51 protein-coding genes (2 of these 51 running past the window's edge) are annotated in these 57,671 nt (G+C 39.0%); 27 read left to right on the forward strand and 24 right to left on the reverse strand.

Annotated features, from left to right (window positions below; all coding sequences use genetic code 11):
- Positions 1–261, forward strand: the final stretch of a protein-coding gene (locus tag ORQ98_RS04890; protein WP_274687662.1) for a hypothetical protein. Its footprint begins 408 nt before the window's first position; 261 of the gene's 669 nt are visible here — the last part of the coding sequence; the start codon falls outside the window, past its left edge; it ends in the stop codon at positions 259–261.
- Positions 262–338: 77 nt separating this feature from the next.
- On the opposite strand, the gene ORQ98_RS04895 is transcribed toward ORQ98_RS04890, so the two are convergent.
- The 3 genes from ORQ98_RS04895 to ORQ98_RS04900 form a co-directional block, all read right to left on the reverse strand.
- On the reverse strand, positions 339–1,217 hold the full coding sequence (locus ORQ98_RS04895) for a peptidoglycan DD-metalloendopeptidase family protein (RefSeq protein ID WP_274687663.1): 879 nt from the start codon (positions 1,215–1,217) through the stop codon (positions 339–341).
- 107 nt (positions 1,218–1,324) lie between these two features.
- Complete coding sequence (locus ORQ98_RS29545; protein ID WP_425347664.1) at positions 1,325–1,435, reverse strand: SEC-C metal-binding domain-containing protein; 111 nt, start codon at positions 1,433–1,435, stop codon at positions 1,325–1,327.
- Positions 1,436–1,637: 202 nt separating this feature from the next.
- Positions 1,638–2,117 carry a cupin domain-containing protein gene (locus tag ORQ98_RS04900; protein ID WP_274687664.1) on the reverse strand — a complete coding sequence of 160 codons (480 nt, stop codon included), beginning with the start codon at positions 2,115–2,117 and terminating at the stop codon, positions 1,638–1,640.
- Positions 2,118–2,358: 241 nt separating this feature from the next.
- Here ORQ98_RS04900 and ORQ98_RS04905 point away from each other — a divergent pair, with 241 nt between their 5' ends.
- Positions 2,359–3,663: a YopT-type cysteine protease domain-containing protein gene (locus ORQ98_RS04905; protein ID WP_274687665.1), complete on the forward strand. Its 1,305-nt coding sequence runs from the start codon at positions 2,359–2,361 to the stop codon at positions 3,661–3,663.
- A gap of 57 nt (positions 3,664–3,720) precedes the next feature.
- Here the strand turns inward: ORQ98_RS04905 and epmA are convergent, their stop codons facing one another.
- Positions 3,721–4,710, reverse strand: coding sequence for an elongation factor P--(R)-beta-lysine ligase (gene epmA, locus ORQ98_RS04910; RefSeq protein ID WP_274687666.1), 990 nt, complete (start codon positions 4,708–4,710; stop codon positions 3,721–3,723).
- Between the two features lie 81 nt (positions 4,711–4,791).
- Positions 4,792–5,364, reverse strand: a complete 573-nt coding sequence (gene efp / locus ORQ98_RS04915) for an elongation factor P (RefSeq protein ID WP_274687667.1) — start codon at positions 5,362–5,364, stop codon at positions 4,792–4,794.
- A 31-nt stretch (positions 5,365–5,395) separates the two neighbouring features.
- Here efp and epmB point away from each other — a divergent pair, with 31 nt between their 5' ends.
- The 5 genes from epmB (at position 5,396) to ORQ98_RS04940 (ending at position 14,970) form a co-directional block, all read left to right on the forward strand.
- A complete protein-coding gene (epmB, locus tag ORQ98_RS04920; protein ID WP_274687668.1) occupies positions 5,396–6,424 on the forward strand; it encodes an EF-P beta-lysylation protein EpmB in 1,029 nt (342 codons plus the stop codon).
- 456 nt (positions 6,425–6,880) lie between these two features.
- Positions 6,881–8,659 carry a hypothetical protein gene (locus tag ORQ98_RS04925; RefSeq protein WP_274687669.1) on the forward strand — a complete coding sequence of 593 codons (1,779 nt, stop codon included), beginning with the start codon at positions 6,881–6,883 and terminating at the stop codon, positions 8,657–8,659.
- 413 nt (positions 8,660–9,072) lie between these two features.
- Positions 9,073–11,157, forward strand: a complete 2,085-nt coding sequence (locus ORQ98_RS04930; RefSeq protein ID WP_274687670.1) for an EAL domain-containing response regulator — start codon at positions 9,073–9,075, stop codon at positions 11,155–11,157.
- Positions 11,158–11,494: 337 nt separating this feature from the next.
- On the forward strand, positions 11,495–13,363 hold the full coding sequence (locus tag ORQ98_RS04935) for a hypothetical protein (RefSeq protein WP_274687671.1): 1,869 nt from the start codon (positions 11,495–11,497) through the stop codon (positions 13,361–13,363).
- 233 nt (positions 13,364–13,596) lie between these two features.
- Positions 13,597–14,970 (forward strand): cytochrome-c peroxidase, encoded by a 1,374-nt coding sequence (locus tag ORQ98_RS04940; RefSeq protein ID WP_274687672.1) that lies wholly within the window; start codon positions 13,597–13,599, stop codon positions 14,968–14,970.
- A gap of 433 nt (positions 14,971–15,403) precedes the next feature.
- Here the strand turns inward: ORQ98_RS04940 and ORQ98_RS04945 are convergent, their stop codons facing one another.
- Together ORQ98_RS04945 and ORQ98_RS04950 are read right to left on the reverse strand one after the other, a co-directional pair.
- Positions 15,404–16,363: a nickel/cobalt transporter gene (locus tag ORQ98_RS04945; RefSeq protein ID WP_274687673.1), complete on the reverse strand. Its 960-nt coding sequence runs from the start codon at positions 16,361–16,363 to the stop codon at positions 15,404–15,406.
- Positions 16,364–16,618: 255 nt separating this feature from the next.
- Positions 16,619–16,885, reverse strand: coding sequence for a transcriptional repressor (locus ORQ98_RS04950; RefSeq protein ID WP_274687674.1), 267 nt, complete (start codon positions 16,883–16,885; stop codon positions 16,619–16,621).
- An 877-nt stretch (positions 16,886–17,762) separates the two neighbouring features.
- Here ORQ98_RS04950 and ORQ98_RS04955 point away from each other — a divergent pair.
- Positions 17,763–18,494, forward strand: a complete 732-nt coding sequence (locus tag ORQ98_RS04955) for a hypothetical protein (RefSeq protein ID WP_274687675.1) — start codon at positions 17,763–17,765, stop codon at positions 18,492–18,494.
- A gap of 63 nt (positions 18,495–18,557) precedes the next feature.
- Here ORQ98_RS04955 and serB read toward each other — a convergent pair whose 3' ends face one another.
- On the reverse strand, positions 18,558–19,778 hold the full coding sequence (gene serB, locus ORQ98_RS04960; protein WP_274687676.1) for a phosphoserine phosphatase SerB: 1,221 nt from the start codon (positions 19,776–19,778) through the stop codon (positions 18,558–18,560).
- Positions 19,779–20,144: 366 nt separating this feature from the next.
- Between serB and ORQ98_RS04965 the strand changes: the two genes are divergently transcribed.
- Complete coding sequence (locus tag ORQ98_RS04965) at positions 20,145–21,464, forward strand: esterase-like activity of phytase family protein (RefSeq protein WP_274687677.1); 1,320 nt, start codon at positions 20,145–20,147, stop codon at positions 21,462–21,464.
- 23 nt (positions 21,465–21,487) lie between these two features.
- Here the strand turns inward: ORQ98_RS04965 and ORQ98_RS04970 are convergent, their stop codons facing one another.
- The 3 genes from ORQ98_RS04970 to ORQ98_RS04980 all read right to left on the reverse strand — a co-directional run bounded on the left by ORQ98_RS04970 (position 21,488) and on the right by ORQ98_RS04980 (position 23,841).
- Positions 21,488–22,447, reverse strand: a complete 960-nt coding sequence (locus ORQ98_RS04970) for a sensor domain-containing diguanylate cyclase (RefSeq protein ID WP_274687678.1) — start codon at positions 22,445–22,447, stop codon at positions 21,488–21,490.
- A gap of 8 nt (positions 22,448–22,455) precedes the next feature.
- On the reverse strand, positions 22,456–23,472 hold the full coding sequence (locus ORQ98_RS04975) for a response regulator (protein WP_274687679.1): 1,017 nt from the start codon (positions 23,470–23,472) through the stop codon (positions 22,456–22,458).
- A gap of 204 nt (positions 23,473–23,676) precedes the next feature.
- A complete protein-coding gene (locus tag ORQ98_RS04980) occupies positions 23,677–23,841 on the reverse strand; it encodes a hypothetical protein (protein ID WP_274687680.1) in 165 nt (54 codons plus the stop codon).
- A 537-nt stretch (positions 23,842–24,378) separates the two neighbouring features.
- On the opposite strand from ORQ98_RS04980, the gene ilvD reads away from it, so the two are divergent.
- The gene (gene ilvD / locus ORQ98_RS04985; protein ID WP_274687681.1) at positions 24,379–26,229 is read left to right on the forward strand and encodes a dihydroxy-acid dehydratase; all 1,851 of its coding nucleotides are present in this window, start codon (positions 24,379–24,381) and stop codon (positions 26,227–26,229) included.
- An 80-nt stretch (positions 26,230–26,309) separates the two neighbouring features.
- Here the strand turns inward: ilvD and ORQ98_RS04990 are convergent, their stop codons facing one another.
- Positions 26,310–27,266 (reverse strand): choice-of-anchor L domain-containing protein, encoded by a 957-nt coding sequence (locus ORQ98_RS04990; protein WP_274687682.1) that lies wholly within the window; start codon positions 27,264–27,266, stop codon positions 26,310–26,312.
- Positions 27,267–27,534: 268 nt separating this feature from the next.
- Positions 27,535–28,050, reverse strand: coding sequence for a dihydrofolate reductase (locus tag ORQ98_RS04995; RefSeq protein ID WP_274687683.1), 516 nt, complete (start codon positions 28,048–28,050; stop codon positions 27,535–27,537).
- Between the two features lie 269 nt (positions 28,051–28,319).
- Between ORQ98_RS04995 and ORQ98_RS05000 the strand changes: the two genes are divergently transcribed.
- The 6 genes from ORQ98_RS05000 (at position 28,320) to ORQ98_RS05025 (ending at position 34,373) form a co-directional block, all read left to right on the forward strand.
- The gene (locus ORQ98_RS05000) at positions 28,320–28,742 is read left to right on the forward strand and encodes a carboxymuconolactone decarboxylase family protein (protein WP_274687684.1); all 423 of its coding nucleotides are present in this window, start codon (positions 28,320–28,322) and stop codon (positions 28,740–28,742) included.
- Positions 28,743–28,905: 163 nt separating this feature from the next.
- Positions 28,906–29,853 carry a cation diffusion facilitator family transporter gene (locus ORQ98_RS05005; RefSeq protein ID WP_274687685.1) on the forward strand — a complete coding sequence of 316 codons (948 nt, stop codon included), beginning with the start codon at positions 28,906–28,908 and terminating at the stop codon, positions 29,851–29,853.
- Positions 29,854–30,184: 331 nt separating this feature from the next.
- Entirely contained in the window at positions 30,185–31,345 is a 1,161-nt protein-coding gene (locus ORQ98_RS05010; RefSeq protein WP_274687686.1) for a linear amide C-N hydrolase, read from the forward strand.
- Positions 31,346–31,972: 627 nt separating this feature from the next.
- A complete protein-coding gene (locus ORQ98_RS05015; RefSeq protein ID WP_274687687.1) occupies positions 31,973–32,317 on the forward strand; it encodes a DUF2790 domain-containing protein in 345 nt (114 codons plus the stop codon).
- Positions 32,318–32,514: 197 nt separating this feature from the next.
- Positions 32,515–33,276: a substrate-binding periplasmic protein gene (locus ORQ98_RS05020; protein ID WP_274687688.1), complete on the forward strand. Its 762-nt coding sequence runs from the start codon at positions 32,515–32,517 to the stop codon at positions 33,274–33,276.
- A gap of 206 nt (positions 33,277–33,482) precedes the next feature.
- Positions 33,483–34,373, forward strand: coding sequence for a hypothetical protein (locus tag ORQ98_RS05025; protein ID WP_274687689.1), 891 nt, complete (start codon positions 33,483–33,485; stop codon positions 34,371–34,373).
- A gap of 29 nt (positions 34,374–34,402) precedes the next feature.
- On the opposite strand, the gene ORQ98_RS05030 is transcribed toward ORQ98_RS05025, so the two are convergent.
- From ORQ98_RS05030 to ORQ98_RS05040, 3 genes are all read right to left on the reverse strand, one after another.
- On the reverse strand, positions 34,403–35,710 hold the full coding sequence (locus ORQ98_RS05030; protein WP_274687690.1) for a heparin lyase I family protein: 1,308 nt from the start codon (positions 35,708–35,710) through the stop codon (positions 34,403–34,405).
- Positions 35,711–35,778: 68 nt separating this feature from the next.
- Complete coding sequence (locus ORQ98_RS05035) at positions 35,779–38,313, reverse strand: response regulator (RefSeq protein ID WP_274687691.1); 2,535 nt, start codon at positions 38,311–38,313, stop codon at positions 35,779–35,781.
- A gap of 178 nt (positions 38,314–38,491) precedes the next feature.
- On the reverse strand, positions 38,492–39,355 hold the full coding sequence (locus ORQ98_RS05040) for a substrate-binding periplasmic protein (protein WP_274687692.1): 864 nt from the start codon (positions 39,353–39,355) through the stop codon (positions 38,492–38,494).
- A gap of 488 nt (positions 39,356–39,843) precedes the next feature.
- On the opposite strand from ORQ98_RS05040, the gene ORQ98_RS05045 reads away from it, so the two are divergent.
- From ORQ98_RS05045 to ORQ98_RS29550, 3 genes are all read left to right on the forward strand, one after another.
- Complete coding sequence (locus tag ORQ98_RS05045) at positions 39,844–40,683, forward strand: OmpA family protein (protein WP_274687693.1); 840 nt, start codon at positions 39,844–39,846, stop codon at positions 40,681–40,683.
- A gap of 239 nt (positions 40,684–40,922) precedes the next feature.
- The gene (ansA, locus tag ORQ98_RS05050) at positions 40,923–41,942 is read left to right on the forward strand and encodes an asparaginase (protein WP_274687694.1); all 1,020 of its coding nucleotides are present in this window, start codon (positions 40,923–40,925) and stop codon (positions 41,940–41,942) included.
- Positions 41,943–42,069: 127 nt separating this feature from the next.
- Entirely contained in the window at positions 42,070–42,168 is a 99-nt protein-coding gene (locus ORQ98_RS29550; protein ID WP_425347665.1) for a TetR family transcriptional regulator C-terminal domain-containing protein, read from the forward strand.
- A 53-nt stretch (positions 42,169–42,221) separates the two neighbouring features.
- Here the strand turns inward: ORQ98_RS29550 and ORQ98_RS05055 are convergent, their stop codons facing one another.
- Entirely contained in the window at positions 42,222–42,845 is a 624-nt protein-coding gene (locus ORQ98_RS05055) for a hypothetical protein (RefSeq protein WP_274687695.1), read from the reverse strand.
- Positions 42,846–43,052: 207 nt separating this feature from the next.
- Positions 43,053–43,547 carry a hypothetical protein gene (locus ORQ98_RS05060; protein WP_274687696.1) on the reverse strand — a complete coding sequence of 165 codons (495 nt, stop codon included), beginning with the start codon at positions 43,545–43,547 and terminating at the stop codon, positions 43,053–43,055.
- A gap of 1,053 nt (positions 43,548–44,600) precedes the next feature.
- Between ORQ98_RS05060 and ORQ98_RS05065 the strand changes: the two genes are divergently transcribed.
- Together ORQ98_RS05065 and ORQ98_RS05070 are read left to right on the forward strand one after the other, a co-directional pair.
- A complete protein-coding gene (locus ORQ98_RS05065) occupies positions 44,601–46,190 on the forward strand; it encodes an FAD-binding oxidoreductase (RefSeq protein WP_274687697.1) in 1,590 nt (529 codons plus the stop codon).
- Positions 46,180–46,791: a hypothetical protein gene (locus ORQ98_RS05070; protein ID WP_274687698.1), complete on the forward strand. Its 612-nt coding sequence runs from the start codon at positions 46,180–46,182 to the stop codon at positions 46,789–46,791. The genes ORQ98_RS05065 and ORQ98_RS05070 overlap by 11 nt, the downstream gene beginning before the upstream one ends.
- Before the next feature lie 131 nt (positions 46,792–46,922).
- On the opposite strand, the gene ORQ98_RS05075 is transcribed toward ORQ98_RS05070, so the two are convergent.
- A complete protein-coding gene (locus ORQ98_RS05075; protein WP_274687699.1) occupies positions 46,923–47,915 on the reverse strand; it encodes a 2-hydroxyacid dehydrogenase in 993 nt (330 codons plus the stop codon).
- 129 nt (positions 47,916–48,044) lie between these two features.
- Positions 48,045–48,794: an SDR family oxidoreductase gene (locus ORQ98_RS05080; RefSeq protein ID WP_274687700.1), complete on the reverse strand. Its 750-nt coding sequence runs from the start codon at positions 48,792–48,794 to the stop codon at positions 48,045–48,047.
- 100 nt (positions 48,795–48,894) lie between these two features.
- Here ORQ98_RS05080 and ORQ98_RS05085 point away from each other — a divergent pair, with 100 nt between their 5' ends.
- The gene (locus ORQ98_RS05085; protein ID WP_274687701.1) at positions 48,895–49,293 is read left to right on the forward strand and encodes a hypothetical protein; all 399 of its coding nucleotides are present in this window, start codon (positions 48,895–48,897) and stop codon (positions 49,291–49,293) included.
- A 146-nt stretch (positions 49,294–49,439) separates the two neighbouring features.
- Here ORQ98_RS05085 and ORQ98_RS05090 read toward each other — a convergent pair whose 3' ends face one another.
- Both ORQ98_RS05090 and ORQ98_RS05095 read right to left on the reverse strand, forming a co-directional pair.
- The gene (locus ORQ98_RS05090) at positions 49,440–50,183 is read right to left on the reverse strand and encodes a substrate-binding periplasmic protein (protein WP_274687702.1); all 744 of its coding nucleotides are present in this window, start codon (positions 50,181–50,183) and stop codon (positions 49,440–49,442) included.
- Positions 50,184–50,315: 132 nt separating this feature from the next.
- Complete coding sequence (locus tag ORQ98_RS05095) at positions 50,316–50,696, reverse strand: YybH family protein (RefSeq protein ID WP_274687703.1); 381 nt, start codon at positions 50,694–50,696, stop codon at positions 50,316–50,318.
- 124 nt (positions 50,697–50,820) lie between these two features.
- On the opposite strand from ORQ98_RS05095, the gene ORQ98_RS05100 reads away from it, so the two are divergent.
- The 3 genes from ORQ98_RS05100 to ORQ98_RS05110 all read left to right on the forward strand — a co-directional run bounded on the left by ORQ98_RS05100 (position 50,821) and on the right by ORQ98_RS05110 (position 53,204).
- Positions 50,821–51,717, forward strand: coding sequence for a LysR family transcriptional regulator (locus ORQ98_RS05100; RefSeq protein WP_274687704.1), 897 nt, complete (start codon positions 50,821–50,823; stop codon positions 51,715–51,717).
- Between the two features lie 91 nt (positions 51,718–51,808).
- A complete protein-coding gene (locus ORQ98_RS05105) occupies positions 51,809–52,567 on the forward strand; it encodes an SDR family NAD(P)-dependent oxidoreductase (RefSeq protein WP_274687705.1) in 759 nt (252 codons plus the stop codon).
- Positions 52,568–52,589: 22 nt separating this feature from the next.
- Complete coding sequence (locus ORQ98_RS05110; protein ID WP_274687706.1) at positions 52,590–53,204, forward strand: cysteine hydrolase family protein; 615 nt, start codon at positions 52,590–52,592, stop codon at positions 53,202–53,204.
- Positions 53,205–53,206: 2 nt separating this feature from the next.
- Here the strand turns inward: ORQ98_RS05110 and ORQ98_RS05115 are convergent, their stop codons facing one another.
- Positions 53,207–54,067, reverse strand: coding sequence for a LysR family transcriptional regulator (locus tag ORQ98_RS05115; protein ID WP_274687707.1), 861 nt, complete (start codon positions 54,065–54,067; stop codon positions 53,207–53,209).
- A 108-nt stretch (positions 54,068–54,175) separates the two neighbouring features.
- Between ORQ98_RS05115 and ORQ98_RS05120 the strand changes: the two genes are divergently transcribed.
- A complete protein-coding gene (locus ORQ98_RS05120; protein ID WP_274687708.1) occupies positions 54,176–54,589 on the forward strand; it encodes a VOC family protein in 414 nt (137 codons plus the stop codon).
- Positions 54,590–54,799: 210 nt separating this feature from the next.
- Here ORQ98_RS05120 and ORQ98_RS05125 read toward each other — a convergent pair whose 3' ends face one another.
- Entirely contained in the window at positions 54,800–55,660 is an 861-nt protein-coding gene (locus tag ORQ98_RS05125; protein ID WP_274687709.1) for a MurR/RpiR family transcriptional regulator, read from the reverse strand.
- A gap of 555 nt (positions 55,661–56,215) precedes the next feature.
- Between ORQ98_RS05125 and zwf the strand changes: the two genes are divergently transcribed.
- Positions 56,216–57,671, forward strand: partial view of a glucose-6-phosphate dehydrogenase gene (zwf, locus tag ORQ98_RS05130; RefSeq protein ID WP_274687710.1) — the 5' portion only. 23 nt of this gene lie beyond the right edge of the window; only the first 1,456 of its 1,479 coding nucleotides appear in the window; its start codon is at positions 56,216–56,218; its stop codon lies off the right edge, out of view.

Below are 57,671 nucleotides of genomic sequence, written 5' to 3' on the forward strand. Positions count from 1 at the left end.
GTTAAGTCGATTCATCACCTTTATAATCTGCAAAAACAAGGAAAAGTAGCACCAGGAGGCACATTAAGAGGTTATGTCGATAAACCAGCATGTGCCTCTTGTAGAGATGTATTAACAGCAGCAGAGCGAAATGGGCTTGCAAAGGAAGTTTTGGTATTTGAAGCACCAGAGTCTTATGCCCAAACAACCATGAAGCCATACAGAGAAAGGATGGGGGAAATAGCTGAACAAGGTGAGAATGCTTACGCTTGTAGTTTATAAGTTTAAGGGTGCCTTTATAAAATGTAATTTTTTAGAGGTGCCCTTAATTTATACAGAATGTATGAAGTTACAAATTTTTATATCCCTTTTATTTTTTGTCCTCTCCTAGGAGTAAAGGTCTTTCCATTATTATCAATAAATACAAACGGTACAGAGACCAACTTTCTTCCTGCATTTTTTCGAATAACAAAATGTAAATGCGGGCCTGTCGAAAACCCCGAAGAGCCTGACCGGGCAAGCTTATCGCCCGCAGACACTTTATCGCCAGCTTTTACTAACGAAGTGCCTAGTAGAATATGCGCATAAACAGCATAAGTGCCGTCGCTATGTAGTACTTTAACATAGTTGGCTTTATCTAAAAAATAGCCGCTAGTACCACTCATGTGGTAATCTTCTTTGACTTGGACTACTACCCCTTCTCTAGCTGCTCGAATATAGGTACCCACAGGCATTGCAATATCAACAGCATATTTATTAGGCGCTTGATAATGGGAAAATCTTCCATTAAAAGACTGAGTGACTTGATGCTTAGACTTGGATAACACAGGAAACAAATAATTGTAGTTTATTTCTTGAGCAGCAGGATCACCCATTAACCACCGATAGCGATAACGCGGAATGTTCTGCTGACTTGAGTATACTACTGTGGTTGATTTTTCTGGCAATACTTTGTGCAAGCGGTTTTGATCAAATATGCTGGAATATATTTCAATTTCTATTGGCGCATAAAAAGGGTTCTTAACAATTAATTGATTCACCCCATCAATATTCTTGACAAAAACACGGGGCCTAACTCTTTTTTTATTATCATTTTTATATTCAATTTTTTCACCTTTATTAGAGGCAGGCTTTTTATCAGTAAAAATCCACTTACCGTTTTCATCTTTATACTTATAAATTTCACCCGCATTTAAACTTAAGCTTGCGAAAAAAAATAGCCAGATGAATCTAATCAAATGTTATACCTTCTCTATACTAGAGTACTATTAAAAAGACATAGCGCTTGCTATGCCTTTCTCTAGCGGATATTACTCTCTAAAAGTAATGATCTCTTGTCGACCCATCAAATCTGCCTGATCTGAGACAGCATGCCTTGAAACCGACGACCAGTTCCACAAGGGCAAGGATCATTTCTACCCAGTTTTTCAGATAAATCTTTATCACCATGGACCACTCTGTGTCCACGTTTTACTTGAGTTTCTGAAGGGTAACCTTTCTTTCGTTTACTTGTTGGTTCGAAAAAAGAAGTTATGATTTGAATTGTTAGTACCCATGGGACACCTCCTACATATCAGCTATACATCCTGGACACATAACAACTAGAACATTAGTTATGTGGAGCGCGAATATTAATACAATTTGATCACTATTTCTACTTATTTTTTTCCCGCAACCGGGTGCTGGATGTTCTCAAGGTCGACCAAATCCCATGGTTGGCCTGCATTGCGATAAATACGTTTTTTTTGGTTTGGATAATCAGCCACATCATGATTTAAACGCTGCCCCACCACAATGCATTTAAGCGTAGTTTTTCCGGTATTTTTCATGGTGTGGGCGAGACCATCTGCTCTATAGCCAATAAAATCCCCTGCACTGACTTTTGTTGATTCATCGCCAATAACAGCTAAAGCCTCACCTTCAAGAATATACACACATTCTTCTTCAAATTTATGGGCATGGCATTCTGTGCTTTCTGCACCGGGTGGCACTTCAATAATATGAAAGCCAAGCCCAGTTAATCCCGTTAAATCACCTAATGATTTATTAGTGCGCTTAGCATTAGCATTTAAGAAATGGGTTTTATTTAGCCCTTCCATATTATCAATTTCTGTTTTTTTTATTATGTATTTATCCATTTTCTTACCTTAAAGACAATCACGTTAAAACAACTGTTGTTTTTTTAGTCAAGACTTCCCGAAAAATACCCACTCATCAGTAAACGTTTAGCTCGATAGTACAACAAAAACCCAAAGCCTGATTCTCTTCAGCTGTAATAGATTTTCTAAAAAAAACAAATTAATTCTACAAGCTCAATCAAAAGCGTCGGGTTACTATTTGCAAACACACAAGATAATTACAACAGGAACTATAACGCATATGACAAACGTAGGTGGTCTATCCACACATCTGATTAATAATCAACCACCAACAGCATTCAAAGCTATAGACAACAAACCAAAACTATCTCCATTCGGTTGTACTATATCACTGCTTGACTCTGGCAATAATACCTTTCGTAAGTCTGTTTTTAGGCTAAGTCTCCACAAACAAAGTTCTGAGCTTAAACGCCTAAAAAAAGCAATAAAGCTAACTCAAACAAGCCAAAACCCAAAACAGCTCCAGCAACTTGAACAAGCACTTGAGCTTTGGATAAAAAAGCAGCCCAAAGAAGTCAAGCAGCGGGGTAAATTAATTCCACAACTAAAAACTGCAATAAAAGAGCATAAGCAGCTAGCAGACCCAAACTATCAAGCTTTTGAGCAAAAAAGAAGAAATGAGGTAAAAACAGAGCTGACCAACTTAGCTAAAAAACAACAACTGAACAAACAACTGGCCGAGATAACCAAGGAAATGCTTGAGTTACAATTAGGGCTTAAGTTTACTCACCAACCAAGATCCAACGCAGATATTAGAGAAGCTATTGTTAATGCCTTTTCTCCTCAGACAGTCAGCTATGTGTTACATCGATATCCCGAGCTTAAGGAAGATGGCCCTATTAATGTCAGTAAGCTGATGTCATCAATTAATTCGCTCGAATCCCTGGTCAACCCAGGTGTCATCACAGCACAAAAAAGTAACGCACAACTGATAACCCCGTTTCAGCAGAAACGTTTTCTTGGCGACAGAACGTTCGGCAAAGAAGGTATTTGTGCCGCTCTTTCTGCAAAATGGTTAACCACCCAACATACCAACATCAATTTTTATGAAGATATCGGTTTTGTTGATGGTATAAAAGCACATGCCAAAGCCGAAGGCCACGAAGAGGTAATGAATTTAGCCATTCAATACTATGGTGGGCAATCTGGGCATAAAAATACGAATGCCCACTGGTCTGCTGATGTTCCCCATGGCTTTTATGCTTTGCTGAATTATTTTAAAAATTACCAATTATCAATGGATATTCAAAAATCAGATACCGTAAAAGGAGCTGACTTAAGTACCATTAGTAAGCCAGGTTTATATTATCTTGCAATACATAACAGCAAAGGTGGTGGACATGGCCTGGCAGCTAAAGTGGCTGCTTCTGCTCAAGGTGAAATAGCAGGATATACTCTATTTGACCCTAACTACGGGGAGTTTCATTTTACTAATGAACAACAGTTTAAGCAGTTTACTTACTCGCTTATTAACCAACTATACCCTGAGCTAAAGCATAGTACACTCATCATTGGCCTAAAGTAGTTTTCAACACCACCAAAGCATGGATTTTTTAGTGTTTGATGAGCCAGGGATGGCACATCAAGAGCGCTCAAAATCAAATGCTATAACATCTGCAATTTCATTAGTTTGTGCCAACAACATCAACAGTCGATCAACCCCTAACGCCACCCCCGCACAATCCGGTAAGCCTTCAGCCAATGCACCTAATAAATGCTCATCATAAGGGTTTTGCTGATAGCCAAGTTCTTTACGCTTATTTTGATCATGCTTAAACCGTTTGGCTTGCTCAATACCATCCACCAGCTCATGATAACCATTAGCCAACTCTATTCCATTAATAAACAATTCAAAGCGACTAGCCACTTGCTGGTTGTCCACATCTGTATCGACTCTAGCCAATGCAGCCATGGAGGCAGGAAAATCATAAACATAAACACCCGCCAACTTACCCTCTGCAGCCCAACCTAAGCTTGGCTCAATATGGTGGGTAAATAACAGGTCTAATAATGAGTTTCTCTCTAAACCAACCAAATGATCATCAATTTTTTCATGCACTAGTTTTTCAAGTTTTTGGGTAGCAGTACGGTGTGGGTTGATTCCTAAATGTTCTTCAAATATTTGCTGATAAGATACTCTTCGTAGTTCAGTAAAATCAGCAACGGAAGCCAGCAATTTGGTCATATCATCCATTAGCTGATGGTGATCATAGCCAACTCTATACCACTCAAGCATAGTGAACTCTGGGTTATGTTTACCACCCGCTTCACCATTACGAAATACATGACAAATTTGGTATATATCTTCATGGTAAGCTGCCAGCATTCGTTTCATATGAAACTCAGGAGAGGTATGCAAAAAAAGTGTTTGCCCTTCTGGTTTACCTATAGGTTTAAAATGCGTGACAAAACTGTCTAAGTGGATATCGGTCACTGCGGCTTGCGATAAAATCGGTGTTGCTACTTCTATGACTTGCTCTTTAGCAAAATAGTCTCTGATTCCCTTGAGGAGATTCGCTCTCAGCTTGATATTGGCCAATGATGCAGATGGCTGCCAAAGTTGTTGAGTCATGGATGTGTCTCTATAAAGATGGGCGACGATAGCATTTGAGGGCTAGCACCCATCCCTGGGTTACTGATTGTCTTATAAGGCTTACTTAGTTGCACGACTCACGTAGTCACCTGTACGCGTATCTATTTTCAACACATCGCCTTCATTAACAAATAAAGGAACTTTCACTACTGCACCAGTGCTTAGCGTAGCAGGCTTGGTGCCTCCTTGAGCCGTATCTCCTTTTAAGCCTGGGTCGGTTTGAGCAACTTCCAAAATAACAAAGTTAGGTGGTGTAACAGAAATAGGGCTACCGTTGTACAATGTTATGGTGTACACATCTTGTTCTTTTAGCCAGTTTACAGTATCTCCTACCGCTTTCGTATCTGCGGCATACTGTTCATAAGAGCCATCAGTCATCATGAAATGATAAAACTCACCATCGGAGTAAAGGTATTCCATCTCTAGATCGATAACATCAGCAGCTTCAAGTGTTTCACCTGACTTAAAGGTACGCTCCCACACTCGTCCTGTGTTTAAGTTACGCAGCTTAACCCGGTTAAAAGCCTGGCCTTTACCTGGTTTAACAAATTCGTTCTCTAATATCGAGCAAGGCTCTCCGTCCAGTAATACTTTGAGACCTGAACGAAATTCGTTGGTAGAATAGCTTGCCATTTTTCCTCACCACAAGTTTTTGTAAGCACCTATGATAACTCGAACCGCTGCCAGTGTTGATACCCATTTTACAAGTAGTCGCTGGCAACAGATATTATCCAGTGTTGTCACTGATGCCGATGAATTATTTCATTTATTACGCTTAAACCCAGCTGAAGCGCCATCGCATCTTGAAGCAGTCAAGCAGTTTCCGTTACGAGTACCCATACCTTTTATTAATAGAATAGAGCCTGGTAACTGGAATGACCCATTACTACAACAAGTGTTGCCCATTGCTCAAGAGCTTGCTCCACAGCCTGGTTTCACTGCTGACCCATTGGGCGAGCAAGATAAAAATGTGGCTAAAGGTATAATCCACAAATACCAAGGCCGCTTGTTGCTTATTGTTGGCACCAGCTGTGCTGTTAACTGCCGCTACTGTTTCCGGCGGCACTTTCCTTACGAGGATAACCGTCCAAATACTCAACAGTGGCAATCTGCGCTGGAGTATATCACTAACGATACGAGTATCAGCGAAGTAATCTTCAGTGGTGGTGATCCACTTGCGGTTAATGATAAGCGATTGGCTTGGCTGGTTGAGTCCATCGCAGCCATTCCTCATGTAACTAGGCTGCGAATTCACAGCCGTTTACCCATCATGATCCCACAGCGAATTACCGATGAAATGCTGAGCTGGTTTACCCAAACCAGATTAAAGCCAGTCATGGTTATTCATTGTAATCACCCTAACGAAATTGATCAGGATGTCTGTGCAGCCTTGCACAAGCTAAGAGACCATAATGTAACTTTGCTTAATCAGGCCGTTTTGCTAAAAGGTATCAACGACCAGCTTGAAACCCAAATACAACTGAGTGAAACGTTATTTCAGCAAGGTGTACTACCTTACTATCTGTTCCTTCTAGATCGGGTATTTGGCGCAGCTCATTTTGAAGTATCTGAGCGTGAAGCTAAGCAGTTAGTAGGTGAGATGCTCAAACAATGCCCTGGCTACTTAGTACCAAAGCTTGCTAGAGAACAAGCTGGCGCACCGACTAAATTGCCTATTTTACCTGCCTTATAATCTTAACTGCATACTCACCACCAGTCTTGCACTCTATTTCTAAATACCTGCTTTAAATAGAGTGCGGCTTCTACTCTGCAATACTGTAGACAGTTTTTGAATTATAAAACATTGCTCTACAGGCCATGTACCATAGGAAGGAGGAGTTTATTGCATGTTAAGCCTCAGGCTATCTTGCAATAAAGTATATGAGAGTAGAGCACTTCCCCCGTAAACACTAACATACAACACCTATAAAACTGTCCGCAGTATTGACTCTGTTGATGTCATAAAAACTCAACACTAAGTGCATACTTACACCACACCTAATTGGCTATTAGGCTTTAGCCATTGGTTAAGAGAACCAGCTAAGGATTGATGATAATTTAATCTTAATTTTATTCAGGATTACAAGCGAAACTGGTCTATATAAATAGTAATAACAATAACGGATATAATACCGGCTGCTTTGCGCCCATGAATGGAATCATCACGCCAGCACTCAAAGTGCCAAAACAAATACGCACCATGCTGTCTTTTGCACCAATTAATGTGCGAAAAATAGAGGCCTGGCTAAATGACTTGCCTAGAGCCAATTTAGGGATGATGTCCAAGCAGCTTTATCATGCAGTAGTAGAGCTAAACCAACTGAAAGTCGCCCCAGAAATTCGGCAAGAAATGATGGAGTCGATTCGCCCTTCCATTTACTACGTCTGTCACCAGCTTAGCCAGCATTTTCTTGGGCAGGTTATAGTATTAAGCCCGCAGCAACGTAAAGTAGCTAATCTAGCGCTTACCCTGCTGTATCACCTCAGCACAGGTTACAAACACATTGTGCTTGACTTACTTGCCAGAAATAAAACAGGCCAAGATCAAGCGTTATTAGCCGATGCAACTCACCGAGCCATCTCTGATATCAGTCATAATCTATTACAAGCACTGCAGCTGTTTGCTCCCGTTCCTCAAAGCATCTGGCTAGAGCTGAATCAGCTTTACCTGCTTGCTGAACAAAAAAAAATTCTCAACCATTTATTAGAAGACAACCAAAATACTCATCAGCACGCCATTTCAATTGCTGACTGCTACAAGCGAATTGTTATGCTTTGCTGCAGTCGCCCAAACCAAGTTCGTCAACAAAGCTTGCGTCAAATATTTCATAGCTTAGAGCTTTGGGGAAACATTATAGAAATAGCACCGGCAACCAGCCATCATGGCGAGTTTATTATCGCTGTTAACCGTGATACTGGCCCTAAACATACAGCTCTTGTCAGTGACCCAATAAGCGACAGCCATCGGATAATTAACTCTACAGAATTACGTAATAAACTCAAAGAGTTCATCAATACTCCCTCTGGTCAACGGGCAACGCTCTCTCTCACTGTTCCAGAAGGGTTAACAGATGACCTGCTTAACCACCTAATAAAAGCCTGGGGACCACTACAAAATCGAGCTTTTAAACGAATAAGCAGCGCTGGTAGCAAGCTTATTATTACCGTAGGGCTGAGTGCGACTCATTACTACTATACGGATGAAGTTGAATTTAAAGAGTGGTTGCATGGACCGGAGCAAGACATACCTCAGAAACACCACGCTAGCGGTACAGATACCTGGTCTTCCAGCTTTGCTGCAGCAAACACCCAACGAATAACAGGCAGCAGCCATAGTACAACAGAAGGGTCAGCTGTTAACAAGCAAACAGAAAGCCAAACTAAGAAGCTGTATCCACTATTTACAACTGACTTAATTAATAGCAGCCCTGGCGGTTACTGTGTGAACTGGCAAGGCAATCTACCTAACCAGTTACAAACGGGTGAACTTGTTGGCTTGCATGAGGACAACAGTCGCAACTGGAGCCTAGCAGTCATTCGCTGGATTAAATTACTTTCTGACCAGCAAGCACAACTGGGTATTGAATTACTGACTCCTAATGCAAAGCCTTGTGCTGTTGCCCTGCTAAAAAAAGTGGATGATGACAGTCAGTTTATGCGAGGTTTTTTTATTCCCCCTATTAAAGCGCTATCTCAGCCAGCCAGTCTGATTACACCCAAAGTGCCCTTTCAAGTTGGTCACAAAGTTAAGCTCAGCCAAGGGGCTGATATATTTAAAGGCCAGCTTGTTCAACAAATTACCAGTACCGGAAGCTTTTCGATGTTTGAACTTCAGGGCCAAGACACCCCTAAAGAAGATCATAAACAAACTGATAGCAAAGACGACACTAGCGATGAAGACTTTAGCAGCTTATGGGAAATGTTATGAAAATATAACTATAGTCAAGGAGAGTGATTTTTAGGGACGAGTTAATTATCAGCTAACAAGATACAGGCACGACTATACCAAAGAAAGAGGTCTATATACCAATGAGAGGGGGGTTAGCAGCTCTTTATTGAGACATGAGTAAAAAACATAAAATCAAATCATTTATCATTTAAACTGTGATGAGTATTATGTTAGTTTCGTGAAGCAGCACCGCTGTGCGATACCTCATATAGATACTGGCTTTATTCTCATAAACAAGGCCACCATAGCCCCTAATACAGCACATGCAGTGGCTATATGGAACAACTGTAACAAGACAACAAGCGTTAGACCATTAATGACGTATAACCCGGCATTTTGGTTCTTTAATGCCAAATGCTGGCCTTGAAGTACACCTTTAACTTGAAGCAACTATGCAAAACGACAGTAATACAATTCGCTTATTGATCGTCGAAGCCTCTCAAAATGAAGCTGAGCAGATGGTTAGCCTATTTCGCAATGCCGGCCAAGCCACACGGGCCCACCGGGTTACCTCTATTGACGACTTAGAAGAGACCATTCAAACCCAAACCTGGGATCTGTTACTGGCGAGTCATCCTATGGATGAAATTAATGCTGATACTGCCAATGAAACTATCAACCGCCTCAATAAAGATATTCCTATTATTTTAATGAAAGATGAGTATCAAAAAGAGACCTTTACAGATGCATTAAAAGCAGGCTTTAGGGACGTTGTACTGTATAACGAGGAAGAACGTTTAGTCTTAGTCGCTAACCGAGAGTTACAAAACCTAGAAAACCGTCGTCAACGCCGCTTGGCTGAAGTGAGCTTGCGCGAAACGGAAAAGCGTTGTCAGCTACTGCTCAATAGTTCAATGGATGCCATTGCCTATGTTCATGAAGGAATGCATATTTACGCAAACCAATCCTATGTCGACTTATTTGGTTACCCCGATGCAGATGACCTAGCCTGCGTCCCTATTATTGACATGGTGGCATCAGAAGATTTAGCTGAATTTAAACGCTTTTTAAAAAATTATCAGTCTACTGAGAATGCCTCTGATGAACTGGCATGCCACGGCATAAAAGAAAATGGTGAAAAATTTAAAGCGAAAATAAGCTTTTCACCTGCCACTTTTGATGGTGAACCCTGCACCCAAATCGTTATTCGGGTAGACCAAGGTAATGCCGAGTTAGAAGAAAAACTGAAAGAGATCAGCACCCAAGACCTGCTAACCGGTTTATATAATCAACAATACTTTTCTGAGCAACTAGATAAATCCATTGACCGCGCTGTTGGTGGTAAAGGTAATGCGGCTGTATTTTATGTCACCCTGGATAGTTTTGATAAAATTCGTACTGAAATGGGTATATCCGATGCCGATTTAGTGCTTGCTGATTTTGGTACGTTGTTAAAAGAGCATATACCTGCACCAAACATCTTGGCTCGCTCTGGTGATGATTTATTCTTAGCCCTAATCCCTACAGATAACCAAACTGAACTATCCACACTTGCTACCAAAGTGAATAAAAGCGTTGAAGACCACCTTTCCGAAGTTGGCGGTAAAACAGCACAAACCACCTGTAGTATTGGTATTACCATTATTAATGAGACAACCGCTAAAGCCAAAGATATTTTAGCCCGCGCCCAACGAGCCCGAGAAAAAGTACTGGACAAAGGCGGCAATAATTATCACTTCCATACTGCTAAAGATGACTTGGAAGAACAGGCTATCGAAGGCAATGTCATTGCCATGATTCAAAAGGCGTTGCAAGACAACTCCTTTAAATTGCTGTTCCAGCCTGTCATCAGCTTACGGGGGGACAGTGAAGAACACTATGAAGTATTGTTAAGGTTAATCAACCCCAATGGCGAAGAAGTCCCACCCAAAGAGTTTTTAGATGCCGCAGAAAAGTCGCAAATGGCAACTAAAATTGATCGATGGGTGATTTTACAATCAGTAAAATTATTAGCCTCTCACCGAGCAAAAGGTCATAAAACCAGACTATTTATCCATTTAAGTTCATCATCTATACAAGATAAAACCCTCCTACCTTGGGTCAGCGTAGCACTAAAAGCGGCAAGGTTACCGGGGGACTCAATAATCTTCCAGCTTACCGAAGAAGATGCCACCACTTACATGAAACAAGCCAAGGAGCTGACCAAAGCAATCGATGAGCTACGCTGCAAAGTGTCAATTACCCACTTTGGCTGTGCCATCAATCCATTTACTACCCTAAAACATTTAACCGTCCATTATGTAAAAGTCGATGGCAGCTTCTCTGGTGATATTGGCAACCCAGAAACCCAAGAAAATTTAAAAACCATGATCAGTTCATTACAAGGGCAAGGCAAGCTCACCATTGTTCCCATGGTAGAAAACGCCACCATGCTAGCAACCCTTTGGCAAGCCGGTGTTAATTATATTCAGGGGTATTACCTACAAGGCCCAACCGCCGAAATGGATTATGATTTTACGAGTGATGAGGATGAGTAAAATATAGTTATACTTTCGTTGTTAGTAAAAACCCAGCAAAGCTGGGTTTTTTTATAACTAATAAATCCTATCTATAAATAGAATTATTTAACTTTACACATACTACAAAACAACAACCCCGCAAATATAACGACATTAGCGATTAATATTCTTAATCGTTCCCATTAAAATTATTTAATCCCACAAAGGCACTTTGTCAAAGAAGTTTTCCTACAATCGATGTAAAGTTTATTCATATCTACGTCACTTGTAGGATACCAATATGAACAGCATTTAGTGCAACATAAGTTAAAAACCAGTTATCAAAATTATTTTTAACTACACTCAGGAAAGCTTTGTGAATAAATTATCTATTATTATCGCCTTATTAATATCTGGAACAGCATCTGCAAATAAAATTATTTTCCCTGATGATAAACCTATCATTTTTCCAGATGACAGCACCTCAACTCAATCTAGTGACAACAATCAAACAAATCACCCTTCGAATGTATCTAAGCCTTTATTAATAAACCCACGTCCTCATAGTTTGGATGATATTAATAACCAAATAGGAAAAATATTCCTTTCACAACATCATAAAGAAACAGCGGCTGTTGCTAAAGAACTAGAGCAAATTGGTACTACAGAAGGATTTACCGTTGAGCTAACCAATGATGGTGAATTATGGGCTGAAGATAATAAATGGATGTCCGCCGATGGAACACACATTTATCAACCTGTTAAAGCACTAGAAGGCGGAGATAAAGATGACTTAGCCGCGTTTACTACCGCATTACCTTCTGACTCTCCAGGTTATATTCGTGAAGGCCACCATAGTTTCGGTTGGAAAGAAATGTTTGGCGTTCGTAGTGAAAACTTAAGAAGAGCAAAAGTTCTAGCAGATAAAATTGGTGCCAAAATTGAGAAAGCATACTCAGTCATTGATGGCGGCAACATGTTAATAGGTAAAAAAGCCAATGGCGAAACCTATGCTATTGTTGGTCGAGATTCAGTATTAGCAACCACCGTATTACATAATGAGCTTACCCCTGAAAGAATTGATGCCAAAAAAGGTGAGTTAAAAGCAAGAAACAGACTTTACTTTGCTCCTTTTGACAGCCCACCACTTGGTACTATATATGGCCCAGATATCAATGTTGATATCAAGCTACTGGAACTAACTAACTATCTACCAGCCAATGCAGACCAGAATACAAAAGAAACCACAGCTGAAAACTACAGAACACGCGTATATTTTTCTGGGTCAGATAGAGATCAAATTAAAAAAGAAGCACAGAAAGTAAAGCTTTCTTCTACTCAGATGGATACGTTAGTTTCACTCTTTGCGCAAACTCATCATAACAACTTTAACTTTGATTTAAATAATCCAAGTGAGCGCAAAGAAGCAGAAGAAGAAGTTAAAATGGAGCTTGCCAAAGTTAAAGTTGTCATGTCGAAAAAGCCACTTTATTCTGAAGAACAAGTTCAACAACAAATGGCGACTATGCACTTCGATGGGGTTGAAGTTGATCAAACTATCACTCAGTTAGAAACTGGCAGCTATCTCGACAAAAATAAAGATGTTTTTTATAAAGAAACAGCGGCAAAGAAGTTTTTAGCCATGAATGAACTAACTAAAAACATAATGGCAAAAGAGCTTGGTGTTAAAAGAAACAACCTAGTCATCATTGCTCAACCAGGCTTTCATGTTGACATGCACTTACGCCCATTAAGAACAGGAGAAGTAATGATACATGACCCAGAAATAACACTACGCCTAGTAAACATCACCATAAGAAATACACCTGAGACCGATCCATATTACCCAGAGCTACAAGAAGCGAAGAAGAATGTAGAAAAAGAAAAAAACACCCTACAACCACTGTATGACAAAATTGCTCAGCAGCTGTCAACCGCTGGTTTACAGGTTAACAAAGCACCTGGTGTATTTCAGACAGGTAAACGAGAAGTTAACTTCATGAACGGTATAACAGGTTCAGGGGCAAGCGGAGCTTTTTATATTACCAACGCCTCAAGTATCAAACTATTTAATGAAGCCTTTGCTTACTTTATGCAAGGCCAAGGAATAACTAAAACCTACTTCATCGGCCAAGATAATGCAAAAGACATATCAAGGTTTGGTAAAAAAGGAGAAAATGTTGCTGAGCTTTTATTAAGAAGGCAAGGTGGATTAGACTGTATTACTACACATATCGCTAAATAGTTCCCCCCCCTAAAACATTGTCTTTATTATTTATCCTGTGTATGCGCAGCTCAAAATATACAGGGTAAATACTCACACTCCCCAAACCTAGACCTTTGAAAGAAAACTATTTTTACATTCATAAAATGTTATGTTATAACATACAAAAAAGATTCTGAGTGGAACGTTTTCAACGGACTAAGCGCTTACCTCTGAACATAAGTACATAGCTAATAATTTATAGATAGGGACAAATGAATAAAACTTATTTAGCTGCTAAAGTGGCTGTAATATGTCTTTCAGTTTCATCATGGAAGTTATTTGGCGCAGGTATTTCAGAAACGCCAGATATTATTTTAAAGAGCCATATCGAAACTCATGGCATACAGCCATTAAAATTAAAAAAAATCACCAACCCAGATAAAATCGAGCTAGGTAGATTACTTTTTTTCGATAAAATATTGAGTGGAAATAAAGACATATCCTGTGCAACCTGCCACCATCCTATATTGAGTGGGGGAGATGCGAGATCCTTACCTATTGGAACAGGAGGAACTGGGCTTGGCCATACTAGAATAAAAGGCAAAACTAGAGAACTTATCCCTCGCAATGCTCCAGAGATTTTCAATAGAGGTATGAAACAATGGAAAACAATGTTTTGGGATGGTCGAGTGGCTGTCAATGCCGTTGGGGATTTTAGTTCACCAGCTAAAGGGCTACTGCCAGATAACTTAGACAACCTTCTCGCTGTACAAGCCTTGTTTCCCCCAACTTCTCGTGATGAAATGAGGGGCCAGGCAGGTGATGTAGATGTTTTGGGAGAGCTTAATGAATTGGCTGAGTTCCAACCTGCATTTAAAGGTGACACCAGTCATCTACCTAAAATTTGGCATGGCATTACCCAAAGGGTTTTAGAATATAGTGAATATCGTACACTTCTAAAAAAAGCCTACCCGACAACCCCATTAGATGAGATTGGCATTCAACATCTGGCAAACGCACTAGCAGCATTTGAAATTGATGGATTTTCTTTCAACGACGCTCCTTGGGATCGATATGTTGCAGGAGATATAAATGCTTTAAGCTTGAAGGAAAAGCTTGGCGCCAATTTATTTTTTGGTAAGGGCAACTGTGCAAGCTGTCATAGTGGACCTTTATTTACCGACCAAAAATTCTATAACCTTGCTGTCCCCCAAATTGGGCCTGGTAAAAATAAATACCACGAAGACCTGGGACGCTACCATGAAACCGAAGATGTATACGACTTATTTGCATTTAGAACGCCGCCTCTGAGAAATGTCGAACTAACAGGCCCATGGATGCATAATGGCGCTTATAATAATCTGAGATCGATTATAAAGCATCACTTAATACCAGGTATTTCACTTTGGTACTATGATTCCAACCAACTCCCCCCATTAGAAAGAAGCCAACTACATAATAATTACGATTTACAAATTCTAATGGAGCTCTTTATTTCACGAGAGCTAAATCAAATTGGTTACCTTAGCTCGAAAGAAATTGACCTTGTGGTTGCATTTTTGAAAAGCTTAACATCAGAATCTGCTAGAGATTTAGAAGACTTGATCCCTGTCAGCGTACCGAGTGATTTACCGGTTAGCGACTAATTATAAAATTATTAATAAAGAAGCTGGAAGTATAGATTTTACTGTTAATGATAGGATAGTTTTCCTGTCACTATAAGAAAATCTAAAAAAACTAACATAATGGTACAGGCCTATTAACACTATTAGACTCACCACTGCCGTAGACTATTTTTTCGTCCAGCAAGGCACAAAAAATGCCGTGTAGTCATTCTACATAAATGGCTTGTAACAAAGCTGGGCGGGAATATAATCTCGGCCCGAAGGGTGATGATCCAAATAGTGTTAACAGGCCCTAAAAAATTAAAATATAAAAGCCCTAGTACCACTCATCAATAGACTTCAACTAAGACCTCAAAAACACAATACTCATTTTACTTAAATACTACAATTACTGACTTTAATTTAAGTGGACTTTGCGAAAATTAGGCAGTCTAAAGTAATACACATAGGCTGACTAGAATAAGTGCTGATGAGAAGAGGTAGTTAATGTAGCACTATATAAGCTCCAACCCAGAAAAACTAAAAAAACGCCACCTATGCAACGAAGATAGTTGGATATAGATAGTCTAGGATAAAAACTTATTTTATTAGATCTAGCCACAAGTCGCTCTAACTTAGATCGCGCCAAATGCGCAGCAATAGCAACTACACTAACTAACAGACCAGTACCTAAACCCATCATAAGTGCAGCAATCACTCCATAGAAATAAACGCCTACCAAATGCGCATAGATTAAAACTACGATAGCACCTGAGCAAGGACGAAACCCCATAGACAAGATCACTGTGAGAGTTCGCCATAGTGATTGATTCTCCTCTGGCACATGTGCGTGAGAACAGCCACAACCAGAGTCATGGTGATGAGTATGACTATTATGTGAATGGCTATCTGAATCACTATGCGAATAATGATAATGATCTGAATGCTTACTCGCATGACGAAGTTTTCTTAATCGATGAATTGAAGTGCTAACCAGCGTCAATCCAAGCATGATAATCATGAAGTAACTAACAACTGCCACGTTATTTCCATAATCTTTCACCTCAGCCAAATTAAATTTGAGAACTATTGCAAGGGCACTCACTAGACCAATAGCAATACACGACTGAAGCATGGCGGCTGATAGTGATATAAAAATACCCTTCCACATGCTTTCTTTATGCGTGCCTAAATAAGTTAAAATGACTGCCTTACCGTGACCAGGGCCAACGGCATGAAAAGCACCGTAAAAAAAACTAAAGGCAACTAGAGCTCCTCCATAATTAAAAGCATTTTCAGATACTGCTCTAATATGACTAGCTAACAAGGCATGAAGTGTTTTGTGCATTTCAGCCACAGTAATTACAAAGGTATCCCAACTGTTATACACTGTGATCACAATTAGTAGTAGTGAAAGACCGAGTACTATTTTCAAGATCACTCTAGAAGGCTTGGAAGTAATGACGTTATTCAGTGAGTTCATATCAAAAGTTTATTTATTAGATTCATTGCTCCAGTCGTCGCAAAGGCAGCTGACTTCAAGCTGAGGACTAATTAGCTTGAACCCCGACACTTGTGCAATAGCTTGCATGTCAATGATTGCCGACTGTTTGATGTTAAGTTCTTTAACTTTTCTGCAATTCCCACAAACCAGAAATTGAGACACATGATGGTTATGATTAGCGTCAATTTATGAACATGCTACATACTTACTCTCCAGCTTAAGCTTGTGAACTAGATGCTGTTTCTCTAAAAACTCTAGAATGCGATAAACCAACATGACAGGGATGATTGCGTCAGACTCTTCTTTGTAAAAGTCCACCAAATCATAAGCTGAAAGCGCCTTGTCAGATTTGACAGGCCCCGCCAATACCTGCTTCCTTTTCACAGTCAAACAAACGTCGTTCGCTTGACAACCTTGATCCGCACTTCGAATGACCGTTTCAACTTTGTTCATACTTTACGAGTCGATTTAAGCTGCAATTTATTTAATGGAGTTTAAAGAATATGGCCAATCAGACATATGTTATGTTATATCATAACATTTATTTGCAAAACTAAAAGTAACTACTGGTCTTGTTTAGTGACTGCTCTGTCGTACTTTCAAGAAAAACTGTGCTCGCCCACATAAAAAGGTCAAAACTGTTGTTTTTATCTATGAAATGATCGTTTTTTTGCGTTGAGTGTACGCTATCTATACTCCGAAGACATACCTATAAGATCCGAGAATAATGACTCAGAAATGGCACTGCGTTTAATAAACATAGCTATAAGAGACACACCTGAGACAGCGCCAAGTGAAACATTCACACTCCAAGCACCACTAGACCTGTCGCACAAATACAGTACACAGTGACTGTGTGAGTAAACTTTACATGTAAAGACCAAGCATGCTCTTCAGGCAGGATAACTCTAATACCAATCTTTTACAGTATACCTATCTAATATTTTTTTCAGTTCGCCATTTTTTCTCATTTTAACTACTGAGCTATCAAAAATGTCAATAAGTGTATTTACATTTTTATACTATGGAGAAAAACCAGCAATAATAACTACTACCTGAAATATATCCTCATTATACGAATAGCATTTTTTTAAATGCTTTATTGTACCATTCCTAGTATAGCCACCCTACGACTAACCTGCTTGGTAGCATCAGTACGCATATGGTCTTATGGGTTTTTCTTGTTTTTATTTCCATAGTCCTTTACTCATATTTTAACCACAAAACTACCGTTTAATTATATATTAAAAATACAATTTTATTTAGCATACACTTTATGCAACAATAGCCGCCTCTCGCTATCATTAACATTACTTTACGCAGTATCACAATGAAGAATACGATATCATACTTAGCATTAGTATCCTTAATTCTTACAGGCTGTACCTATACCAATTATTCGTTAGATACCGCCAGACAAGCAAAAGTAGGCTGGAAGTATTCATACTCTTCACCGGTTATCACATACGTCAAACAAGCTAGTTTGCAAAATAACAAACTGCTTTCTCTGTGTTTTACAGCTAAAGACAGTGATAACCATTCTCAACGAGAGTTTACCTACACAATCGATTTAGCTGAGTCTAATATTAAAAACAATAGCAATGTAAAGAGTGATTTTTTCACCATTTATGAAATGAACAACCTAGAATTTTCTGAAGGTTGTAAAATTGCTGTCGATGATGAGAATAAAATTCCTGTTTTAGAAACTGCACCTAAAAAGCTAAATCAACTCACTAAAAACCTTAATAAAACAACTTTATATCTGGTTAAGAAAAGCAATCCGCGATATAACTACCTGGCACTAAGCTCTTCTAAACCAATTATTCATGATTACGAAACCGTTTTATTACAAGTCAAAAAACTAAAAAAAATTAATGGTATTTCTGTAGACAAAGAAATTTTGTGGTATGCAGCTGTGCCGTTTGCTGCACTTGCAGATACAGCTACAGCACTAGGGTTTATAGTAATGGGTATCTGTTCTGATGCAGCCTCTACAACAAGCAGTTTTACTGAAGATGACCCTAGACTTAAAGACAATTACACTTGTTTAGGCGGCTTTTAACTGTCGTTCAATGTGTGCCTTTGAAAGGGCAAATTCAAAAGCACACATAAAATATTATTCAGACTAACTCAACTGCTGTATATCATGTTCAGTTAAGCCTAATAAATATAGAATAGCATCCAACCCTAAATAAGAAATAGCATGTTTGGCAGAAGCTTTAACTAAAGGCTTCGCTTGAAAGGCCACGCCCATCCCTGCAATCCCTAACATGGGTAAGTCATTGGCTCCATCACCTACGGCAATGACTTGCTCAAGACTAACTCCCTCTTGCTCAGCCAGCATTGTTAATAACTCTGCTTTGCGCTGACCATCAACCACAGTACCCTTTACCTCTCCAGTAACTTTGCCATCGATAATATCCAGCTGATTTGCATATACATAGTCTATCCCTAACCGTTGCTGCAAATATTGAGCGAAATAGGTAAAACCACCAGATAAAATTGCCGTTTTAAAGCCTAACCGTTTTAGTGTACTGATTAGCTTTTCAGCACCTGGGGTAATCGGCAAACGTTGTGCTATTTCGCTCAGCACCAACTCATCAAGCCCTTTTAATAATGCCATCCGCTGCCGAAAGCTTTCATTAAAATCTAATTCTCCTTGCATGGCACGTTCAGTGATAGCGGCAACTTGCTCACCAATACCTGCGGCTTTTGCTAGCTCATCAATCACCTCTGTTTGAATAAGGGTGGAGTCCATATCAAAAGCAATTAAGCGATGGCAACGACGAAAAATAGAGTCTTCCTGAACAGCAAGATCAACTCCTTGTTCACTGCTAATATGCAGCAACTGTTCACGAAACTGAATCAGGTTACCAGGCCTACCTCTTAATCTTAATTCAAAGCAAGTAATTTGGTCATTATTCTCACTATTGATTGGTTGCCGTTGAGATAATCGTTTAATATGACTAACCGTTAAACCATGCTGACTTACTTCTGCTATTACATCAGCTAGTACTTTGCCGTTAACTTCAGGCGCCAGAAGTGTAACCAAATAATGTTCTGGTGTTTTATCTTGCAACCATGCCTGATAGTCTTGCTTATCCAGCTCACGATAACTCATATGGGCTTGCCAAACTTCTTCAATAGGTTGCAGGCGCTCAGCAAGGTCAAACTCCGTGAAAGCTGGGGGTACTTGTAATAACAGTGTAAGCGCAACCTGATCTTGAGTTTGCATTTGCCCCAAATCCAACACCTTAATGGCTTCATCGGCCAAGTGCTTCATTAAGCTAGGCAAAATATCTACTTTATTTTCGCCAGCCACTGTTAATATTAATAGATTTGCCATGCTACAAGCCTTTACTCAGTTAATATGCCAGGTATTGCTTTTACAACTCGGTAGTAAGTACCCAATTACATTTAAGCAGCACATTTTAACGTCAAATTTCTTAAAGGAAACCTCTAATTAGCTATTATAACTCATGGCTTGGAGTCAAGATTGCCAAATATACCAATAATACATATACTGCTTTATTTTTTACTGGTCGTGCTAGTGGTGCATATACGGAAACCAGGTAGTAGCCTTCAAAAGCATTTTTGTAGGCGTAGCAGGCCTACATCAAGAAAAAGTAACACAACCAGAGAATAAATGGAGAAGAAGTTGTTACCTTATTTTACCCATAGACCACTAGCTTAAATTATACGGATGTAAACAATGCAACAAACAGCTTTAGGACTTGTATTTTTTGTTAGCGTTGTAGCTATTCTACAAGTTCAAGTGTGCCAGCAAGCACAAGCAAGCTACATTGACCAGGTTGTTAAAATACCCGATAAGTCAGTTACTATTAAACATAATAATGGCCAAACAACTATCCAGTTGTACCAAGAACATGGTAGTGGTGCCTATTATGACTTTACCACCCAGAGTTTATACACTGTCAGCGACCATGGCCCAAATATCAAGTGCAAATATACCAGAGCATTTTTCGGTTCAGCGAGCTTTTGCTCTAAAGGGCGAGTTGTTCTAAACCCTGATTTCCAACCTGCTATTTTTCAATGGAAATATGATAGCGTACAAAATGAGTTCAATTTAGAAAAAAAAATTCCCATCTTAACCCGCTACGGTACTCATGCCTTAGGCTTACCACTACCAAGCTCCAAACCCCACAAGTTAATTGATGGGAACCGCCGCCCTATCCCTATTTCCACTAAAGGTATTGATCCAGAGTCTATTATTAAATTGCACAATGGCAGTTTTTATATTTCCGATGAGTATGGTCCTTCACTACTTCACCTTGATAAGGATGGCCGCATTCTCACTCGCTATGTGCCTGCTGGCGCAACCAACTTTATAGAAGATGAAGAAATTCCAGTGGTTGGCTTACTACCTGGTATTTTACACAAGCTTAAACCAGGGAGAGGCATTGAAGGCATCGCTATTAGCCCTGATAATCGATGGTTATTTTTTATCCAACAAAGCCCTCTTGCCAATCCTAATAAAAAAACTTACGAACAGTCTCGCTGGGTAAGGCTATTTAAAGCTCGCTTAAATAAAAATGGTTCCATTCAACAAGTGGTTAATGAATATATTTATCCTTTGGATATTCCTGCGACTTTTATGAGCAAAGATAAAACTCGAGGAGATTTTAGCGTTGAGCAGGATGATGTAAAAGCGAGCGACTTAGCTGCCTTAAGTAATGATACCTTATTAGTACTAGAGCGTATTTACATTACTACCAAGATTTACCGGGTTAACCTAAACCAAGCGACTGATATCTTAAACACCCAATGGGATGATGTAGCGCAAACACCCAGCTTAGAGCAACTAGACTACCTAAACCGCTTTGATCTCAGCCCAGTAAAAAAACACAAAGTATGGAGTACGCTAGATACCTCTGATAAGCAATATCCAGGAAAAATAGAGGGAATGACTCTAATTAATAAAAATCGTTTACTATTGACCAATGATAATGACTCAGGAATTTACGGTACACACACACACTTTTTTTCAGTCGATGCTCCACTTTGGAAGTAATTAAGGGCATCTCTAATAATTAATTATGAGGCAGTGTATAAGGTACTTCTATTTCGTCCACCTTCTTTAGACTGGTAAAGTGCCTGATCTGCTGCTTCAATCCATTCTTTTATGCTGGTAATCTTTTCACTAATTTCTGCTAGCCCTAAACTAATAGTAAACGGAATAGTGTGTTCATGATGAGCAACTGGCGACTCACTGATTTTTTTACGTAACCGCTCAGCGAAATACATTCCGTCTTCAGCCTTAGTATTCACTAAAATAGCTCCATATTCTTCGCCACCATAGCGTCCTGTAATATCTGATGTTCGCTGATTTTCTTGAAGCAGTTTAGCAACAGTCTTAATAACTTCATCACCCGCCTGGTGACCATAAGTGTCGTTTACCTTTTTAAAGTGATCAATATCAAACATTACCAGGGTAGATTTCTGTTTGGTACGCAAATAACGGTGAAATTCCCTAACCAGGCACTCCTCCCAGAAGCCCCTGTTAAATAACCCGGTTAAACGGTCTGTTCGACTCATTACCTCTAATTGGGAATTCGCTTGCTCCATGCCTTTCTTATTAACAGCAATATCCGTTACATCATAAATTAAGATACAAATATGGTTTACCGTACCATCAGCTGACATTAATGGGTTGATTGTTAGATTTTGGTACATGAACTCTTCGGTACCAGTAATTGGCCTGAAGTTTTTAAAACGAAAAATAAATGGACGCTGTTCCCAGGTAGAAAATGTTTTATTTTTTAACAAAAATACCGACTCAGTTTTACGCAAAAACCAGTCTTTAGGGATTTCTCCAAACAAATCAAATACATTTTCCCCCCTTACTTCTAGCGCATTTTTGCCACTATGATTCTCCATAAAGCTGTTCCAGATTTGAATTTTATAGTCTCTATCCACTACCACTAAGCCTACTTCAATATCCTGAAGCATCCCCATCATCCAGTGCAGCTCTTTGAAACCAGTATCTACAGCCATTACTAACCTCAAGTTAATAGATAAGAAATTTTTTCTCGTAAGGCTTTCATTGAGTCATCAGTAAGTAGCAATAGCAAATCACAGCTAATATTATAATTCTCAATGCTATAACATAGTTCGATGGCTAGTGTTTGCTTCCATTGCCATACCCCTTGGCTCAACAATTTTGAAACGTCAACATGCTGTCCAAGCACTATGGGGTGGCCTTGACTAAACGCAATATCCAACTGTTCTGCAATACCTTTAATGCAAGCACCAATTAAAATATTGGCGACTTCCATTACTAATTCCAGCTCAATGGTTTGGGTTAACTCACCCTCATAGTGAAGTAACTTGGCCATGTCTTCAAACGACGAGTCATAAAACAACAGCAAGGCTTCACCGGCAATACCAGAGCCAATAAAACCCTGACAGACAGCCGAAAAGGTATCATTACCCTCAGAGGTTTGCAGCGCCATTTGTAGCTCAGTTACCTCTAACATATTTACTTTTGGCACTGGCAATAAGATAAATACATTCAATAGCTTTGCTAATAATGCAGCAGCCTGTCCCATGGCCACATTAGCAATTTCCTGATAACAGTCTAATTCACCAATGCTTGCATTTAGCTCTTGAATTTGGGCTTGATGGGTTTTAATAATGGTACTGTCGTTGGCGGCAGCATAGAGACCATAGCGTTTTAATATAGCCTCTATGTCATCAGGGGTGACCGGCTTTTTTATAAATTCTATTGCACCTAATTGTAAAACACGCTTGCGCGCATCTTCTTGAATATCACCAGATACGACTATTGTCATTACATCAAGATTATTCTTCTTTATTTCGCTAAGTACCTCATAGCCATCCATAACAGGCATGTTGAGGTCTAGAAATAACACTTCTCCTTTGCCACTAACAAGTGCTTCCATGCCTTCCTGGCCATGTTTAGCAAAGGAAACTTCAACATCCCATTCTTCAGGAAGGGCCCGTGCCATTTGCTTTCGCGCAACTGTGGAATCATCACAGATTAAAACATGTGTAGACATTGTTCTTAGTATGCGTTTAATGAAACTACTTGTGATTCCTATAGCCAATATAAAAGATATAGTTAAGCAATCACTTCATGTTTATTAATTAAAGATTAGACTAACCAGTAACGCGAATTTATTTCAACATTCTGTCTAGTAAAGAAAAAATATTCGAAAAGAATAGCATAAGCGGTTAAGGCAGGGTCAATAACACTGCCTTAACTATTTAGAGTGGGTTCGAGCAAACCATAACATGCCCCCACCAACAGCCAACATAAAAATAGCCACTAGGTTAAATAGTCCCATCTCAGAACTATTACTTTGTAAACTGGCCATTGATTGCGACATAGCAACTAATAAAAAACTAAAGCCTAATAACTCATCCATAGTTGTAAGACATTATCTGTATAAAAATCCAATTTTAATAGCAATCTGTATTAAATAAAATATTTTTAAATGAATAAATTAGACAAAAGAATTAACACCCACTTGAAACAAGTGTATTAATCGAACCATATACTAAGCTCCAAAGCTCACGTTTTATCGAATCTTAAACGTTTAAGCTACTAACTATAATCGGCTCTTTACCTGATACAGCTGTAAGTATTTTCCACAGGATTAGCGACCGACAACTGGTAAGAAAGTAAAACAAAATTATTTAGCTAACGGGTTGCTGACTACATTATAAGTTACTCTCTCAGCTGCCTTAGTTTCCAGCGAGCTGACTTACGCCAACTTTAATGAGAATAATTATTATTTAAGCCAACATGAATTGTTTTTTTATGTTTAAGCCCACCCCCAGTTTCAAACCAAAAAACAACGGAAGTGAATTTGGCAGCAACCTGATGATCCACTCTTTATTACCAGCCCACAGTTCCGTAGACTACCAGCCAAAGAATATGATTATTAATCCAGGAGTGTCTCATGCCAGTTTATCGTTCACGCACCTCAACCCACGGGAGAAATATGGCAGGCGCCAGAGCCCTGTGGCGTGCTACTGGGATGAAAGATGATGACTTTAAAAAGCCTATTATCGCTATTGCCAATTCATTCACCCAGTTTGTACCTGGCCACGTTCATTTAAAAGATCTTGGTCAACTGGTAGCCAGAGAAATTGAGCAGGCTGGTGGCGTAGCTAAAGAGTTTAATACCATTGCCGTCGATGATGGAATCGCTATGGGCCATGATGGCATGTTATATAGCTTGCCTTCCCGAGAGCTCATTGCTGATGCAGTGGAGTATATGTGTAATGCCCATTGTGCTGACGCATTAGTTTGTATTTCCAACTGCGATAAAATCACTCCTGGTATGCTGATGGCGTCACTACGCCTAAACATCCCTACTATTTTTGTGTCTGGCGGCCCAATGGAAGCAGGTAAAACCAAGCTAGCAGGCCAAGAATTAAAGCTGGATTTAGTTGATGCTATGGTTGCCGCCGCTGATCCTACAGTATCTGACCAGGATGCTGACACCTACGAACGTAGCGCCTGCCCGACTTGTGGCTCTTGCTCTGGGATGTTCACAGCCAACTCTATGAACTGCTTAACTGAAGCATTAGGCCTATCTTTACCAGGCAATGGCAGCTTGTTAGCCACCCATGCTGATAGAGAGCAGTTATTCCTCACCGCAGGCCGCCGCATTGTTGAAATCACCAAGCAGTATTATGAGCAAGACGACGAGTCTGTTTTGCCAAGAAACGTAGCTAGCTTTAAAGCATTTGAAAATGCCATGACACTGGATATTGCTATGGGTGGTTCCACGAATACCATTCTGCACTTATTAGCTGCGGCCCAGGAAGGAGAAGTTAACTTTACCCTGGAAGATATCGACCGTCTGTCTCGCAAAGTACCTCACTTGTGTAAAGTAGCGCCTGCTACTCATCAGTACCACATGGAAGATGTACATCGTGCAGGTGGTGTATTTGGTATTTTAGGTGAGCTTGCCCGTGGCGGGTTATTGCATACAGATATTCCCACAGTCCATAGCAACAGTATGGCTGAAGCAATCGCCAAATGGGATATCACCCAAACCACTGATGAGCAAGTGCATACCCTGTATAAAGCAGGACCTGCTGGTATTCCCACCCAACAAGCATTTAGCCAAAGTACCCGCTGGCCATCATTAGATGATGACCGGGCAAACGGTTGTATTCGCAGTTTAGACCATGCCTTTTCCACTGAAGGTGGGCTAGCTGTTTTATACGGCAACATTGCTGAAAATGGCTGTATTGTAAAAACGGCAGGTGTTGACGAAAGTATTTGGGTATTTGAAGGACCTGCTCGTATCTACGAAAGCCAAGATGCAGCCGTAAGAGGTATTTTGGAAGATGAAGTACAAGCGGGCGAAGTAGTTATTATCCGTTATGAAGGCCCCAAAGGCGGACCAGGTATGCAAGAAATGTTGTACCCAACCAGTTATTTAAAATCTAAAGGGTTAGGTAAACAATGTGCCCTGCTAACGGATGGCCGCTTCTCTGGCGGTACTTCCGGATTATCCATTGGTCATGCGTCACCAGAAGCAGCCGAAGGTGGTGCGATTGGTTTGGTAGAAAATGGTGACAAAATCAGAATTGATATCCCCAATCGCAGCATTGAACTGTTAGTGGATAATAAAGAACTGGCAAATCGCCGTCGCACCATGGACGCCAAAGGTAAATTAGCCTGGAAGCCTGCTCATCCAAGACAACGTCGTGTCAGCACTGCATTAAAAGCCTATGCAGCATTGGCTACCAGTGCAGATAAAGGTGGTGTTAGAAACTTAGATCAACTGGATTAGATACTCATTATTTGTTAATCAAAAAGTGCTTGTTAGTAATAATCAACAAGCACTTTTTATAAAGAGCTTCTTAAATAAAGTTAGCTATACAACCGTCGCCGACGAGCCTGCCCACCAAATCCTAAAGCTAATAAAACACCCCCTAACATCAGTGATATCATATTAGGTTCTGGCACAATCCCAGGTTCACAGTTTTCACTTCGTCTACAAGCTCTTAGGTCTCCCACAAAAGCCACGGAGTCATAAATTGTATCAGCTGTGTCAGCAATAACTATTTCCAGAGTATGCTCATCCAAGTCCTCATCTAACAAACCAATTACAGTTAGCACATCAGAAACACCATCATATTCAATCGGTAAATTATCAGTGCCTAGTTCATTATTATTAAAGTTATGAGCATTAGAGCCTGTTAAAAAGGAAATTAATGAACCATCCTGAAAATACGCATAATTTTTACCATCAACAATAAACGTAAAAATATCTGTCACTGCTTGATCAGGAAATTCCTCTGTAGCAAACACAAACATTGACTGAATAGCTTTAATTCCGTCAGCCACAGTAAATTTTACTTTAACTGAGTTATAATCTCGGTTAGCCCCTGGTAACCCCGCATTTTTTAAGATTTTTTCTACCCCAGCATGGGATGCTGTAGGCAATGCTGGAGCGCCAGACCTCAAATGACTGAAGTCATTAAAACTATTGGATTTTGGTACATTAGCAGACCCAGTTGAAAAAACGGCTCCACGATTTAAGTTAATCTGTTTACCGTTAACAGCATGAGTCATATCTAAATTTTTGAAAGTACCAGACTGAGCAGAGTAAGCATTACTGCCATCCCCTAGCCTACCATAATATTCAGCGCTACCTTCGATGATGTTAATACCACTGTTATTGGCTAGCATGCTTTTGATAAGCGTCATTGCCGGGTCTTGGCCTTCCGTCTTATTCAGCAAGCCAACTTCAAATGACGCCTGAGCCTGAGACGACAGTATCACCCCCGCAAAGCCTAACGCAGTAATGAGTTTCTTTATTGACATGAATTTCATTCCTTGTCTATTTTTATATCGCATTTTGCTATTAAAAATTCATGCCATACTCTAAAAACAGCTAAAAACAAAGCGCGAAACAAATCACACTAAAAAAGCTAACTGGTTATCGTAAAATTTACTGACAGCAGGCGAGGTGGAAATGGTCATTTAATCTACTTTTTTACTAAACGACCATTTAGTCAATCAAAGATAAGTCTAAAAATCAGCAAGTTAAATAATTGTAAAAATTTGTAACGCAAACCGAAATCAACTTGGCTTACTTCTGTAACACAACTCGATCTAGTGTTTGATAGGAATATTTTATCGGTGGTTGATGATCCGTTTCTTGAGTTTCCTCAGCTATCAGTTGCCACTGGTTATTATCAAACTCAGGAAAAAATGTATCCCCTTCAAACGACTGGTGCACCCGAGTTAAGTAAAGTCGGTTTGCTATAGGTAACGCCTGCTGGTAAATTTGTGCACCGCCAATCACCATCATCTCTTCACATCCATCAATTACCCCTATACTCTCAGCCAGCTCTATTGCTGCTTCAAGGGTATGCACCACCTTAGCTCCCTCTGGCGCAAACGTTGAATTGCGAGTAATGACAATATTAGTCCGTCCAGGTAGAGGCTTACCTAATGACTCAAAGGTTTTTCGGCCCATAATGATTGGTTTGCCCATAGTGAGCCGCTTAAAATAACGCAGATCACCTGGTAAATACCAAGGTAGCTTATTATTAATACCAATTGCATTATTTGCTGCAACCGCAGCCACCAAACAAATACGCACCTTGTTATTACCTCTTAACTCTGTTTACGCCAAAAACCGGCTATTCTAGCATCAAGCAGTAACCAGCCAAACTGCTTTTAAGCATCTCTACAGTTGCTTATAGCCCCTACACAAAACATCACTGCTTGTGTCGCTTTCTTATCCAGCCATTAACACTACTTGTGTCTTATTTACATGAAACGACTTCTGCAACCATACTAGCCTAGTAAAAATAGTTAGCCATTTTTTAGCCTAGCGTCATAGATACAATAACAAACAGGAGCCAAACTATGCGTTTGCCTTATTATGACCTATCCAGCAAAGCACTAAGCGGCTTTCGACAAATCAAAGACTATCTGGCCGATAGCTCACTTGGTTTGCCTATTGTCGAGCTAGTTTACTTACGGGTTTCACAAATTAATGGCTGTTCATTCTGCCTTAAAATGCACGCCCAGTCCTTACGAAAAGCTGGCGAAACAGATGATAGAATAGACTCTCTGGCTGGTTGGCGCGTCAGTAGCTTGTACACAGCCAAAGAACGAGCAGCCCTAGCCTGGGCCGAAGCTGTCACCCATATTGAGGTAAGCCATGCCAATGATGAATATTATGAGCCTTTAAAAGAGTACTTTTCAGATCAAGAAATCTCCAACTTAACCTTTGCTGTTTCGTTGATGAACGCACTTAATCGCGTTGCTATTAGTATGCGGCAATAATTGTGTATACCCTTCACGGATGATTTCTAGGTATTGTTTTTTTCATTAAACACCATGGATGGTGTGAATTAAATTACACTCAGAATTCAGCCACTAAGTGTATACTCTTTAGGAGTACAGTCATCTATAGCCATAACGCTTAACTGTTAGGAGATAAACACCTATGGCATCGGGTTCCAAAAAAGTCATTGTTGCTGCGTTAATTGGTAATAGTTTAGTCGCTATTACCAAGTTTATTGCTTCATTTATTACTGGCAGCTCTGCCATGTTCTCCGAAGCCATTCACTCAGTAGTCGACTCTGGCAACCAGGTTTTACTGCTTTACGGATTAAAACAATCGAAAAAGCCAGCAAGTGAAGAATATCCTTTTGGTCATGGCAAGGAAGTGTATTTCTGGAGTTTTGTCGTTGCTATTTTAATTTTCGCCGTAGGGGCCGGTATTTCTATTTATGAAGGTATTCATCACATATTACATCCAACTCCTATTACCAACCCTATTATTAACTATATAGTGCTCACCCTGGCTATTATTTTTGAAGGAGGCTGTTGGTGGGTAGCCATGAAAGAATTTAAAAAAGTTAAAGGCGAAATGGGTTATCTAGAGGCAGTACATAAAGGTAAAGACCCTTCATTATTTGTTGTATTTTTCGAAGATTCCGCCGCTATTTTAGGTCTATTAATTGCCTTGCTAAGTGTTATTTTAGGCCAGGTTACTGGCAACCCTTATTTTGATGGGATCGCATCCGTATTAATCGGCATTATTTTAGCTACTACTGCTATTTGGTTAGCTTATGAAACTAAAAGCCTATTGATTGGTGAAAGTGCCAGAGGTCATATCGTCAGGGGAATACGTCATTTAGCCCGTGGTGAGTCTGGTGTAGCATATATCAATGAGGTGGTGACCATGCAAATGGGGCCAGAATTTATTTTAGCTAACCTCAGTATTGATTTTGATGATGATTTACAGGCAACAGATATTGAGCGCATAATCGTCAGAATAGACCAAACAATCAAACTCACTTACCCAAATGTAAAACGTGTTTTCATTGAGGCAAAATCACGGGTTGATGCTATTGCTAGTCAGGCTCAACCTGTAAATCTTGGAGAATAAATATTGGTTAACGTTAGCCTCCTTTTCATTAAAGGGGGCTAATGGTCTGTGCGTAAAGCAAAAAAATAACAACTTTACGCATGAACCACTCTTCCAAAATAGTTACAACTCCAGCCCTCCAAAACCCTCATGTTTACAAAATAAATTTAGATTTATCGCCATTTTAAAAAAATCATTCATAATACGAACACCATTATTTTACATAAAAATAATAACTGCTTAATTAACCAAATGAAAACCAACCCCTATCACAAAGCCTGAGAAAAAGTATGCTAATATTCAACTGAGTTTTAAAGAATATTTGTAATAAAACTGATAAGGAAATTGTAAAATGTGTACTGAATTTATCTTACCATCTCAACTTTCACCACAGTTAAAAGACTTTCCTTTTTCTGGTCGAACTATGGACTTTGAGTATAATTTTGACTGGACTGTAGCGGCAATTCCTGAAGAGACTAAATTACATGCTGTTGGTAGCAACGATTTACCTGTTGCCAAAAGGCTTCCAGGTTATAAATGGGAGTCTAAATACGCCTACATAGGAGTAGGAATTAGTGCAGGAAAAAATGTATTGGGTAAAGTATTCGACTCTGTATTAGATTTACCCAGCAAAGTGTCTGACGGCCTTAATTCGGAAGGGCTTACAGCAGCGGCACTATGGTTACCCGGTTCTGAATACCCTCATTTAGATAATGTGCCTAGTGATGATTATTATCTACTTTCAATGATGGATATCTGTTGTTGGGCTTTAAGCCAATATAAAAATATACCAGACTTGAAAGCAGATTTAGAACAAATTAGTCAAGGAAAGCCAATACAAGATGGCACAAAACTCTATATCTGGGACCCACTACAGTTCAACTCTAACAGTACTGTAAACCTTATGCCACTTCATTTTCAATTTCATGATAGGCAAGGAAATAGTTTATTGCTGGAACTTAGAAATGGAAAACTGGAAATTACCGATAATACTGATTTAGGTGTTTTAACAAATGCTCCTTTTTATGACTGGCATCGTACAAACTTACAAAATTACTTAAATGTTACTAATATTGAACCCAACAAAGAAGGCAAACCCATTATTGGAATGAATGTTAAAGCGGCTGGAAATGGTAGTGGTACTATAGGGCTTAGCTCATCACCTTTACCAGCTGATCGCTTTCTTCGTACCGTACAAAGTTTAAACTTTGGTATTGACTGGATTAAAGATAACAGTCATGCCCCAAAAAAACTACTAACCTACGTAATCAACATTATAGCTGGTGTAGTCGTTGCACCAGGCGTATGTAAAACCCATAAAAATGAAGGCACTGGCGATTATACACAGTGGTGGATAGTTCGTGATCCCATTGAAAAAGAGTTACATTTAGCGACTTACGATAGCCTTGGAACATGGACAGTACGCTTTAAAGACTTTAAGTTAAACGCAGGTAGTAAGCCAGTTTATCTTGACTTAAATGCTGCCATAGAAATGCCAATATTAAAACCTTAAAATAGGCATGTTTAACTGCATGACCATTATAGTTGTTTGGTCATGCCTCGATCTAAGTTTGACTGATTAGTAAACAGTACAGAAACATAAATAAGGCCCTAACTTGCTAACCCAATGCTTCAAATGATTCGGGCAGTATCTGCCCACCAGTCACGACAACTGAACGACCTGAAATTGAGTTGCACATTACCCCCTATTAATACGCTAGCTATTTTCTATGATTTAAGTAGATGTCCCAGTGAACACAGAATGATATTGAGTAAAGATAATAAAAAACCAATTAATGCAATAATCGCCATGAAAGAAACAAAAAACCCATTTAACTTTTAAGGTTACACATAGACCATTAATAATTATTAAATATGTCCTAAAGTCAAACAATTCATACTATATAAATTGACCTTAATCAAAAAAATATAAAAAAACTTACCAAGCCAACCAAGTATTGTTAAAATATAGCACACAACTATTGTATTACTTTGGTACGAGCCAAAAGCTCAACCCGCCTTAAATGGCTACAGAATACAACAGTCAATTTTTATAAACTGCGATAGGAACCACGTAGTATTATACCTATATCAATGGGTATTAAACGGTAATCGCCTCAATATAATCAAGGAGAGTATTTTGAAAATTATAAAAATAGCTGCTTTAGCAGGTGCACTTATTACCTCATCTTTTGTTGCAGCTGAAGGTACCAAAGAAGTATTAATGGGGGTTGATATCTTACCAAACTCCATTGAATTACATGTTGCTTCAGGTGGTTGTACTAATGCCGATAGCTTTATCATTAATGTTGATAAAAGTGCTTCACCGTACTCTGTAACTATCCTACGCATTCAGCCTGACTTCTGTGAAGCCCATATACCTGATGGCATAAAAGTATCGTTTGACAGAACTCTTTTGGGCTTGGGTGGAAAGGTGGAGTTTATTCTTACTAACAAAATTGGCAATACTTCTAACCACCAATAGCTGACTATATTCTTCAGCTTAAAGCCTACCTTCTTCATATAGAAATTGACTGATAGAAGTCAGTCAATTTCTAGCCGTCTTTGCTTCTTACAATACTCTCAAGTTATAGCCAAAGCGAATGGGTATAGTTGCTAGTTTGCTTGTTATGCACTATTTATAGGTTTTATTAACCAACTCTATAGAGTTGAATAGGTGAAGTGAATAAGATTTTATTGATTAGTTTGATATTTATTATCAACTTCCCTCTATCTGCGAGTAATTCAGATGACACTATTTACTTTGTTACTGAATCTTGGCAGGACGCCACTAATAGTGATGGTACAGGAATTTATTGGGATATCCTACGAAAAGTCTATAACCCTAAAGGTATCAAGATATCATTTAAAATTGTTCCCTATGAACGCTCCGTAAAAATGATTCAACATCAAAAAGCAGATGCGGCTATCGGTACTTATGAAGATGAAATAGAAGAAGCTATTTATCCTAAATGGCATTTTGATGCAGATCAAGTCGTTGCGATTTTTAAAAAGAATTTAATAAAAAAATGGCAAGGTGAATCCAGTATTGCGAACAAAAAGGTAGTATGGATTCGGGGCTATGCCTATGATGAGTATTTAAATGTTTCAGTCAAAAAATATGAGGTTGATTTAAGAAAGAGTGCTCTATTAATGTTGCAAAACAACAGAGTTGATTTTTTTCTAGATGCTATATATGACCTCCAAGCAGAGCTAGATAAAGGCTACTTCGATTACTCTCATTACCAAATAGAGGATGTCATCCAGCTTAATCTATATCTAGCCTTTGCTAATAATGAACGGGGTAAAAAATTTCGAAAAATATTTGATGAACAGTTTTCCATACTACTCAAATCCGGTGAAATAAAAAGGCTTTATGAACAATGGGACTGGGGTTTTTTACCTTTTCCAGATTTTACTGTAAATACTAACGATAAACAGTAATTATCAGCTTGATTCTTTTACTGCTTGTAAGACTAGTAATTATTAAAAAGGTATTGATGTTCTATATAGCAGTAATTTCTAGTCAATCCCTCTCTACCTCCCCTTTTTTCAAAGGGAGAAGTTGGATTGTGCCACCTTGCTATTCCATATAGAGAACAAATCATACACAATAAGACTTCACTTTACTTGAGATTCACCATAAGCAGATGTCGACAACAACCACTCTATCTACAACAGAACAATGGGAACAAGAGCTGCAGAGACTTGTTAAAGTTCATTTTGCAGCTGCCCATCAACGAGTAGATGTTGTTTATCAGCAGCACTTTGCCTCCTTACGTAAAGTGTTACACCGACATTGGCAGCACCGTAAGGATATTCCACGGGATTTAGCCAATATTCCCCGTGCAACTTGGCACTTGGCAAAACGCATAGGTGGCCAGCGAGTTGATGACACCATTAAACTAAGCCAGAAAGAAGTTGCGATCAGCCAGATTTTGATTAACGAATTACTTGCCCTACCGCAGCTTGAGCAAATGCTCATTGAGCATATAAAAAGCCATCCCAGCACAGAAGCCAATCACTGGGATGAGCTGCAAACCCTAATCAATGAATTCACCCCAGAACAAGCACAGCAACGCCTGCAGCAAGCGCTTAGCCGCCTTACTCTGACCCACGAAGGCAGCCGAGACATGCTGATCTTTTTTACGCTTGGACTGGTAGGACGTTCGTTCAGTGACAAGCTTGCGTTTGGTAGTGCATTAGGTTTAGGGTCAGCAGCTGCAACCAGCCTTTATATTAGTCAACAGTCGTATTGGGGAGCTTTGTGGGCAAAATGGGCAGGCGTGCCTACCTGGATATCGGTTGGTGGCGCCATAGGCGGAGCCGTTGTTTTACTCGCTGCCACCCCCTTAGTTGCACCACTCACTGAATTTGGTGTTAATAAAATTAGGGCAAAAAAGTTTCTACATGAAGTAGTTACTCGTGTAGAACAAAATATTTTACAAACCAAGCCTGATGCTACTAGCGTCATTGCCCATATCGGTACTTATATACAGTTACTGCCAGATTTAATACAAGCACTAAGAGTAATTAAGTAGCCAAGGGCATCTCTGTTTATAGTCTCTAATTAAAAAACATAAAGTGCAGATAAATCATAATCTACCTGTACTGGTAAATGTGCTGACGTATTTGATTTATATATACCGAATTTAAAGTAAGGCGCCCACTCATCATTATTACCTATTGGCCCATTGTAATCTGCCAGCTTTTGAGCTGTTTCAGTATTATATAGCTGAACTCTACCATACTGTAATCTATTAAAATCATCATTTTCCCAGTGTGGCCAGTTAACGATAACGGTTAATGTAACCCACTGATCAAATAATGATGGAGTGATTGGATGCTTCCAAATCACACTTACACCAGACGCCCAGTTGTTATTAAAGTGGCTTTCAACATTATTAATTGAGTTTGCCATGAAATAAGGCTTCAGCTGTTTTGTTTTATAATCACAAACATAAAACCTTCCTATTTTTGCTGGTATCTCTCCAGAGACCGAAATTTTAGGGCACCTGGTTAGCCGTCGATCATGTACAGGGTATCTATAATAATTTGCTATGAGGGCAAGATAACCATCTTTAATCTTTAATGCCATCGGAGGAAAACCTCCTTGATCAAATAAATAGTCTTGCTGTTTTAGTTCATGATATTGGTTTAAACTTGCTTCCAGTACTTTATCAGAATAGTCACTTACCTCCAGCTGTTGATATTGCCAAGGTTGATCAGTTTCATGGCGATATTTTAGTCTATCAGGAGTGCCATGCCATTGAGCAATAATAACAGACATATCATCAGCCAAAATGCTCGCCTTATTTTTTTCTTGCAAAAGCGGTTTTAACTCTTCTCTAAAGGCTGATGGTATTCGGAATCGTAACTGATAATATTGATAATGAGAATTTGTTGGCCACTGCCCTGCCATCATCGACTTGGTTTCAGATTTAAACTGTAATGCTTTCATAGAACGTTGATTAGATAAAAACTGGCTAAGAGGAAAAAAGCCAGTTGTAAACTCAACTCTTTGTCTCCCATCAGCAAGTGAACCAAACTCTGGTAATACAGTTGTCGGAATTGCTGATAATGAAACCCTATTAAGCCCATATATCTGGCTAGGTAATCTACCTAATGGATGCTTAACCCCAACAGGAGAAATTATTATTTGATTTAAATCAAGCGTGCATTTTTGATCAATTAAATACCGTTGTGGATTGATTTTTCCGCTTATTATAGTGTTATTAATTGAGCAGTCTTGCTGAATATAATTGTTTATTGTGTGGTCTATATTTGATTGCCCAAAGCCTTTACTACTCAAAGCTAAACAAAAAAATAAAAAGTTAGCACAAACTCTCAAAATACCATCCCATTTAGTTTTTATCACTTTGTGCGAACTATAAGCTTTTTAAAAAAATGCTTCAATTACTCCTTCATTTTAGGCAACGAATACCGTTATGACTTCCTATCCTCAGGCTCTGAAACCCCTGCATTATAGCCAACCCAACGGTTCATCAAATTGGCTAACGCTTCTTTGTCAATAGGTTTAGAAATATAATCATCCATGCCAGCATCAAAGCAATCTGCTTTATCTGCTTCCGATACATTAGCTGTCATTGCTATTATTGGTACATGTCGATGCGGTGGTGTAACTTGCTTTAATTCTTTTACCAATAGCAAACCATTTTTATCAGGTAACTCGCAATCAAGAAATACTAGATCATAAGGATGCGCTTTATATAATAGTAATGCCTCTTTTGCATTTGCTGCGGTGGTAACATCACAGTGCATTTTCGCTAACAGACGCACTGCCACCATCTGATTAATCGCATTGTCTTCTACTAACAGCACACGATAATGGGGCTTCTCAACTGGTTGATTTAGTAGTGGAGGATAAACAATGGCACTATCTCGAAGCATATCTCTGGTAACAATAGAGTCGTCGTCTGTTGCTAATATCCGACAAATCATGTCCTTTAACACCTGAGCTCTCACAGGCTTCACCAAAAAGCCTGCAAACCCAGCCTTAGAAAACTGCTCAAGAGCAACCGTTTCATCTGAAGAACTAATCATTATCAGTTTTGTTTCAGCAATGGTTGGGTCTTGTTTAATACCACGACCTAGTTTTAAACCATCCATTAGTGGCATTTGAAAGTCTAGTAGCGCTAATTGATAAGGCTGATTGGCCAGAGCAGCTTGCGTAATTCGTTCTAATGCTTCGCGGGCTGAACTGGCTAAGTCACACTGCATCCCCCATTTAACCAGTAAACGATCAAGGATATAACGATTTACCTGAGTGTCGTCTACTACCAATACTTTTATATCTGTGAGCGCTACTTCAGGTACTGGCTGTTTATGTGCCTGTTCATCCGTATACAGTGGCAATATCACAGAAAATGTAGAGCCCACCCCGGGTTCACTAGATAGCGAAATACGTCCTTCCATCAAAGCAACTAATTGTTGGCAAATTGTCAGGCCTAAACCTAACCCCTGAAAAGCTCTAGTCACAGATGCATCACCTAATTCAAATGCATTAAATAAACGCTCCTGCTCATCATCAGGGATACCCATTCCCGTATCTGTGATATCAAGTTGTATATGAACCTTATCTGTTTCCTGTTGATGCAAACTGACTTCTACCATTACATAGCCAGTTTCAGTAAATTTAGTGGCATTACCAATCAGATGATAAAGAATCTGTCTTATTCTGCCTGGATCTCCTGAGAGTATTTCAGGAATATCCTCTCCATATTGCATCACTAGATCAATAGACTTTTGCTGCGCTGCACGTTGATAAAATTCAACCACTTCATGAACCAATGCTTTTAAGTCAAAACTTACTCGTTCTAGTACTAACAGGCCTGCTTGTAATTTGGCATGGTCTAATAGGTCATTAATGGTAAAGAGTAATATTTCACCTGAGCGACGAATTTGTTCTACGTAGCTAAACTGCTCTCTATTTAATGAAGTTTCTTGTAATAAACCTGTCAAACCAATTACTCCATTGAGAGGAGTGCGAATTTCATGGCTTAATACTGCAAGAAAATCTGCTGAATGGGGTTTTTGATAAGGTATTTTTTCAACTGTTGGCTGTTCATTTTCCGTCTGACCAGCTGTTTCAGAATCATCTTGTGTGTGCTCAGCAGCAGTTTGAGAGATTATTGTCGTTTTTGGTAAATTGAATAAAATACCTAAAACAACAATACCATAAGCAAAACTGCTTAATAGCACAGCCGCCGTATAAAATATCAATTGCGGCTGAGTATAACCTAACCCCCAGTATGCCAGTGCTGCTAGTGTTAAAAAAATATAACCACTTACACCTGTGATAATAATATCATTTTGCTCAGATTTTAATGCCAACAAAACCCATAACGCACCTGACATTGCAATAACACTGATACCTAGTGTTAACAGTGTTTTAAAACCATCTTGCACTGTCAAAAACAAAAATAAACTCACTCCTCCTGTAATGACTGCCAACATACTTGCCACCACCCAGGCGGCTAAGCGAGGAAATAAGACACTTAATTGCTTTTGATAAAATAACGCAACTATAGAGGTAATTAAAATTAATACACTACTAATCACTTTGCTGTATAACACAGCATCAGCAATACCCAACCTAGGGGGCATAGCAATAATTGCAGGCAACTGCATTGCAGACAGTAGAATTACAATCTCTAGCGAACACCCAGCCCAAAAAGAAGTCAATAATAAAGAGGATAATGGGTTATGGTCTGTCCCATTCAGACGAGGCCAAAAAACCAAGATCGAAGTAAGTAATAACCAACAAAGCAGTAGATTTGAAAAACAAAGCCAAAGCACCGGGTGATACTGCCAGTTGGTGTCAATAGGCTCCAATCCAGGCAATTGCTGTGCAATAAACCAAGGCGTAGTGCCAACAGTACAAATAAATAGTAAGCTTAACCACTTAAATACAGCTGGTGTTTCTACTGAGGGAGCTGTGAGCGGCTGTTGCACATCCATTGTGTAAACCCCAAAGTGTAAGCATTACTCATTGCTTTGGCTAGAGATCCATACGCAAAACAAGATAACAACTTAACGCATGCAGCACTTGTTACCATTCGCATTGGCTACAGGGCGCCTCTAGCATTATTAGAAGCACCCTAATTATAAAGTTCTTTATAAAAATATAGATGAATAACTATTGGCTTTCTTGTTTATTGAGAGAAGACGCTACTGGCATATCATAAAGCCAAGTACGCTTCGCCTTTTCCAGCATTCCAGACTTAGCCAAAGCCTTCATCCCCCTGTCAAAAGCAGTTATTAACTCGCTTGCTCGTGGGTTGTCTATCGCACTCACTACAAACTCATAGGTACTGTCAAATGCTGGTAACTTTCGATATTCCGTTGATTTGTTCATTTTATTTAAGGTGTAATCAAAAACAGGAAAGTAGCCTGCAAAGCCATCTACTCGGTTATTATCAAGCATTCTAAACCCTTGCAACACATCGTTGACAGGAGTCATTTTTACATTTCTTAAATCGTCCCACTGCTCTCCATAACTCCAGCCTCTCATTAAACCAATACGAAGGTTTTTTAACCCTTGCAAACCTTTCCACTGGATACTACTGGTTTTTTTTACATAAATTAGAAAGTCGACTTTGTTAATCGCCTTCTTTGAATATAATAAGTACTCACTCCTATCTTTAGTCCAACCAGCCGGAAATAGTAAATCAACTTTTTGTTTTTTTACCTCTTCTATAGCACGTACCCAGGGGTAAACTTTCAGATTAATGGTATAACCCTGTTGATGAAAACTACTGCGAAACACTTCCCAGCTATAACCCATAATACTATCGGAGTCTATTCCAGGAGGAACAACTTCGTAATGAGCAACACGCAATCTTCGTTTAGCAATAATAAATGGCGGATAACCTACTAAAGTGGCTACACTAAGTTGCTTTACACTTTGAGTTTGCTCTAACTGCTCTTGACTACTGGTTTGCTCTGTAATGCCAAAAAAGCTCAGGTAAAAAGTAACGATGTACAAGGAAGACCTAATCATACACTTACTGCAAAAAATTTAACCAAAACAGATATTTAAATTACTGCATGAAGTAACATATGGTGTAACCAGTACCAGGCAAGTATATTCACCCAACAACCTAAAACTATAATCAAATTGTAGCATAACTATATAGGTGCACTTAATGTAATTAACAACCAGTATATATACTCCTCTTCATGCAGATTATATAGCCACAGCAAATGGTATAGTTAAAAACATATCAACTGTTACATTTTTGGATCGTTAATGGCATCATTTCAGTCGCATTGAGTTGCCATAAATAAGATACATAACAAGATGCGTATATCCTACATTAATAGTAATATTGCTATCATAATTATAGCCGGCTTAGGTTGTATACTATTTGTATTAGTTATGTTGTCTTGGGGTTAAATTATTTTTTACAAAAAAGGCTAGAGTAGCTCAGTGTTAACTATACTGATCTTTGCTTTGCTAGCTTGCCAACATTAAACATGGAGATGAATATGAAAAAACCAATCTTTAGCAGGAAGCTGTCTGCTTTGTTGGTACTTCCACTGATTTTAACTGGTTGTGCCACTCAAGGCCCTTGGTATGAAGACTGGCGCAATTGTGCTTATGTAGGTGCAACTACAGGCGCGGTAATAGGCTCATTTGAAGATTCTGAAGACGCCGCTATTGGTGCAGTAGGTGGTGCACTTATTGGGGGTATCACCTGTGCACTAATGAACCGAGAGTCCGATAGCGATGGTGATGGGGTACCAAATAGTCGAGATAAATGTCCTGCAACGCCTAAAGGTGCTGCAGTTGATGTACACGGTTGTGCTTTAGATTCAGATAATGATGGTGTACCAGACTATCGCGATGAATGCCCAAATACACCAGCTGGAGCCAAAGTAAATGCTCGCGGCTGCCTGCTAGATTCGGATAATGATGGCGTTACAGATAATAAAGACCATTGCCCCAATACACCTCCTGGTGCCAAAGTTAATGCTTTAGGTTGTGTTGAAGCTCTAAAACTTGATGGTGTTGAGTTTGAGTTTAACTCTGACAAACTTACCTGGGCAGCTAAAGAGTATTTAAATACCGTAGCTGAAAAACTCAAATTACACGCTGGTACTCGTCTTGAGTTAGGTGGTCATACAGACAATATTGGTAGCAATCAATACAACAGAGACTTATCTCAAAGACGTGCAAACTCTGTTCGCAGTTATTTAATTAGCCGTGGTATTAGAACGGGTGACTTAAGAGCAGTAGGCTATGGTGAGTCACGCCCTGTTGCTGATAACAGTACCGACTCAGGTAGAGCCCGCAATCGTCGAGTAGAGCTCAATGTGTTAGATTAACGCTGTTAATCTGATATAAAGCCCGTCATCTGACGGGCTTTCTGTTATCTATTGGTAAGTGTTTTCTCCATATCATAATCATTGGTACTAACCTCTAGCACCTAAGCCACTGAGCTGTACTAGCTAAGCACTAGTAGCTTTTCTCCTTAAACATTAGTGACCTTATTTTACTTGCCCCACTAGGCAACGACCCACTAACACTTTATCCTTACGCTTTGTTCGACAACAGGTGATGGCTGATGAAGAAAAAAATATACATTGCCTATACAGGCGGCACTATTGGAATGCAGCGCTCTGAAAAAGGCTATGTTCCAATGAGTGGGCTAGATGCACTAATCGCAAATAAAATTCCTGGTCATATGTCAGCCAATATGCCTGACTATGAACTACATGAATATGATCAGTTAATAGACAGTAGCAATATTATTCCTGAAAACTGGTTAACCATTGCAAAGGATATTGCTGACCGTTACAACGATTATGATGGCTTTATCATTCTCCATGGTACTGACACCATGGCTTATACAGCTTCTGCATTATCATTTATGCTACAGGGGATTAATAAGCCAGTGATTGTTACTGGCTCACAAATACCATTAAGCGAAATCCGCAATGATGCGCAGGACAATTTAGTAACAGCCATGATCTTGGCAAGTCATTACCAGATTCCTGAAGTATGCTTGTACTTTAATGGACGATTATTACGCGGTAATCGTACCAGCAAGTTAAAAGCCACTGGCTTTGATGCATTTGATACACCCAATTACCCTTGGTTAGGTCAGGTAGGCATTCATATTGAAATCAACCAATCTGCTTTGTTACCTCCCTCCAGTGCAGACCCAATATTTATCTTGCCAGAGAGCTACCGCCAATGGCGTGTCATTCCGTTAGTGCTGTATCCAGGTATGCCAGCAGAGCTTATCGACAAAGTTGCCGAGCTTGATACAAAAGGAATCATTCTCCAGACTTATGGGGTAGGCAATGCTCCTGACAATGATAAAGCGCTACTTAAAGCCCTAACTAAAGCTAATGAACAGGATATTGTGCTAGTTAATTTAACTCAGTGCATTCAAGGCCGAGTTGACCAATCCAGCTATGCGACTGGATTTGCCCTGGCCGATACAGGTATTATTGGTGGCTATGACATGACCTTAGAAGCTGCTTTTACCAAGTTACACTATTTATTAGCTCAGGATTTATCAGTAGAAGACATTCGTCAAAAAATGCAAGAAAGCCAGTGTGGAGAACTCACCAGCTAAATTAAGGGTACCTCTAATAACACCAGTAGCAGCAAACAATTATTAGAGGTGTCTATATGCTTGAGCCAGACAATGGAAAGGCAACTACGCAAACTTGCTTTACAAGAAATAGAGTTTCTGGCCTCAAATAGTCAAAGGCACCCCACTTCCTGATAATGACCAACTGGATAGAGTTATTGACTCTACAGTTAAAATGTTTCTAAGCTACTATGCACCTACTGATTAGTGGTGTGTGCGTAAAATAAAATGAATGAACCACTTCATCTATGGGGCGCTCTTTTATAAGGATTGTGCTGAAAATATAATTTGTAAGCCTTTTTCACTCATTTTAAGTGTATGTTGGTGATCCCAGTTAACTCTGCTTACAATTTGATCTATTGCAGGCTCTACCTGACCTGCTTTTTCAAAGCTTAAATTTAATTTACAACTATTAGTTCTACAGTCAATATTATCGAGATAAGCGCCTTCAATCTCTCCAACAGATATTGCCTGCTGAATCGAAAAAATAGCTTCAGAAGCCCATTCACCATCAACGGGTTGAGACAAATGCTGCTGTTCTGCTAAAAGCATTGGATCAATATCTGTATTACTATCTATACTTACTTTACTGTCTGCTTCACTCACCTCATTAATAGCAGTTTCGACAGTTGGATGATATTTATTAATTTGCTCTGATAGCTTATTAATATCCTGCAATATTAACTCATAAGAGTTAATGGTTGCTTGCTCTGGCTTTATCGCTACGGCTAATTGGCCTAGTTGTTTTTTTAAACCTAATAATTCAACTTCAACATTGTGAACGTTAAGATTATTAGTGTCATAACTCCCTTTTTGCACTGTTTTGTTTGCTTCTTGAAAGTATAAAAATAAAACATTAACTACTGATGAAACAATAATTATCAAAAACAAAGTAAAAAAATAATGTTTAACAATCGACCTTTCCATATATTACACCTATTTCCCTATTTTATAGCTATTAACGTTTAATCTATTTCCCGAATCATATCTATTCTCGTTTCCTACCTAATAGCATAAAACAGCTAATACCTGCTACATAACACAGGCATTAGCTAACGTGGCATTAAATTCTATTCATTTTTATTGCTAAATTTATAATTCATTAGCTGAGTATGAATATAATGTTGTTGAAGGTGGTAACTTACACTTCATATGCATAGTATATTTTGCTCCTCCTTGATTTAAGTTTGGAAAGTCAAGTTGCTGCATTGTAGTTGAAGAGCCACTTGAGCGCTTTACATAGCCACTCGCAACGGTGCCGGTATCATAGACACGATAAAAAGCACACTCTACATCGTCTGCTGCATTACGATCTTTTACTCTTACATAACCAGCAGATGCTTGGTTATTAGCGGTTGTATCGTCTCTAACTAGCGGACATTCAAGATAAAGCCACTTTGAAGACGATTTATTCTGAATATATCCAAAAGGATGGCTATATCTGTATTCAGATGAATAAGAGCTACTAGAGGTAATCGGCACACAATGTGTACCTTGATAGTTTTTTATATCAGCAGCATGACTAGAAACAGTTATAGCACTAGATACCAACACACCAAATACTGTTAAAGTTTTATTTTTCATCATTGAACTCTCCATGTTTACATTTAAAAATCAACCTACCTATTTACTAAGTAAATGCACAACTTATCCTGTTACTTATTATTATTTAAAATATAAGTGCTAACTGAAGAAACTTATGACAATTCATTATTTTTAAACACAAGGAAAAATAATAATATTTTTTAGGAATCTAAAGATAGAAGATGGTTTTTCAGCTGACAAAGAGTTTTCAGGAATAAGCTACTCCCTACTTATAAAAAACAATGAATAATGCTTTTATTTGATAAAGACACTACTCTAAGCGCTACACAGACTAGAAAACAAAGCTTTTAAAGCGATTTACAAATATTACGATTAAAAGTTTAATCAAGGCAAAGAAGTTAATACTAAATAATCTTATACCTGATATAGTCAAAGCGAATGTTTTTTAGGTACAACTACTGAATGCCAAAACACCATAAACCTGACAATAAAATGCTCCTTAGCAATTGCTCCTGCATTACTCTAATTGGTGGTATCCATACCATCATACATTACTATCTTTGTTGATTAGCAATGAAGATCAAGTACCCTAGAGGTTTAGATATCTTCCAAGAAGAGTATATTATAGGGGCACCTCTAGTATTTGTTATGCCTTTCAGAACTCTCTTTTAGTTGCATAGATCATTGCAAAAATATCATAAACCGAGGATGTTCTAGTAATCACTCACCAAAGCTCATTTATCAGTCAATCTAAAAATTAACAATTGAGCATTAATTGACTTTAAACACTTTCAAGACTATCCAGTCAAATATAGCTAAATGCTATCCTTACATACCTAAAGCGACTAAATACAACCAACTCATAGTAAGTAAGTTATTTTATACACACATTTATTTTTAACTTACAAAAATCAAATTATTTCCAGGTCTATACAACAACATTAAAATAACATTACAATGTCAACTTATTTACTCAATCCAGTTATAAAAGTAAGTAATCACAATAAGTTCGATTTGAAAGATAACTTTTTAAAAGAGTAACTATTTTTTTGTTATCTAAAGATAACTTATTTGCCCTAGTTAGGAGTTTACATTTTGGAGGCACAAGAAAAAATTTCCACCCCGATTAATGACGAGTTATCAAAGATCAAGGTTCTGTCTTATAAAGAATTATTAGAAAATAAATCTTTTAGTGGCCTAGGCTTGCATCAAAGGGAAATTACTGGAGTAACATACCCCAAAAGCAGTACAGAAGTACAGCAAATCATATCCACTGCATCCAAACAAAAAGCCCCTGTCTATCCAGTTTCATGTGGCAAAAATTGGGGCTATGGAAAGAGCTGCCCCCCTAAAACAGGTTGCATTGTTTTAGATATGCATAAAATGAATCGTATTATTGACTTTGATCCAGTATTAGGGAGTGTAGAAATTGAGCCAGGGGTAACACAAGGACAACTTGCTAACTTCCTAAAAAATACAGACTGGATGATGGATTGTACAGGAGCTGGGCCAAATACTAGTATTATGGGCAATATACTAGAAAGGGGATTTGGCCACTCTCCACTAGGTTATCGTGTGCGCCACTTCGCTATTACCGAGTTAATACTAGCTAATGGCAATATTTATAATCTATCACCACCAGGTAAATATGCTGGCCGCATAGGGTTAAGTGCTGGAATTCACGAAATATTTACTCAAAATAATATAGGGGTTGTCACTAAAGTTAGGATTGAATTAATCCCTCGTCCTGAGTGTAGTTTACGCTGTATAGTTAAGCTTAAGGATCATGCTGCAATTGGTGAGTACATCAATGCAATGCGAGAGCTTAAGTCTGAAGGAACTGTTGATGCATTACCACATATAGGCAACCATTATCGTATGCTTGGTATGTTTTCTCAGTTTGATTTTACCAGGTGGGATACCAAAATAGGCTCCAATAAAAGTGATATCAATGACTTGCTGAAAAAGCTTAAAATATCCCCCTGGATGGCTACGTTTTCCATCTTTGGAAATACCTCTGTTGCCAAAGCAAAAGCCAAAAGAATTAGAAAAAAGCTACATAAAGTAGCAAAAGTATATACTATTCCCTACAGCCTTTTCCAAAAAGCTCAATCTTTAGTCAACTGGTTATCATGCCACGCGAGTTGGATACCTCAAATTGAAACAGCCAATAATAAAGTTACTGAAATATCGAAAGCAATGGGAATTTTTGAAGGTATTCCAGATAATGTTGCTCTTAAAGGCTGTTATTGGAGAAATAAAAATAGTGTCCCTCGAATAGATATAGATCCAATTGATAATGGCTGTGGCTTTTTCTGGCTTGCTCCCTCTCTACCAATGATCGGAAAAGACGTCGAAAAACTCTTATCTATAACAGAGAATGAGTTTGAACAAGCAGGTTTTGAAATGGCTGTGACATTAACAGCTGTTACATCAAGTCTTTGTCAGGCCATTATCAGTTTATATTATGATACATCAAATTTCGATGAAACGCAGTTAGCTCACGAAACTATAAAAAAACTAAGAAAAAAATATATTGAGCTAGGTTGGATACCTTACAGAAGAGCTGTTGATGAAATGCCTCTTAACGATGGACTAGAACAAGATGCCCTTTCTTTAAGAAAGATAATTAAACAAGCTATAGACCCTCAAAATACTATAGCACCCGGACGTTATGAGTGTTAGATTAAAAATGAAAGTGACTTCAACAAGAGTAATTAAAGATAAACAAAGTCTACAAGAATTCAAAAATAAATATCACTATATTTCTGGAAATCATGTTGACAGTAGATACCTTGAAGCTGCTTCAATTGTACGCGGTATTTACAATAAAAATTCCGAACTAATTGGTGGTTATGTATTAAACTCAAACATTCCACATCGCTATCTTTCTGATATCCCCAAAGAAGCCATATTACAAAGCAGCACCCCATCACAAGATGACTTAGTGGAAGGTTGTTGTATATGGATGAGCAATGAACTTAGCTCATTTAAACGGGGTTGGGTTTATCTGATGACATTTTATGATTACTTGTCCTTAGGCAAACGTTATATGCTCGGCGCATCTATTGAACCTAAAGTAGCAAAATTACAAAGGCTCGTTTTTCCAAATGTATTATACGAGGGCCCCCTTGAACATGCTCCTTGGTGCTGTATGTATTATGGAACTCGTCGTCATATGGCGAAGCTAATATTAGTTATTATCTATAAATACTGGGTATCAAGCTTTATCAAACACAGAGTAAAGTCTTTCAAAAGCCTTTTTACTTTACAAAGTAAGGCTTAGTAACCCACAGACAAAAGCAGGAAAATATAGAGTGATAAGGTGTCCTAGAGCTGCTGCGCTACTCAAAGCAAACGACAGCAACCAATCAATAAAGGGGACACCTTTAATATAAAAAGTGCTAGTGGAACCAGCTAAAGCTCATTCCCTGACGCTATACCCTCATAAAAACACTTTGCATTAAACAGAGTAGTGCTGGCTATTGAGCTAAGTGCATCTTTTGTGAAAAAACCTTGATGTCCGGTAATCAGCACATTAGGAAACGTTAACAGCCTACCCAACACATCATCGAGCAGTAACTCATTAGAGTGGTCATCATAAAGCATTGGTTTTTCATTTTCGTAAACATCAAGCCCTAGATTGCTAATTTTTCCAGATTTTAAGCCTTCAATTACAGCTTCTGTATCAATTAAACCACCTCTGCTGGTATTAATTAACATTACTCCTTCTTTCATTGTCTTAATAGCTTGCTCATCAATAATATGATAATTGTCCTCCGTCATAGGACAATGTAATGTAATTACATCAGATTCAGCCAGTAGCTCAGAAAGACCTACATAATTAACGCCCACATCAATGCAGTCGTTACTTTCTACAATATCATGAGCAAGTATTTTACAACCCATTCCGCTTAAAATTTTTACTACCGCAGTTCCAATCCTGCCAGTGCCAATAACACCAACCGTACAGTTATGAAAATCAAAACCAATAAATCCATTTAAAGCAAAATTATTTTCTTTTACTCGATTATAGGCTCGATGTATTTTACGGTTTAATGTTAGCATTAGACCAACAGTATACTCTGCAACAGACTCTGGTGAATAAGCTGGCACATTCGCAACGGTAATACCATGCTGCTTAGCAGCAGCCAAATCCACATTATTATAACCAGCAGCGCGTAAAGCAATTAACCGAGTGCCTCCCTTTGCAAGCTGCTCTATGACTTCTTCATCAATAACATCATTAACAAACGCACAAACTGCTGGATAGTTTTCAGCCAACTTTGCAGTTTCTGCTGTTAAACGAGGTTCAAAATAACTAATAGACAAACCACACTGCTCGTTTGCTTCAGTAAAAAATGCTTTATCATAACTATGGGTGTTAAATACTGCTAACTTCATCAGCATACTACATCCTCACCTTTTGCTCTTGTCTTCATGATAAACCAACAGATCAAAACTTATTTGATTTACAGCAGGCATATACCCCACATGAATCATTTTTAGGTGTCAAAAATACTCACATATCACTTCTACTTAACGCCTGGCGCCTGCCAGCTCAATAAAACTACCAGAGCAGTATGAAGCTTGCTCAGATAACAGCCACATAATTGCATTGGCTACTTCTTCAGCAGTACCACCCCGTTTCATCGGAATAACTTCTTTTAATCGGTCAACACGACCTGGTTCACCACCACTGGCGTGGATATCAGTATAAATCATCCCTGGCCTAACAGCGTTCACCCTTATACCTTCAGCAGCCACCTCTTTAGCCAAACCTATCGTCAAGCTATCAATAGCCCCTTTAGAGGCTGCATAATCAACATATTCATTAGCCCCACCAATAAATGAGGCGGTAGAGGATACATTGACTATTGCCCCACCCTGCCCCCCATGCTGAGTAGACATTTGCAGGATCGCTTCACGAGCACAAAGCATACTACCAATAACATTTATATTAAAAATACGTTGCCAACGCTCAACTGACATGTGTTCAAATTTAGTTTGTTGATCAAGTACACCCGCATTATTAACTAAGCCAGTAACAGGACCTAGCTCTCTTTCCGTTAGTTCAAATAAATGCTTAACCTCTGTCTCCTTACTCACATCGGCAGCAACAGCAATAGCCTTACCGCCCGCAGCCTGAATTGCGCTGACTACTTTTTCAGCAGCAGTGTGGTCTTTGTGATAGTTAACACAAACAGCATAACCCTGCTCAGCAGCCAGTAATGCCGTAGCCGCACCAATACCACGACTTGCTCCAGTAATAATAATTACCTTTTCCATTGGTATTCTCCAGGTTATAATTTAACTATTGCAAATAGTAACGAGTTTGCTTTGTTAGGTAAATAGCGTTTACCTATAGCAGGGTAGGTTTTAAAAACAAATGCAGTTATTTTTAATTATCTTGAGTATTTTATTCCTGCCTTTATTTTTGATTGCATTAACAAATAAAAAGATAGCAACAAACGCTATCTTTTTAGTAGTATTTTTTGCAATTATTATGTTTAGCTTAGGCAGCTGGAACTCCTTTCTTAATGGGTTAGCTTTTATTCTTCTTATTATAATAGTTGGATACCGATGTTTAGAAGCCTTTGTCGGGTTATCCATAGTAACTAAAAAAATTTTAAGTGTATGGACCGACCCTGAAAATAAAGTGGATTCAATAGTCAACAAAAAAACCCTTAAATTAATTGTTGGCCCCATCCTTATTTTTGTTATAGTGGCCATTACAGCTGCGGCTATTATACTGCTCAACCCAAAGCTAGCTGAGCTGTTCATCTAGCAAAAATGAAAAGCCTAATCCTCTACCTGCAGACTGTCGCCAAAAACTACAGGACATATACATCAAACCATTTCAAGATGAAACTAGAAGAACTATTAACAAACAAAGACTAAAAACATTCGCGCCAGTGGTTCCCTTAGTCAAATTTACTTTTTATATAGTCCTCTTCGAGCGTTTTCAAAATAGGTATCATATTTACCACTAGCTTTCAACTTTTTAAGGCCAGTATTAAACAACTTTATTATTTTTTCATTCTGTTTGACTTTTTTACTTAAAATTAAGTGATAGGTTGTAGTATTATATGGTCGAGGATGATGCGTCACATTCTTTACTTCATCTTCAGAAAAGTTACTATATAAAATAGCATAGCCTGCATCTAAATCAGATGGCAGTATATCAACTCTTCTATTCAATAACATTTTAAATATGGCTATTTCAGAATAAGCTCTTTCAATCTTAATATCTTTGTTTGATTCAAATTGGTATTTATAACCAATCACACCACCCACTTTTACACTGACAAAATCTGAGTAGTCTTTCCAATCAAAGGGCATAGACTTCAAGTGAAATAGTACTGACCTTCCATGAATGATAATATCACTGAAGAAAAACTCCTTTTCACGATCAGGGTCAAGACTCCAGATAAGGGAGCCATCGAATCGCCCTTCTTTTGCTTCAATATAAGCCCTTTTCCATGGCATAAAAACATAGTCTACTTTAACATCCACACTCCTAAATGCCTCTGTCACTATGTGAGAAGCAACACCATAATGCTTAAGATTTTCCGACTGATAGGGAAGCCACTCTCCATTAGTCAAACGAACAGTTAACTGATTAGTTGCATATACAAAATTAGAGACTAGCAAGAGAAAGCCTAAAAGTAGGTACATATCAGCAACCCTATAAACCATATATTAATAGTAGTATAGGGCACCTCTAATAATTATCTTATATAGAAAAAATTCTATTTAAAAAAGCATTTTACCTTAACCATATATTAGGTAAAACCGTATTTTATTTTCTTAAAACTGCTCTACTACTGTGAAATCATCCTCAACCAACAGCCATTGGCCATTTCCCTGTCGCTGCCATAACTCTTTGCTGATATAGCCACGACCTACATTCATTTGCCAATTTGCAGACAAAACAGCATTATTCTCGTCCAACACGTCAACATTGACATCTTTATAAATTAATTCAGAGGCCCCAGTAGACTGAATAAATTGCTGCCAAAATGCCAGAATTGATTCGCGCCCGACAAATTGTCCGACAGGCCTGGCATCCATTACTGCATCAACTACATAGCCTTCTGAACAACCTTTGGCATCTCCCTTATTAAAGGTTTCAATCCATTGCTTACTCGTCGCTAATACTTGCTCTTCAACTGACTTAACATGACTCATGTGCTTGCTCCGTATTCATCTGTTAACTTGAGTACCATTATATTAGTATTTATTATATTGATAATTAGTCTTTTCATGAAAAGTTTGGTTAAAATTATTGAACAATAATTAGTGAGCAGGTTTTATGAAAAGTATTTACCGCATGTTAGTGTTTGCAGAAGTTGTCCAAACTGGCTCATTTACCCGTGCAGCAGAAATGCTAGGGCATACTCGTTCAGGGGTTAGCCAGCATATCAGCCTGCTAGAAGAGGAGTTAGGGGTTAGACTGATGAACCGCTCTACTCGCCGGCTCAGCTTAACCGAAGAAGGCCGGGTTTTTGCCCGCCGCTGCCAATCCATTAAGGAGCTAGTCAATATATCCTTCGAGGAGGTACAGTCCCAAGCCAGCAGCCCTGAAGGCCCACTCGTTATTACCGCCCCCCATGCTTTTGAGAGCCAGTTGATACTACCGACACTCACTCAGCTGTGTAAGTTATTCCCTAAAATTGAGCCAAAATTAATTATTAATGACCAACGTTTAGACTTACTTAGCCATAAAATTGATATAGCCATTAGCGTCGGCGCATTACCCGACAGCAACTACAAAGCTAGAAAATTAGGTGAATTAACCGAAATTTTCTGTGCAGCCCCAGCCAAGTTGGAACAATTAGGTGAGATCAACCAACCAGAACAGCTGGCCGCCCTTCCTCATATAGCAACCAGCTGGCAGGAAAGACGCAAACAACAAACACTTTTATGGAATGGTGAAAAAATTAAGCTAAAACTACAACATCAGTTTAGGGTTAATACCCTGCCTTCAGCTGTTAATATCGCTGAGCAAGCATTAGGCATTGCCTTATTACCTGATATATATGCCCAAGACTTAATTAAACAAGGTAAACTAGTACAAGTCTTTCCCCATGTAAGATCTGAACCAAGGGAAGTTTATTGTATTCACCCTTATAGTCAGCAAGTACCGCTTAAAGTGCGAACATATATCAATTTACTTATAGATAGGATAAACATCGACAGAAATTCTTAAGCAGAGCGCCAGTTTTTTCTGATACAACAGTCATCCCTCTTAAGTTACAGTTCTATACTTCTGGAATGTGCTTAAAGGTGGAGCGATATCAGTGATCTCTCTTAAAAATAAAACAATTTTACTAACCGGTGCCTCTGGTGGAATTGGCTTGGCTACAGCTAAATGCCTATTAAAAGCAGAGGCTAAATTAATTCTGCATTATAATAGTGCTTCAGAAAATATTGGCTTGCTACAAAAAGAATACGGCTCTGACCATTGTCATCCAGTTCAAGCTAACTTAGCTAGGCCAGAAGAAGTCGATCGATTATGGCAAAATGCCCTTGACTGGCAAGGCACTCTTGATGGAGTAGTCAACAATGCGGCTTTTGAGTCACCTGCAGCCATTGACTCCCCAACACAAGAGTGGAGAGATTTATGGCAAGCAACCTTAGATATCAATGTCGTCGCGGTTGCAGATTTATGCCGTTATGCAATAACACATTATCAACAATACACTGGTGGTGTAATTATTAATTTAGCCAGTAGAGCAGCATTCAGGGGGGACTTACCTGATATGATGCATTATGCAGCCTCAAAAGGCGCTATTGTTTCACTGACTCGCTCAATCGCTAAAGCTTATGCAAAAGATAGAATTTATGCATTTAATATTGCTCCAGGGTGGATCAACACAGATCGTATCCAGGCAAAATTAGCTAAGCCTGGTAATGAAGCATTGCTTAATGAAGTACCTACAGGCAAGCCAGCGCCACCAGAAGAAGTGGCCAATATAATTGCATTTTTACTTTCCGGCCTTTCAAATCATGCAACTGGTGCAACCATTGATATCAATGGTGCCTCCTACTTTCACTAATTTATGAAAAAAAACATTTGCAATGAATAAAGAAAAACCTGACTTAGCCAATAGTGCAGTTGTTATTATAGATGTTCAGTCTGATTATATAAGCGATACAAGAACTTTATTAGAACAACAACAAGCCAGTTTACTTGAGCAATTCCCTCATTTTCCCGATAACATTCGTTCACTACTGGAAAATGCGAGGAAAAATAAAGTGCCCGTTATTCATATCCGAGAGAAAGATAACAACAAAAAGAGCACATGGATTCCCTGGTGGAATAAACTCCATCCACCGGGAAATATTGCATTAGGTGAAGGATCTCCCGAGCCCTATGCAAAAGAGCTGAAGAATGAAGCAGTGTTTATAAAGTGGACCTACGATTTATTTCATAGTATTGGTGACGAGTTTGAAGCCTATTTAAAATGTAATAATATAAAAAGATTGTACATGTGTGGTGTATTAACTAAAGCGTGCGTTATGTTTTCTGCTAACTCAGCCTTTTGTAAGGGATATGAAGTCTATATTCTAGAAGATTGCTGTGCAGACAGGAACAAAGCACATCATGATGCCATACTCACTATTTACGATGGTTATCATATTAAAGTCATTAATTCAAAAAATTTATGGGAATCAACTAAAATAACTAACTAAACTTATTCTTCATTAATCAAACCAACTAAAAAACTTATTAAACGAGAGTTAATAGTTTGTACTGGATGTAACAGCGTAATCTCTCTTTGGTACTTTTTAACATCCACATTGCTAATGACAATATCATTTGCAATTTTTTCAAGGCCTTGCCAATAAGGGATTAAGCTTACTCCTACACCTTCGGATACCAATATGGCAATTGCTTCCAAACCATCTAAATCACACAAAGGATCTACCGTTATTTGTTGATCATGCAAATATTCTGTCGCTAACCGTCCACCCCACGAATGTGGGTCGTACTGAATATACGGCTTACTTTGTATAGCCTCTGCAATAGGCAAAGATACTGACTTTGATTTTATAAAGACTAGAGGCTCTACATAGAGTGTTATTTTTTTCATCATTTTTGGTGTATCAAAAGGCGGATCAACCACTACAATAGCATCCAACTCTTCAGCTATTAACCTTTCATATAATGAGGCAGAGGTTCCTGGCACTATGCTCAGTTTAACATCTGGTGCTTGAGTCATTAACTTTTTCATTAGCTGTGGTATTAAGCCCGTTAATGCTGTTGATATAGCGCCAATACGCAGCTCTCCCGTTAGCCCTACTGGGTCTAAATCAGTTTTTAATGCTTGAATCTCTTGAACAATTTTTCTGGCCCGAGGCACCAGCCGCATGCAGCTTTCCGTTGGTTTAGCCGTATTTCCAATCCGAGAGAATAATGTTACTCCCAATTCCCTTTCCAAAGCTTGAATACGCTGACTAACAGCAGATGAGGTTAAATTTTCATGTCTTGCTGCATCAGCGATTGACCCTTTATCAATCACAGCCAATAAGCTTTTTAAAAAACGTACATCCATAAGATTCCCTAATGATTAGCAACAGTAATTTTCAGTAGCAACCCGTTTCCTACTACTACTGAATAAGTTAGGATAAATTTTATAGAAAACAACTCAGGAAATACAATTATGCAGTCATTTTTTCATATTGCTTATCATGTTAATGATTTATCTGAAGCTAGAGAGTTTTACGGAAATACATTAGGCTGTAAGGAAGGGCGCAGTACTGACACCTGGATTGATTTTAACTTTTTTAATCATCAGATATCCCTACATTTAGGAACACCTTTTACAAGAACATTAACAGGCATAGTGGGAGAACATAAAGTACCCATGCCTCATATTGGGCTCATATTAGAACTAAATGAGTGGAATAAACTTGCTGACCGCCTATGCAAGAAAAACATCAATTTTATTATCTCCCCTACTATTAGATTTAAAGGCCAACCAGGCGAGCAATACACCATGTTTTTTTCTGACCCATCTGGCAACCCTATAGAAATAAAAGGCTTCCGCAACCTAAATCAAATCTTTGATAAATAAAAAATGTAGGAACTATGCTGAGCTTTATACATTAAAAACAATACTGTATTAAAAATTTATATCCAACTTTTAATACAGGAAACAATGATCTTCCAGAACAGATAATATAACTACTTTAATCATAAAAATTTTAATCAAAAATATTTGCCGGAAAACTTGGCCACCAACTAAGAGCACATCCTTGTACACAAAAAGTAACTTATAAAGGCATTACTTCTTTACCGGCATCCGGCTCGCTTTTAAGCTGTCTTTTATTGCCTTCAGGTGTTTTTGAAAATCTACCCCACGCTTCAAAGTAACACCTGTTGCTAATACATCCAGTACGGTTAAATGCACCATCCGCGATGCCATGGGCATATATACGTCAGTATCTTCCTGGGTGGTTACTCCAATTGTCAGGGTGCACTCTTCTGCTAAATAAGAGTCTGGAGCAGTAATACCTATCACGGTAGCGCCAGCTTCGCGGCCTATTTTGGCAACTTCGACTAATTCTCTTGTACGACCAGTGTAGGAAATAATGACGATGACATCGCCCGTTCTAGCAACTGATGCCACCATTCTTTGCATTAAAAAGTCATCATAAGCCATTACAGGGATATTAAAACGGAAAAATTTGTGCTGGGCATCCATTGCTACTGGGCCAGAGGCACCTACCCCAAAAAAGCTAATTTGTTTTGCTTGAATCAGATAGTCTACTGCCTTGGTGATTTCATTAGCATCAATACTTTGTCTGGCCGCGTCCAAGCTGGCGATACTGAAAGAAAAAATCTTGTCTGTGTACTCTTGAGCAGTATCATCTTGCTCTACATTACGACTGACATAAGGGGTACCACTGGCCAGGCTTTGGGCTAACTGCAACTTGAAATCTGGATAGCCTTTCGCATCAAAACTACGGCAAAACCGGTTAACAGTAGGCTCACTTACACCTGCTTCTTGAGCTAAGGCAGCGATACTGTAGCGCGTAGCAGAATGTGGGTCTTTCAAAATCACATCAGCTACTTTGCGCTCTGAACGATTTAGCGTATCTAAACTGGTTTTAATACGCTCAATTAAATTTATAGGTCGATTCATAAAGCAATCAGAAGACCGGTTAAGTAACAGATATGCCTTCAGGGCAATCGCTGCCGCTAAAAGCGATGTTCTTTGGCTATACAAATCAGTACTTTGCCAAGCACAGTGAATAAACCACCCCAGACATAGTAGCTGTCGCAAAAGTACTTAAAATCAAGTTCCTTCTCCCCTGTAGGGAGAAGGTTAGGATGAGTGAGTCCGCGTAGCGGAGACTTTAAAGTAACTTCACCCTCACCCCAGCCCTCTCCCAGAGGGAGAGGGAGCTAAATATAACTTTTGCGACACCCTCTATATGAGAAAGTACGCGGTAACTCAGGGTACACCCCTTTAGGCTGACTATACTGAGTCTAAAAACGCGGCTTATCATAACTTGGCTTACATAGTCCTACCAGTATTTAAATGGTCCAAACTTATAACATCATACTACTTACTCTACTGATATGTAGTAAATTTAACAAACAAAATTGCAATATCAAGGTTTTAGCCCTATCATCAGGCTAAAAAAGTAATTAGATAACTACAAATTGATCGATACTATGAAAGCTGGTTGTCAGTATGAATTCCAATCAAGACAAAGTTTGTGACTTAGCTATATTTGGTGCTCAAGGAGACCTGGCACTCCGAAAGCTATTTCCTTCTCTGTTTCAGCTGGATAAAGCAGGCCTGCTGGATGCAGAAACACGCATGATCGGGCTGGCTCGCGATCATGTCGACCAACCGGGCTTTAAAGAAAATGTTACAGAACACCTGAAAAAATACATTCCAGCAGACGAGCTTGATAACGAAGTACTACAACGTTTTTGTAGTCGGCTTCAATATATCAAGCTGGATTTTGCCACAGAAGAAGGCTATGACCAGCTGGTTGCCACCCGAGCAAAGGTAAAGCATCGCTTGATATGTTATTTTGCCACACCAGCCTCCGTTTATGGCCCCATTTGTGAAAACTTGTCTAAGCACCAGCTAATAGACAGCAAAACTCGTGTAGTACTAGAAAAGCCTATTGGTTACGACCTAGCCTCATCTTGCGAAATTAACGATCAAGTGGCTAAGTATTTTGATGAATGCCAAATCTATCGTATTGACCACTATTTAGGGAAAGAAACTGTTCAAAACCTTATCGCGTTAAGGTTTGCCAATAATTTGTTTGGCTCACAGTGGGATTTAAATCATATCGATCACATTGAAATCACTGTAGCTGAAAAAGTGGGTATTGAAGGCCGCTGGGGGTATTTTGACAAAGCAGGACAACTGCGAGATATGGTCCAAAATCACCTTCTGCAATTACTCTGTTTAATTGCAATGGATCCACCCAGTGACTTATCAGCAGACAGTATCCGTGATGAAAAAGTAAAAGTACTCAAGGCACTACAGCCTATTACACCAGAGCTATTGACGACACATGTAGTACGTGGCCAATACGGCGCTGGTACTATTGACGGCAAACCAGTACCTGGCTATTTAGAAGAAGAGAATGCCAAATCCAGCAGTAGTACTGAGTCGTTTGTTTCACTAAAAGTAATGATCAACAACTGGCGTTGGGCCAATGTCCCCTTTTACCTTAGAACAGGTAAACGGATGCCTGAAAAACTGTCGCAAATCATTATCCACTTTAAACAACAACCTCATTATATTTTTGCACCCGAGCAGCGGAGCATTGCCAGCAATAAATTAATTATCCGCCTCCAGCCTGACGAAGGTATTTCACTACAGGTGATGACTAAAGACCAAGGCTTGGATAAAGGTATGCGGTTAAGAGCTGGGCCTTTACAATTAAGTTTTTCCGACACATTCCACGCCGATCGAATCCCTGATGCTTATGAGCGTCTGCTGTTAGAGCTGATGAAAGGCAATCAATATCTGTTTGTCCGGCGTGATGAAGTGGAATACGCCTGGCGTTGGTGTGATCGAATTATTCAGGGCTGGGAAGACCAAAATACCCGCCCACAAAAATATCCTGCAGGCTCCTGGGGGCCGGTTTCTTCAATTGCAATGATTACTCGAGACGGGAGAT

This window comes from Spartinivicinus poritis, from assembly GCF_028858535.1.
GTDB lineage: Bacteria > Pseudomonadota > Gammaproteobacteria > Pseudomonadales > Zooshikellaceae > Spartinivicinus > Spartinivicinus poritis.

What these genes read in the sequence shown, in the direction of transcription:
- ORQ98_RS04900 (WP_274687664.1), bottom strand. Translation starts at nt 2,117, where the DNA reads ATGGATAAATACATAATAAAAAAAACAGAAATTGATAATATGGAAGGG.
- ORQ98_RS04905 (WP_274687665.1), top strand. Translation starts at nt 2,359, where the DNA reads ATGACAAACGTAGGTGGTCTATCCACACATCTGATTAATAATCAACCA.
- epmA (WP_274687666.1), bottom strand. Translation starts at nt 4,710, where the DNA reads ATGACTCAACAACTTTGGCAGCCATCTGCATCATTGGCCAATATCAAG.
- efp (WP_274687667.1), bottom strand. Translation starts at nt 5,364, where the DNA reads ATGGCAAGCTATTCTACCAACGAATTTCGTTCAGGTCTCAAAGTATTA.
- epmB (WP_274687668.1), top strand. Translation starts at nt 5,396, where the DNA reads ATGATAACTCGAACCGCTGCCAGTGTTGATACCCATTTTACAAGTAGT.
- ORQ98_RS04925 (WP_274687669.1), top strand. Translation starts at nt 6,881, where the DNA reads ATGAATGGAATCATCACGCCAGCACTCAAAGTGCCAAAACAAATACGC.
- ORQ98_RS04930 (WP_274687670.1), top strand. Translation starts at nt 9,073, where the DNA reads ATGCAAAACGACAGTAATACAATTCGCTTATTGATCGTCGAAGCCTCT.
- ORQ98_RS04940 (WP_274687672.1), top strand. Translation starts at nt 13,597, where the DNA reads ATGAATAAAACTTATTTAGCTGCTAAAGTGGCTGTAATATGTCTTTCA.
- ORQ98_RS04950 (WP_274687674.1), bottom strand. Translation starts at nt 16,885, where the DNA reads ATGAACAAAGTTGAAACGGTCATTCGAAGTGCGGATCAAGGTTGTCAA.
- ORQ98_RS04955 (WP_274687675.1), top strand. Translation starts at nt 17,763, where the DNA reads ATGAAGAATACGATATCATACTTAGCATTAGTATCCTTAATTCTTACA.
- serB (WP_274687676.1), bottom strand. Translation starts at nt 19,778, where the DNA reads ATGGCAAATCTATTAATATTAACAGTGGCTGGCGAAAATAAAGTAGAT.
- ORQ98_RS04965 (WP_274687677.1), top strand. Translation starts at nt 20,145, where the DNA reads ATGCAACAAACAGCTTTAGGACTTGTATTTTTTGTTAGCGTTGTAGCT.
- ORQ98_RS04970 (WP_274687678.1), bottom strand. Translation starts at nt 22,447, where the DNA reads ATGGCTGTAGATACTGGTTTCAAAGAGCTGCACTGGATGATGGGGATG.
- ORQ98_RS04975 (WP_274687679.1), bottom strand. Translation starts at nt 23,472, where the DNA reads ATGTCTACACATGTTTTAATCTGTGATGATTCCACAGTTGCGCGAAAG.
- ORQ98_RS04980 (WP_274687680.1), bottom strand. Translation starts at nt 23,841, where the DNA reads ATGGATGAGTTATTAGGCTTTAGTTTTTTATTAGTTGCTATGTCGCAA.
- ilvD (WP_274687681.1), top strand. Translation starts at nt 24,379, where the DNA reads ATGCCAGTTTATCGTTCACGCACCTCAACCCACGGGAGAAATATGGCA.
- ORQ98_RS04990 (WP_274687682.1), bottom strand. Translation starts at nt 27,266, where the DNA reads ATGTCAATAAAGAAACTCATTACTGCGTTAGGCTTTGCGGGGGTGATA.
- ORQ98_RS05000 (WP_274687684.1), top strand. Translation starts at nt 28,320, where the DNA reads ATGCGTTTGCCTTATTATGACCTATCCAGCAAAGCACTAAGCGGCTTT.
- ORQ98_RS05005 (WP_274687685.1), top strand. Translation starts at nt 28,906, where the DNA reads ATGGCATCGGGTTCCAAAAAAGTCATTGTTGCTGCGTTAATTGGTAAT.
- ORQ98_RS05010 (WP_274687686.1), top strand. Translation starts at nt 30,185, where the DNA reads ATGTGTACTGAATTTATCTTACCATCTCAACTTTCACCACAGTTAAAA.
- ORQ98_RS05025 (WP_274687689.1), top strand. Translation starts at nt 33,483, where the DNA reads ATGTCGACAACAACCACTCTATCTACAACAGAACAATGGGAACAAGAG.
- ORQ98_RS05035 (WP_274687691.1), bottom strand. Translation starts at nt 38,313, where the DNA reads ATGGATGTGCAACAGCCGCTCACAGCTCCCTCAGTAGAAACACCAGCT.
- ORQ98_RS05040 (WP_274687692.1), bottom strand. Translation starts at nt 39,355, where the DNA reads ATGATTAGGTCTTCCTTGTACATCGTTACTTTTTACCTGAGCTTTTTT.
- ORQ98_RS05045 (WP_274687693.1), top strand. Translation starts at nt 39,844, where the DNA reads ATGAAAAAACCAATCTTTAGCAGGAAGCTGTCTGCTTTGTTGGTACTT.
- ansA (WP_274687694.1), top strand. Translation starts at nt 40,923, where the DNA reads ATGAAGAAAAAAATATACATTGCCTATACAGGCGGCACTATTGGAATG.
- ORQ98_RS05060 (WP_274687696.1), bottom strand. Translation starts at nt 43,547, where the DNA reads ATGATGAAAAATAAAACTTTAACAGTATTTGGTGTGTTGGTATCTAGT.
- ORQ98_RS05070 (WP_274687698.1), top strand. Translation starts at nt 46,180, where the DNA reads ATGAGTGTTAGATTAAAAATGAAAGTGACTTCAACAAGAGTAATTAAA.
- ORQ98_RS05075 (WP_274687699.1), bottom strand. Translation starts at nt 47,915, where the DNA reads ATGCTGATGAAGTTAGCAGTATTTAACACCCATAGTTATGATAAAGCA.
- ORQ98_RS05080 (WP_274687700.1), bottom strand. Translation starts at nt 48,794, where the DNA reads ATGGAAAAGGTAATTATTATTACTGGAGCAAGTCGTGGTATTGGTGCG.
- ORQ98_RS05085 (WP_274687701.1), top strand. Translation starts at nt 48,895, where the DNA reads ATGCAGTTATTTTTAATTATCTTGAGTATTTTATTCCTGCCTTTATTT.
- ORQ98_RS05090 (WP_274687702.1), bottom strand. Translation starts at nt 50,183, where the DNA reads ATGTACCTACTTTTAGGCTTTCTCTTGCTAGTCTCTAATTTTGTATAT.
- ORQ98_RS05095 (WP_274687703.1), bottom strand. Translation starts at nt 50,696, where the DNA reads ATGAGTCATGTTAAGTCAGTTGAAGAGCAAGTATTAGCGACGAGTAAG.
- ORQ98_RS05100 (WP_274687704.1), top strand. Translation starts at nt 50,821, where the DNA reads ATGAAAAGTATTTACCGCATGTTAGTGTTTGCAGAAGTTGTCCAAACT.
- ORQ98_RS05110 (WP_274687706.1), top strand. Translation starts at nt 52,590, where the DNA reads ATGAATAAAGAAAAACCTGACTTAGCCAATAGTGCAGTTGTTATTATA.
- ORQ98_RS05115 (WP_274687707.1), bottom strand. Translation starts at nt 54,067, where the DNA reads ATGGATGTACGTTTTTTAAAAAGCTTATTGGCTGTGATTGATAAAGGG.
- ORQ98_RS05120 (WP_274687708.1), top strand. Translation starts at nt 54,176, where the DNA reads ATGCAGTCATTTTTTCATATTGCTTATCATGTTAATGATTTATCTGAA.
- ORQ98_RS05125 (WP_274687709.1), bottom strand. Translation starts at nt 55,660, where the DNA reads ATGAATCGACCTATAAATTTAATTGAGCGTATTAAAACCAGTTTAGAT.